Source organism: Glutamicibacter sp. (genome assembly GCF_035257265.1).
Classification (GTDB): Bacteria; Actinomycetota; Actinomycetes; order Actinomycetales; family Micrococcaceae; genus Glutamicibacter.
This window is the reverse complement of sequence record NZ_DATEXC010000053.1, coordinates 115344-173014: the sequence shown is the minus strand read 5'-3', so window position 1 is coordinate 173014 and position 57671 is coordinate 115344. Positions and strand designations below refer to the sequence as shown.

Sequence of the window (57671 nt, the reverse complement as noted above, 5' to 3'; positions counted from 1 at the left end):
TTTTGGGAATTCGGATCATCGGTGATCCCGTTCTACGCACACCAGCGCAGGAGGTGACCGAGTTTGGGCCGGAAATCCAGAAGCTGGTCGACGACATGGATGAAACCATGGAAAACGTTGACGGTGCGGGCTTGGCGGCCCCCCAGGTAGGCGTATCACTGCGCGTTTTTACGTACCAAATTGGGGCCGAACGTGGTCACATCATCAACCCGGTACTTGAACTGAGCGAAGACTTCCAGACGGACGAAAACGAAGGTTGCCTGTCCATTCCCGGGATCTCCGCCCCCGTTGCCCGCAGGCGCCACGTGGTCGCTACCGGCTTCGACAAGTTCGGAAAACCGGTTCGTATCGAGGGCGAAGGCATGCTTTCCCGCTGCGTTCAGCATGAAACCGATCACCTCGACGGGGTGCTGTTCCTGGATCGGCTGGCCCCGGATGAGAAGAAAGCCGCTTGGCGCACGCTACGGGCCAGCAACTATGACCAAATGACCACCGCGACCGTGGCACAGCGCGCAGGATTCCTCGGATCCAGCTTCGGCGCCGGACTGGGGAACTAACTATGCGCATCCTTTTTGCTGGAACCCCGCAGGTTGCGGTCACCTCACTGAACTACCTAAATGACGCGGGTTTTGAGATCGCCGCGGTACTCACCCGCCCGGATGCCCCGCTGGGACGCAAACGCGTCATGACACCCTCTCCGGTGGCCGCACGCGCCGCGGAACTCGGGCTGGAAACCATCAAGTCGAACAAAATCGATGCCGAGGTGACGGCCCAACTAGCGGCGCTGAACCTCGATGCGGCAGCCATAGTCGCCTTCGGCGGGTTGGTTCCACAAGCCGCCCTGAGCGTTCCTACCCACGGCTGGATCAACCTGCACTTTTCGCTCTTGCCGCAGTGGCGGGGCGCCGCACCGGTGCAGCACTCGATCATTCACGGTGATGACATCACCGGCGCGGTCACCTTCCAGTTGGAAGCCGGATTGGATACCGGGCCGGTCTTCGGCCAGGTCACCGAGCGTATTGGTGAGTCAGATACCGCTGGAATCATGCTGGAAAAACTCAGTGAATCCGGCTCAATGCTATTGGTGCAAACCCTGCAGGCAATCGATTCGGGCCAGGCGCGGGCAATCGCCCAAAGCGGGTCGCACACCTATGCACCAAAAATTCTTGATGGCGACGCGCAATTAGATTTCACCCGCACCGCCACCGAAATTCGCCGCCGCGCCCACGGCACGAGCCCCTTCCCGGGACCTTGGGCCACCGCCGAGGAGTCCAGATATAAGTTCGGGCCGCTCAGCGAACGCCGCGAACGCACCGATCTGGCACCGGGTGGTGTACACATTGAGCCGGGCAAGCACCCCCAAGTCTTTATCGGCACCGCCACCTGGGCGTTGGAACTGTCAACTATTCAGCCTCCAGGTAAAAAAATGATGAACGCCTCCGACTGGGCCCGCGGAATCTTGACCCAAGGAACGAAAGTGAGCTTCGCATGAGCGAACACGATCCACACAACGAACCACGACGTAACGAAGCCGGGCGTACCCGCAACCGCGGGCAGGGGGACCGCCCCCGCCAGTACAGCCAGTCAGCCCCCGGGCAGCGTAAACGCGCCGCCGATCCGGCTCGCTTAGTCGCTTTTAAAGTACTGCGCGAGGTTTCCGCCAAGGACGCCTACGCCAACCTGGTCTTGCCCAAGATGATTCGCGAACACCAGCTGGAAAAGCGCGACGCCGGTTTTGCCACCGAACTGGCTTACGGTGCACTGCGCTCGCAGGGTTTCTACGACGCGATCCTCTCCACCTTGGTGGACCGGCCCTTGTCCGAGCTTGATCCGGCGATACTCGACGCACTGCGTTTGGGCGCCCACCAGCTGCTGGCGATGCGCGTGCCAAAGCATGCGGCGTTAGATGAAACCGTGTCCTTGGCGCGCGCGCAGATTGGCGCCGGACCCTCGGGACTGATCAACGCGGTCTTGCGCAAGGTCAGCCTGATTGAGCCCGAACAGTGGGTCGCGCAGCTGACCGCGGCTACCACCAGCGAGTCTGAAAAACTCTCCATCGAGCACTCGCACCCGGACTGGATCGTGCGTGCACTACGCGGCGCATTGATCGCGCACGGCCGCGAGGCCACCGAACTTCCTGCGTTGCTTGAAGCGGACAACCTCGCCCCGGTAGTCAACCTGGTCGCCCTGCCCGGCCTGGGCACCGTGGACGCGGCGCTGGAAGCTGGCGCCGAGCCGGGCACCCTGGTGGCCGATTCGGCCACCTATAAGCATGGCGATGTGGCCCGCGTGCCTGGCGTGCGTGAGGGAACCATCCGTGTGCAGGATGCCGGCAGCCAGCTGGTAGCCCGCGCGCTGGCCAGCATTGAGTTGCCGGTGCCAGGCGAAGATACCTACTGGCTCGATCTCTGTGCAGGTCCCGGCGGTAAGGCGGCGTTGCTCGGCGCACTAGCCGTCCAGCGCGACGCGCGGCTGACCGCAAATGAACCTACCGAACACCGTGCCCGGCTGGTTGAACAGTCCATGTCTGCGGTGCCAGGAGATTTCTGGATGGTCACCACCAAGGACGGCCGCGACTACGGCACCGAAGAATTTGCCGGGGACTATGACCGCATCATGGTTGACGCGCCCTGCTCAGGGCTTGGCTCGCTACGCCGCCGACCAGAATCCCGCTGGCGCAAGCAGCCTCGTGACATCCCGGAGCTGACCAGCCTGCAGGGTGAACTGCTCAGCGCCGCGTTCAGCGCGGTGCGCGTGGGCGGGGTGATCGGCTTTGTCACCTGCTCGCCGCATATGGCGGAAACGCGTCTGGTGGTCGAAGATTTCCTCAAGTCGCACTCGAACGCCACATTGCTGGATACCGGGGCCGCGGTCAGCGCTGTCGCCCTGGACGGTTTCCCGGCCAGCGGCCACGAACTTGCCGGTGGCAGCACCGCGCAGCTGTGGCCGCATGTGCACGGCACCGACGCCATGTTCATGGCGATCATCACCAAAACCGCCTAGTTCGCGGCCTAATTTCCAGCGTCCCATCCAAGGAGCACCGATGAGCCACCCGCGCATTAACCCGTCGATCCTTTCCGCAGACTTCGCCAACCTCGCCAGCGAGTTGGAACGTATCCACACCGCAGACGCGGTCCACGTGGACGTGATGGACAACCATTTTGTGCCAAATCTGACCCTCGGGCTTCCCGTGGTGGACGCGCTGCAAAAGACCAGCAAGCTGCCGATCGACGTGCACTTGATGATCGAAAACGCCGATCGCTGGGCTCCGGAATATGCACAGCTCGGTGTGGACTCGGTGACTTTTCATGCCGAGGCCTCGGCCGCGCCGATCCGTCTGGCCCGCGAATTGCGTGCCGCCGGATCCAAGGCGGCGATGGCGTTGCGTCCGGCCACCCCGGTCGAACCGTACTTGGACATGCTCGGTGAGCTGGACATGATCTTGTTGATGACCGTTGAGCCGGGTTTTGGCGGACAGAAGTTCCTGGATCTGGTGCTGCCGAAGATCAGGCGCACCGCCAAGGCTATTGCCGGCACCGGCAAACCAATCGCCCTGCAGGTGGACGGCGGCATCTCCCGGGATACGATCCTGCGCGCCGCCGAGGCCGGAGCCGACGTATTCGTGGCGGGTTCCGCGGTGTACTCGGCGCCGGAACCTGCCGCCGAAATTGACGCATTAAGAAACCTTGCGCGCATCACCGGCTAAGATGTGTCAGACTAGGTGTTAATAAACACGAATACGTGCTCCGGGGTCGGTGTAAGTCCGAACCGGCGGTGATAGTCCGCGACCCGCTTCCAAAGCCACAAGCTGAGGAAAGCGGTTGAGCCGGTGAAATTCCGGTACCGACAGTTAAAGTCTGGATGGGAGAAGCACGGGTTTGATTTGCCGTTGGCGATGCTGACCGGACCGCTCTAGGGAGCCCTCCGCGCACTACGTCTAGGCCATCAAATGCACACCCCCGGAGCCGCCGCTTCGAGAAGGGTGAATGATGGATATTCTGCGGTGGCTCATTGAAGCTTTTAACTCACAAATTGCGATCGGTTCCTCGGCACTTTTGGTGCGCGAGGTCGTCGGCAATATTTTTGGTCTAGCCAGCGCGCTAGGCGGCATGCGCCGTAAAATCTGGGCTTGGCCCGTAGGTATAATCGGCAACCTCTTACTGCTCACCGTCTTTCTGGGCAGCATTTTCGACACCGGTTATAGCGCCAACCTCTGGGGTCAGGCCGGACGGCAAATCATGTTCATCGCCGTGTCCTTCTACGGATGGGTGCGTTGGAAGCAGGCCCGCGATGAAAACGGCGCAGGCCACGCGGTCACCCCGCAATGGGCGTCAAATAGGGCCCGAGTGGCTCTGGTAGCGATCCTCATTGTTGGCACCGTGGCGCTGACCCCGCTCTTCAGGGCGTTAGGCTCTTACGATCCGGTCTGGGCCGACGCCTGGACCTTCGTCGGTTCGCTGCTGGCCACCTATGGCATGGCCAAGGGCTGGGTCGAATTTTGGCTGATCTGGGTCGCGGTGGACGCGGTCGGCGTACCATTGCTTTTCTCCGCTGGTTACTACGCCAGCGCCTTCATGTACCTGTTCTACGGTGGTTTCACCATCGTTGGCTTCTTCGTCTGGATGAAGGCTAAAAGGAACGAAAAACCGGCGATCGAAACCGAAATGCCCGATCCGACTATCAGGGGGAACAAGTCATGATCGAAACCGCAGATCTGGACCAGGCACTGCGCACCGCACTGGAAGCTGCGATGCGCGGCGCGCGCGGCGCCAACCCACTCGTCGGCGCGTGCGTGCTGGACGGGGCGGGACGGGTGATCGCCACCGGTTTCCACCTCGGCGCCGGCAACCCGCACGCGGAAATTGACGCGCTGCGCCGTTTAGGCCGGATGGATCGTGCCCAAGCCCAGGAGCTGACCATGGTGGTCACGCTGGAACCGTGCAACCACACCGGACGCACCGGTCCCTGCGCCCAGGCTATCGCCAACGCCGGCATCGGACATGTGCACTATGCGATGAGCGATGACACCAGCGCAGCCAGCGGCGGGGCGCAGTTCCTGCGTTCGCGTGGCGTCCAGGTGACCCAGAGCGAAAATAATCAGGCGGCCTGGGAGCTAAACCACCGCTGGTTCCGCGCCAAGGCAGAAAATCGCCCCTTCATCACGGTGAAAACCGCGCAATCCCTGGACGGACGGATCAACGCGCCCGACGGCAGCAGCCAATGGATTACCTCGGATGCCTCGCGCAACCACTCGCATGGGCTGCGTGCCCGAGTAGACGCGATCGTCGTCGGCACCAATACGGTGATCGCCGACGATCCGCGGTTGACCGCGCGCACCGCCGCCGGGGGACTGCACGAGCACCAGCCTTACCGTATTGTGATGGGGCACCGCGAACTGCCAGAAAACCTGGCCCTGGCCTATGACAGCAACTGGGAACAGCTGCGCACCCATGAGGTCTCCGAGCTCATCGAACGCGCCACCGAACTGGGCTTTAATCACCTGCTCATCGAGGGCGGTTCGATCATCGCCTCGGCCTTCATCGAAGCCGGCCTGGCGGATGAAATCTACTGCTACCAGGCCCCGGTGATTATCGGCGCGGGCAGCACCTCGGTGAATATCGCCTCGGTGACCACCCTGTCCCAGGCCCGGCATTTCAGGCTCGACGCCCACCAGTCTGACGCACTGACCCGGCTGGACGCCGACGTGATGATGCATCTTGAACCGCTGCCCGAGCGCGCAGCCAGAACTTTCTAGAAGGAAATCACAGCATGTTTACCGGAATTATCACCGGCACCGGAACGGTGCTGGCAATCACCAACCAACCCGAGCAAGACCTCGCCGTGCTCACGCTCAAGGCTCCCGGCCACGCCGGAGACCTGGGCCTAGGTGGCTCTCTGGCGGTCAACGGCGTGTGCCTGACCGCCACCGAATTAGATGGCGACACCGTCAGTGTGGACGTGATGGGTGAAACCCTGCGGCGCACCAGCACCGGAGCGTTGCATCCGGAGTCGGTGGTCAACCTGGAGCGCTGCACCCCTGCCGGGGCCAGGCTCGACGGGCATGTCGTGCAGGGCCACGTCGACGCGGTCGGCACCGTACTGGCCCGCAAGGATCACGGACAGTGGACCACCTTCCGCATCTCGGTACCCGATGACTACGCACCGCTCACCGCGGAAAAAGGCTCCATCGCACTTGATGGCATTTCGCTGACGATCACCGCGGTGTCCCCGGCAAGCGCCACCGGAGCGCACTGGGTGGAGGTCGGCATCATTCCGATCACCCTGCAGGAAACCACGATGGGCACCCGCCAACTGGGCGACGCCATCAACATCGAGGTAGACGTGCTGGCCAAGTACGTGGCACGGCTGAACGAGTTTGGAGGCCGGAACTAATGGCCGGCAAGGAACTTGATTCGATCCCTGCCGCCTTAGCCGCGCTTGCCGCCGGTGGCGCGGTAGTAGTAGTGGACGACGAAGACCGCGAAAACGAAGGTGACATTATCTTCGCCGCGCAATGTGCCACCCCAGAACTGATGGGTTTCACGATCCGTTACACCTCCGGGGTAATCTGTGTGCCTTTGGACGCTGCCCGCGCCGATCAGCTGGGCCTGGCGCCGATGGTCGGTATCAACCAGGATTCTAAAGGCACCGCTTTCACCGTGTCCTGCGATGCCGCTAGCGGGATCAGCACCGGAATTTCGGCCGCTGACCGGGCGCTGACCTCACGTCTTCTGGCCGATCCTGACACGGTGGCGGCCCAGCTATCGAGGCCAGGGCACATCTTCCCGCTGCGCGCCGCAGCCAACGGCGTGCTTGAACGCCGCGGACACACCGAAGCGGCCGTGGACCTCTGCCGCGGTGCGGGACTTGAACCGGTGGGTGTGATCGGAGAGATCGTCAACGACGACGGATCAATGATGCGCCTCGATGAGCTGCGCGTTTTCGCTGCAGAGCACCAGCTGCCGCTGATCAGCATCGACGATTTGGCCCGCTGGCGCCGGGTCAACGACGAAATCGCGCTGACCGAAGCGGTCAAGCTACCCACCCCCTTTGGTATCTTCAGCGCCCGGGCGGCCTCCGTGGAAGGCCATGAACACATCGTGCTCAGCCACCCGGCCCCCACCGTGGATGGACCGACGAACCTGGTGCGCATTCACTCTGAATGCCTCACCGGCGACGTCTTTGGCTCCTACCGTTGTGATTGCGGCGAGCAGCTTCATGCGGCACTGGAGCAGATTGCCGCCGAGGGCGGACATCTGGTGTACGTTCGCGGGCATGAGGGCCGGGGCATCGGGCTATTCAACAAGCTGCGCACCTACGCGCTGCAAGAACAGGGTGTGGATACGCTCGACGCAAACCTGCACTTAGGCTTCCCGGCGGATGCGCGCGAATACTTCGCGGTCGCCGCCATCCTCAAACACCTGGGTATCGATGAGATCCGCTTGCTGACTAACAATCCCGATAAGCAGGCACAGCTCATCCAAGCCGGCGTGCAGGTCACCGAGCTGGTCCCCAGCCGCATCGCCCCGCGCAGCGAAAATGAAAGCTACCTGCGCACCAAACAGCAGCGCTTCGGCCACGACCTGCAATTGCCGCACACTAAAACGACCTTCTAATAAAGCTTCAAACAAAATTTTAGGGAGAACCCCATGAGCAAGCACGGAGCCCCGAGCAACGTCGCCGATGAACTGAAGGCACTTGACCTCTCCGGTCTTAAAGTCGCGATCATTGCCGCCAGCTGGCATGAGGTCATCATGAATGGCCTGATCGACGGCGCGCAGCGTGCCGCTCGCGACGCGGGCATCGAACCCGCTCTTATCCGCGTACCGGGGACCTTCGAGTTACCAGTGGCCGCCAGCCATCTGGCACAGAACTACGATGCCGTGGTCGCGCTCGGCGTGGTTATCCGCGGCGGAACCCCGCACTTCGATTACGTCTGCCTGGCGGCGACTAACGGGCTCACCGACGTTTCGGTAAATACCCGCACCCCGGTGGGCTTCGGTGTGCTCACCTGCGATGACGAAAAGCAGGCGCTGGATCGGGCAGGTTTGGAAGGCTCCAGCGAAGATAAAGGCTACGAAGCCTTCTCCGCCGCTGTGATGACCGTCGCAGCGCTACGCTGAAATAGGGTTTTGGCGTCACAAAGCGAGCTCGAAGTTCGAGCGTTGGCCGGAAAACCGATAAGCTGGTGCACGTGAAAACTTTTGACGAGCTCTTCAGCGAATTGTCGCTCAAGGCCCAAACCCGCCCGGAAGGCTCTCGTACCATCGCCGAACTCGATTCGGGTGTCCACGGCATCGGCAAGAAAGTTGTCGAGGAAGCCGCCGAAGTATGGATGGCTGCCGAGTACGAAAGTGACGAAGAAACAGCGGAAGAAATCTCCCAGCTGCTTTACCACTTGCAGGTTTTGATGATTGCCAAGGGTCTATCCTTGGCCGACGTTTACAAGCATCTTTAGCCGTCGCGCTGCTGCGACCGGGTTTTTCAACTCGGTCGCAGGCATCGCCCGGCGGCAGTAACAACGGCCAACTAATCCCTTGGCGCTTGTTTTTGGCATCTCGCCGCAGCGCCACACTCATGAAACGAGTAAATAAATGCTACGCGTAGCCCTGCCCAACAAAGGCGCACTGTCCGAAATCGCTTCCACCATGTTCAAGGAAGCCGGTTACCTCCAGCGACGCGACACCCGCGAATTGGTACTCGTCGACGAGGAGAACCAGGTTGAGTTCTTCTACCTGCGCCCCCGCGATATCGCCGTCTATGTCGGCCGAGGAATCCTGGACATTGGAATCACCGGTCGCGATCTATACCTAGACGCCGATGTAGACGACGACGTGGAAGAGCAGCTCTCGCTCGGAATCGGCAAGTCGGCCTTCCGCTTTGCCGCCCCGGTGGGCGCGTTCAGTTCCATCGACGAACTCAACGGCAAGCGCATTGCCACCAGCTATGACATTCTGCTTGACCACTTCCTGAAGAAGAATGGTATCAACGCCAGCGTTGTCCGACTCGACGGCGCGGTGGAATCCTCGGTACGCCTTGGCGTAGCCGATGCCATCGCCGATGTTGTCGAGACCGGCAACACCATCAAGGCTGCCGGGATGGAAATCTTTGGCGACGTACTGCTCCAGTCCGAAGCCGTGCTTATTGGCCGGGTCGGACACAAGCCAGCCGGACTTGACGTGCTGATTCGCCGCCTCTCTGGTGTGCTTGTTGCGCGCCAGTACGTGATGCTGGACTACGATATCCGCCGCACACAGGTCGAAGAGGCTTGCGCGCTGACCCCTGGCTTAGAGTCGCCTACGGTCTCTGACCTCGCGAACTCCGACTGGTGCGCGGTGCGCGCAATGGTCAAAAAATCGCAGACCAACAACATCATGGACGAGCTGTACGACGTCGGCGCCCGCGCGATTCTGGTCAGCCAGATCCACGCTTGCCGCATCTAGCCACGCCAACTCAGGAGAAACAGCTCATGACCGTAGCAATCCGTGTCATTCCCTGCCTTGACGTTGACGCCGGCCGGGTAGTTAAAGGCATCAATTTTGAAGGCTTGCGTGACGCCGGTGACCCGGTGGAACTCGCCCGCCGATACAACCTGGCCGGAGCCGACGAACTGACGTTCCTCGACGTCACCGCATCCAGCTCCGATCGCGAAACAACTTTTGAAGTTGTCCGGCATACGGCAGAAGAAGTTTTCATTCCGTTGACCGTTGGCGGGGGAGTGCGCGCCGCAGAGGACGTAGATCGTCTGCTGCGCAACGGTGCTGATAAGGCTTCGATCAACACCGCCGCGGTGGCTCGACCTGAGGTCATCAACGAAATTACCGAACGATTCGGTTCGCAGGTATTGGTTCTTTCGCTCGATGCACGCCGTACCGACGATCCAAACATCGCCTCCGGTTACGAGGTCACCACTCACGGTGGCCGCAAAGGCACCGGTATGTGCGCGGTGGCTTGGGCAAAGGATGCCGCCGAGCGTGGCGTCGGTGAGATCTTGCTGAACTCGATCGATGCCGACGGGACCAAGGACGGGTTTGATCTGGAAATGATTCGTGCCGTGCGTGCCGCGGTGAAGGTTCCACTGATCGCTTCCGGCGGCGCGGGCAAGCCCGAAGACTTCCCGCCTGCGATCGAAGCCGGCGCGGACGCGGTATTGGCTGCCTCGATCTTCCACTTCGGCCCTACCGACATGATCGCCAAGGTCAAAGATAAAATTCGCGAAGCTGGTTACCCGGTCCGCTAATACGTGTTTCTAAGATGGGCCAGTTCGTTCACTGAGAATGAACTGGCCCATCTTTGTACGTTAACCCTTGTTGCTATTGACTAACTAGTCACGGGCGATGAGTTCCTTCTTGGTTCTCCACACATCGATTTCAATGGGGTCGCTAGGTACCGCAGCTTGCCCCGGAATTGACTGCCAAGGTCCGCCATCAACGCTGAACTCGCCTCGAAACAATGTCGTGAGTCCGACACTGTAGGTACCGGTTTCTTTATAGGAGTGGCTTGTTGGTGTCTCATCACGGAGTGTATGGTTTGGAGCTGGCTCTCCCGGGAAATCTAGGTTCCTCGTGTTTCCGTCACCGTACTTCCAATTCCAACCGTCAGGAATGGCCTTCACTCTGACTGGTTCACCATTCATACTTATGTTGAAATTTTGGCTCACAGCATCGGCCCAGAAATGTGAGTTTCCATTCCGGAGAGAGAACTTTTCAGGATCGCTTTTAACCTTGGAAGCAAGTATCGGTAAACTTCTAAATTTCGATGGACTGACTATGACCTGTTCTTGGCGCAACTCAGCATCGGGAATATTTGGCGGGGTTTCTTCTCCTGGGCAGAGTCCATGAGCGATTATCTGCTCACCTTTTCGTGGCCCTTCTATGAATCGAATAATACGCGTGTATGGGGACGAACCATCTTCGCACAACATAGCGTCAGGATTATGGTGACACCCACGCATATGCTCAATACCAACGGAGCAGGGGTTGAGGTATTGGATTTCGTATAGCGGTTTCGATGGATTTTTATCTCGCTTACGTTCATCAATATTGTCGTTGTAAAAACGATCCTTCTCAGGGAGAGTCTCGCGACATTCTCTCTTTTTCGTTTCGCCGTGGTCCTCTATGAATTCAATTACTTCATTACAATCACTGCGAGCGATGTCTTGCTGAGACCAGGTGAAGTACGGTGAGGCGACAATTGCCACTAAGAGCAGGACTTTTAGCATTGGGGATCACTTCGAAAAATCTACTTGAGACATCTTCCAAGCTTTATCCCACCGGAGAGTCGCAATCCCTAATGCTTCCTTTTTCCTAGCAGGGCTGTCCGCAATTTTTTGCGCAGGGGCTGAATAAACCGCTACTTTGTCCGTTCTAGCACCGAACTCGACAAGGGCCTCATCATCAGAGATTAGCTTTACCCCGTAAACGTTTGTTCGATACTTTCCATCAACTTGCCAGTATTTCTTTTTTGCGTGGCTCTGAATTGGATCGATGAAGTTATCACCGCAAATACGACAAGTCCGGTTCGTAATTGCGATCAAATCATCGACGGAGTAGGTCTCCAATGAGTAGTTCATTACGTCAAAGTAGTACTTGACGAAAGCGATTGCGCCTTCCTCATTATGCTCCTTAGCAAGCTTTGGCATTTCAGGCTTTGGAACATTCTTCGCGGGACCTTTAGCCGTCGCTGGCTGATACTTGGGCTTCGTCGGAGATGGCGATGGCGTCGGTGAAGGGGATTTTTCAACTGAGGGTGAAGCCGATTCTGGAGGCTGCGGGGGAGAAGCACCGCCGGTGCAGGCGGTAACCGTCAATGCACAGGCCAAAAGGATCGATCGTGCCATTGCATTTTTCCGAGTGTTCATCAGAACTCTCCGAGCATGTCGAGGATAGCGTGTGAGCGTTAGCCTAGACCCATTGCACGGCTATTGGGAGAGCTAAGCCGAAACCTGTGGATATCGAAAGATAGACCTTCGGCTGGGAAAAGTGCCGAACGTAGTTAAAGCGAAGGGTGGTATCCGCGGATAATTTGTAACGCGCTCTCGCCAGCTTCGAAGGTGACTAGGGATTCAGAGGTGCGGCCGGAGGCATACATAGTCAATTCGGTCACCGGTCCATTGACGGAAACCGCGTTGGGCGCTTTCTTTGCGACATGACGTTGTCCGTCGGGGCGGCAGAGAATGATTCCAACCGGAGCTTTGCGGAAAAAGTAACGCGAGGTTTTGAGCAGTGATTGCCACAATAGCTCGGTGTATTCCTTGTCCAGTACCCGCGGGGCCCACTGGCTGCGCGCACGTCGAACATCTTCGGTATGAATGAAAAACTCGTTCAGGTTCAGCGCCTTATCAAGTTTCTCAAATGCGAACGGCGAATAACTTTTCGGCCCAGAACGGAATCGTCGCACCAGGGCGGTATAGCGTTCGGGGGTTTGCGATTCATCGGCGAGCTCCTGCAGGCGCGCTTCAAGTTTCGAAGCGACTGGCTTGAGTACAACGCCGGCGCTGAGCAATGAATTTTCGCGCAGAACGAGGTGCGCGGCGAGGTGCCGAGTCTGCCAACCGGCGCACAGGGTATCGGCGGTGGGGCCTGCTGCGAGCAGGGTCTCGGCCAACGCTAAACGGGAAGCTTGAACTAGGTGCATCACCTCTGAAACTAGCACGTACAGCAGGTTCTTGCGCGTTCCATGCGGCGGGTGTCGCCCAACGGTTAACTTTGGCTTTCAGCGGTGCGTCATGCTCGGGCACCTAGACGCTGAAACCCAGTATGCTAAAGGGGATGTCTACTTCGCATAGTGGCTCGAATTCGAGCACCGAAACAGAAAAACTTGACCCGCAGATCGCGCAAAAACTAAAGCGTGATGCCAATGGGCTCTTCGCCGCGATCGTGCAGCAGCATGATACCGGGATGGTGCTGATGCTTGGCTGGATGGACGACGAGGCGTTGCGCCGCACCCTGTCCAGCGGGCGCGTCACCTTTTACTCGCGCTCACGGCAGGAATATTGGCGCAAGGGTGATACCTCCGGGCACTCGCAGTATCTGAAGTCTGCCGCGCTGGACTGCGATGGCGACGCGCTACTGCTCAAGATTGATCAAGTGGGAGCCGCTTGCCATACGGGCACGCAATCCTGCTTCACCGATCGTGAGCTGCCGGCCGCCATCGGCCACCGCCCGAGCTAGTGCTGCGCCGGTAGTACGGCCGCGCCCGGGCCGATTTTCGGGCGGCATCACCTGAGTTTAAGCGTTGAAAAGAAGTTGAATGAAAACCCTAGGCAAGATTTCCCCGTCCCGCGAAGCCTTTTTGGCCATGGCGCCGAACCGCCGCGTCATTCCGGTCACCATTTCGGTGCTGGCAGATTCGCTGACCCCGATCGGTTTATACCGCTCGTTGGCTGGCGGCCGGCCGGGCACCTTCTTGATGGAGTCCGCCGCCCCCGGTGGGGTGTGGAGCCGGTACTCCTTTGTGGGGGTGAACTCGCCGGCGACGCTCAGTACCCGCGGCGGCGAAGCCTATTGGCAAGGGCATGTGCCCGAGGGGCTGCCCACCGGTGGGGTGAGCGTGGAGGTTCTGCGTGACACCGTGCGCGCGCTGCACACCGAACCGATCCCGGGGATGCCGCCCTTGACCGGCGGCATGGTCGGTTTCATCGGCTGGGAATGCGTGCGGCACTGGGAGCATCTGCCCAATCCGCCGATCGATGACCTGAACATCCCGGAACTGAGCATGAATCTGGTCGCCGACATGGCAGCTCACGATGCAACCGAGGGGACCGTGACGCTGATTGCCAATGCGATCAACTTTGACGGCAGCGCGCAACGCGTGGAGCAGGCTTACGATGGCGCGGTGGCTCGACTGCAGGCGATGCTCGATCAGCTGGGCAGCCCCCTGGAAACGACTGCCACCACCTTGCAGGGCACCGATGTGCCGCGCGAGAAGCTGATGGAAGAGGTTACACACTCCTGGGCGGAAAACCAGTACCTGGACGCGCTGGCCAAATCCAAAGAGGCGATTGTGGATGGGGAAGTCTTCCAGATCGTTGTTTCACGGCGCTTTGAACTTGAAACGCAGGCCGACGCGTTGGACGTCTACCGGGTGCTGCGGGCGACGAACCCGAGCCCGTATATGTACCTGTTCAACTTTGAAAACGAGGATGGCGAGCCGTTCCAGATCGTCGGTTCATCCCCGGAGGCGCTGGTTACGGTCAACGACTCCCACGTGGTCACGCACCCGATCGCCGGATCCCGGCCACGGGGGGCAAACTACGAAGAAGACCAGCTCTATGAAAAGTCCTTGCTGGCCGATGAGAAGGAGCGCGCCGAGCACCTGATGCTGGTGGATCTCTCGCGTAATGATCTCTCCCGGGTCTGCCAGGCGGGCACCGTGGAAGTCACCCAGTTTATGGAGGTCGAACGCTTCAGCCACATCATGCACCTGGTTTCCAATGTGGTCGGGAAGGCGCGTGAGGACGTCGACGCGTACGACGTACTCGCGTCCACCTTCCCGGCCGGCACCCTGTCCGGGGCGCCCAAGCCGCGCGCTTTGCAGCTCCTGGATCAGTACGAACCATACCGCCGCGGGGTGTACGGTGGCGTGGTGGGTTATCTGGATTTCGCCGGCGACATGGATATGGCCATCGCGATCCGCTCCGCATTGCTCAAGGACGGCCGTGCCTATGTGCAGGCCGGGGGCGGTATCGTGAACGATTCGAATTTCGCCGATGAAGCGCTGGAAACCGTGAATAAGGCTGCGGCTCCGCTGCGTGCGGTATATGCCGCCGCAACGATGCGCCAAGCCCAAACCGAAATTGGTGAAAGCAAGTGAACAAACACCTATCTGCCCGCAATACCGCGCTGCTCGGTGTGCTCGGTGCGTTGCTGGGCCTCTGGACCGCGACGCGCACCTGGATTACCGTCGACGTGGAATCGGGCACCGTGCAGGTCCCGCAGATTATTGTTGCTGGATCCACCGCAGCGGCCTCGGTCACCGCCGTCTGTGTGGCGGTGCTGGCCGGAGCGCTGGCGCTGCTGATCGCCGGGAAGATCGCGCGCTACATCATCGGGGTTATTACCGTCCTAGCCGGGGCCTCCGTGATCACCTCCGGAATCAGCGCCCTGGCTAACCCGCAAGCGGCGGCGGCCAGTGCCGTCGCGGAGGCCACCGGGCTGACCACTAGCGCCGGAGATTATGCGGTGTCCGCATGGCCCGCGATCACCGTGCTGGCCGGGGCGGTCATCGTGCTCCAAGGCCTGCTAGTACTGGTGATCAGCGGGCGCTGGAAGAAGAGCTCAAAGTACGACCGGAAGGTTGATACCGCCGGGCAGCCGCCGGCGGATGCTCAATCGCGGGGCATTTCCGATTGGGAGCAGCTGTCCAAGGGCGAGGACCCCACCACCGGCGAACGCTAAGTGATGGCCGCCACCTGGGTGAAATGAAGCGCCGTGGAATAGGCCAACGGCGCGGGCAAGTGGCAGAATAGTAATCGAAGACCAAAGCGCTGACCGTCTCACGCAGACGGAGCGCACCCCCAGAAGAGTAAAGGGACACATCTAGTTATGTCGCAAAACACCGAGATTGATCCGGTCTACACCGAAGAAATCGGCCACGGCAACTCGATCGCAGCCTGGGCCTGCGTCGGCATCATGACCATCGGCTTCATCATCGGCGGGATCGCTTTCGCATTCCACAACTCCACCGTGGTGTACGCGAGCATCGGCGTCGTAGTGCTCGGCTTGATCGTCGGCTGGATCATGAAGAAGGCCGGTTTCGGTGTGGGCGGTTCGCGCAGCGGAGCAGCACACTAAATTGAGCGTACTTGATGACATCATCGCGGGCGTCCGGGAAGACCTGGGCGCCCGTCGCGCCATCCTGAGTCTGGAATCGGTCAAAGCCGCCGCGCGGGACACTCCGGCCGCGCTCGATGCCTACGCAGCACTCGGTGGACACCGCGACCAGAGCGCCCGGGACACCACCTTGAAGGTGATCTCCGAGGTCAAACGCAAGTCCCCCTCCAAGGGAGCGCTCGCGCAGATCCCGGAACCAGCGGTACTTGCCGCAGCCTACGAGGCCGGAGGCGCGTCGGTCATCTCGGTGTTGACCGAAGCCCGGCGTTTTGGCGGTTCTCTGGCCGATCTGGACGCGGTGCGTTCTGCGGTGCGCATTCCTGTGCTGCGCAAGGACTTCACGGTCGATGAGTACCAGATTTACGAGGCCCGCGCCCATGGTGCGGACCTGATATTGCTAATTGTTGCGGCCCTGGATGATGAAACCTTGGCCAGTTTCCTACAATTGACTCACCAGCTAGGCATGAACGCGCTGGTGGAGACGCATACCGAAGAAGAGATCGTCCGGGCCGTCAAGGCCGGAGCAAAAATTATCGGTGTGAACGTGCGCAATTTGAAAACGCTCGACGTGAACGTAGACACCTTCGCGCAGCTTGCTCCGCTGCTGCCGCCGGACGCGGTGATCATCGCCGAATCCGGGGTGGAGTCGGTGGCACAGGTGCAAACCTATGCGGCAGCCGGCGCCGACGGCATTCTGGTGGGCGAGGCGTTGGTGAAACACGCTGACCCGCAGGCCACCGTTGCGCAGTTCATCGCCGCCGGGACAGCTGCCAAACCGGCACGCTGACCACGGCGCATCCAGTATTTGATGCCCCGCCTAGGAACGCTCCTTGGCGGGGCATCGCCCAACATTTTCAAGAAAGAGGGAGTCGATGAACGCATCGGATGACTCGTTGAAACATGCAAGTGGACCCTACTTTGGCCAGTATGGGGGACGTTGGATGCCCGAATCCCTCATGGCTGCAATGGACGAACTGACGGCGACCTTTGAGGATGCCAAGGCCGATCCAGCCTTCATTGAAGAGGTCAAAGAGCTCAACCGGAACTACTCCGGACGCCCCTCACTGCTCACCGAGGCAAAGCGCTTCTCCGCGCAGGCCTGCGGCGGCGTGCGGATTTTTCTGAAGCGTGAAGACCTCAACCACACCGGCAGCCACAAGATCAACAACGTGCTCGGCCAAGCACTGCTGGCCAAGCGCATGGGTAAAACCCGGATCATCGCGGAAACCGGAGCCGGCCAGCACGGCGTCGCCTCGGCTACCGCGGCCGCGTTGATGGGCCTTGAATGCGTGGTCTACATGGGCGCCGAAGACACCCGCCGGCAGGCGTTGAACGTCGCGCGCATGCAGCTGCTCGGCGCCACGGTGATCCCGGTGACCGTTGGCTCCCAAACGCTGAAGGACGCGATCAACGAAGCGCTGCGCGACTGGGTCGCGAACGTGGACAACACCCACTACCTGTTGGGCACCGCTGCCGGAGGACACCCATTCCCCGCCATGGTGCGTTACTTCCACCAGGTCATCGGCGAAGAAGCCCGCGAACAGGTGCTCGCGCAGACCGGACGCCTACCGGATGCCGTCACCGCCTGCATCGGCGGCGGCTCGAACGCCATCGGCATCTTCCACGGTTTCCTGGACGACAAAGACGTTGAACTCTATGGCTACGAGGCCGGCGGCGACGGTGTGGATACCGGCCGCCACGCAGCCACCATCACGCTGGGCAAGCCCGGCGTGCTGCACGGCGCGAAGAGCTACCTGATGCAGGACGATGACGGTCAGACCATCGAATCCCACTCGATTTCCGCCGGTTTGGATTACCCTGGCGTTGGCCCGGAGCATTCCTACCTGGCCGACATCGGCCGGGTGCACTACGAGCCGGTCACCGATACCGAGGCCATGGACGCGTTTAAGATCCTGTGCCGCACCGAGGGCATTCTGCCGGCGATCGAGTCCGCTCACGCCTTGGCCGGTACCATCCGCCTGGCCCAGCGCAAGCTCGCCGAGGGTGCACAACCCGAGGAAACGATCATTATCGCGAACCTGTCGGGGCGTGGGGACAAGGATGTTTCCACCGCCGCACAATGGTTTGGAATGCTCGAAGAAGATGCAGCAAACACCCCGGAAGGCAACTAGATGTCGCGTGTGACAAGTGCAGAAAAAATCGCGGCGGCACGAGCCGAGGGGCGTCCTGCGCTGATCGGCTACCTGCCAGCGGGCTTCCCGGATGTGGAAACCAGCATCGAGGCAGCCGTCGCGCTAGCCGAGAACGGTGTGGATGTTATTGAAATGGGCATCCCCTACTCGGATCCGGTGATGGACGGAGCGGTGATCCAGGAAGCCACGGTGCAGGCCTTGGCCAACGGTTTCCGTGTCTCGCAGATTTTTGACATCGTGCGCGGAATTACCCAGCGTACCAGCGCGGCCGTGATGGTGATGACCTATTGGAACCCGGTGCTCAGCCTGGGCGTGGACGAATTTGCCAGGCGCTTTGCCGAAGCTGGCGGCGCCGGTCTGATCACCCCGGACCTGGTGCCCGACGAAGCCGATGAGTGGTTTGCCGCCAGTGAGAAGTACGGACTGGAGCGGGTCTTTCTGATCGCCCCGAGCTCCACCGAGGCCCGCGTGAAACGAACCGTCGACGCATCGACCGGATTCGTCTACTGCGTTTCGCTGATGGGTGTCACCGGTGCGCGCTCCGAGGTATCCTCCGCCGCCCAAGCGGTCGTGGACGCGGCACATGGCGCCGGCGCGGAAAACGCCTGTGTCGGTCTGGGCGTCTCGCGCCGCGAACATGTGCAAGAAATCGGCAGCTACGCCGACGGCGTGATCGTCGGTACCGCACTTGTTGCCGCGCTGCGTGACGGGGGAGTGCCGGCCGTGGGCCGCCTGGCCGCGGCATTGAGCGGGCGGGCCTAACCGATGTTTCCGGCTTCCATCCCATCTCCGCCGGTCGAGTTTTCCAAGTTTTCGATCGGCCCGCTGACCATCCACGCCTATGCGCTGTGCATCCTGGTGGGCATCGTGCTGGCGCTCTGGCTGACCAGCCGGCGAATGCGCGCCCGCGGCGGGGATTCGGATCAGCTCTGGGACATCGTTATCTGGGCGATTCCTTTTGGCATCGTCGGCGGACGGCTCTACCATGTGCTGATTACCGATCCCGGCTACTATTTTGGGCTTGGCGGGCAGCAGTCGCACTGGGCCGAGATTCCGCAGCTGTGGCTGGGCGGACTAGGCATTATGGGGGCGATCTCGCTGGGCATCGTCGGTGCGTGGATAGGCTGCCGGCGCACCGGAGTACGGCTTTCGGCGTTTATCGACGCGGTGGCGCCGGGCGTATTGCTGGCCCAGGCCGCCGGACGCTGGGGCAACTGGTTCAACCAGGAGCTCTTTGGCGCGCCGACCACCTTGCCCTGGGGACTGCAGATCGACCCGGAACACTACAACTTCCCGGACGGACTGCCGGCCGATACGCTCTTTCACCCCACATTCCTCTACGAATCACTGTGGAATGTCCTGGGTGTGGTGGTGCTGCTCGCGCTGGATAAGAAGTTCAAACTGCGCCGCGGGGCGATGTTCTGCTGCTACGTGATCTGGTATGGCATCGGCCGCACCTTCACCGAGTCGCTGCGCCTGGATCCGGCAGAAATCATCACCATCGGGCCGCTGTCGCTGCGCATCCACCAGTGGCTGGCCATCGGCTTGGTAATTTTCGGATCGCTGGCGCTGAGCTATGTGCTGGCTAAGCTGCGCCCCGAGGGTAAAGATTCGTTATTCGCCGACGGCCGGGAACCGGCTGCGGTCCAAGCCGGTGCGTCCGAGTCCGCGCCGCAGCAGAAGCTGAAACCTACCGGGGTCGAGAAGACATCGCCGACCGATGATCAATTCCCACCGCCAGCCTGAGCATTGAGCCAGACAGCGGTACAAACCGGGGAGCAGACACCTAGTGTCTGCTCCCCGGTTTTTTGTGCCAGCCGCGCAGAATTTAACGCTATTGATGCGGACCGGCACCGTGGATTTCAGCCTTCATTAACATTTTCGAAACAAAACTGCGTGCCAGCAAGAAACATATCGCGCGTATTGTGAAGCTACACGTCCGATCGGTCCTGCCCTCGGTGAGCCCGATCGGACGCAGAAAAGAACCACAGCGCGGTGGATTCCTGCACCCTGCAACACAGGTATGGCGAGCGGCAGAGATTACCGATCAGCAATTTATCGGCCCGGCCCGGCCCGCCTATCACCGCACACCCCACGAAAGGCACGCTCATGAGCACGACCGGAGTCCAGCTGAACGCCTCGCCAGGTTTAGGCGGGGAAGTTACCTCGCCCTTCACCCGATTCTCCGCGATTCCACCGGCACAGGGTTTATATGATCCCGCCGCGGAAAAGGACGCCTGTGGTTTGGCAATGATCGCCTCGCTGAAAAATGCTGCCTCGCATCAGATCGTGACTCATGCACTGACGGCGCTGCGCCGGCTGGAGCACCGCGGCGCGATCGGTGCCGATGAAGGCACCGGCGACGGGGCAGGCATTTTGCTGCATCTGCCCGATGGATTTTTCCGGGCGGTCACCGAATTTGACTTGCCTGCCGCCGGAACTTACGCCGTAGGCATGGGCTTTTTGCCGGCCGAGCCCGGCGAAGCCGAATTTGCCCGCAACGAGCTGGAAGCGCTGGCGGCCGAAGAGTCGCTACGCGTACTGGGCTGGCGCGAGGTGCCAGTTGACGCCTCGGTACTCGGCGCCTCCGCACGCAAGGTGATGCCGAGGATCACCCAATTTTTTGTCACCGGCTCCGCCACGGCGTTGAGCAGTCGTGAATTAGACGCCGCGGCCTGGCGCATCCGCCGCCGCGCGCATAACAAGATCGGCGTGTATTTCGCCTCATTCTCGGCCCAAACCATCGTCTACAAGGGCATGGTTTCCACCGCGCAACTCGAACCGTTTTACCCTGACCTGTCCGATGCGCGCTTCGCCAGCCGTTGCGCGATAGTCCACTCCCGTTTTTCCACCAATACCTTCCCTTCCTGGCCGCTGGCCCAACCCTTCCGGAGCATCGCACACAACGGCGAGATCAACACCGTCAAGGGCAACCGCAACTGGATGCGTGCCCGGCAGTCCACGCTGTCCTCGTCGCTGCTTGGCGAGGTCCCCGAGGAACTGTTCCCGATCTGCACGCCCGGCGCCTCGGATTCGGCTTCCTTTGACGAGGTCGCCGAGATGCTGATGCTTTCCGGGCGCAACGTCAGCGAAGCGATCATGATGATGATCCCGCAGCCGTGGGAGAACGACCAAACCATGGACGCGGACCTGCGCGCCTTTTACGAATACCACTCGATGCTCATCGAACCGTGGGATGGCCCGGCCGCGGTGTGCTTTACCGATGGGCAGATGGCCGGCGCCGTGCTGGACCGCAACGGTCTGCGTCCGGCCCGCTGGTGGGTGACGGACGATGACCTGGTGGTGCTCGCCAGCGAGGTCGGCGTCATCGACACCGAAGAGGAGCATATCCTCGCCAAGGGCCGCGTGGCCCCGGGCAAAATGTTCGCCGTGGACTTGGCCGGTGGGCGGATAGTGCCCGACGCGGAAATCAAAGCACAGGTGGCAGCCGCTAAACCCTGGCGCCAATGGGTGGCCGCAAACCTGAAGACGCTTGATGATTTTCCAGATCTTGAACATGTGCGCCACTCGTCGGCCTCGGTGCAATTGCGCCAGCTGACCTTCGGTTACACCACCGAGGAGCTGCGCATCCTGCTGGCGCCAATGGCGAGCACCGGCGCCGAACCACTGGCCGCAATGGGCACCGACACACCCATCGCCGCGCTGGCGGATCGTCCGCGTCTGCTCTTTGATTACTTCACTCAGTCCTTCGCCCAGGTGACTAATCCGCCGCTGGATGCGATCCGTGAAGAATTGGTCACCTCCATGGGTACCAGCATTGGTCCCGATGGCAACTTGCTCTCGCTGGACCGCGTGCCGCAGACCCATATTTCCCTTGATTACCCGGTGCTTTCCAACGACCAGTTGGCCAAGATCGTGAATTTGCGCGATGACAAGGGGGAGAAGTACTCGCTGAAGGTGCGCGGGCTGTACCGTCCGGCCGGCGGCGAGTCCGAGCTGCGGGCCCGGCTGCAGGAAATCTGTGAGAAGGTCTCCGCCGCGGTGAACCGTGGGGTGCGCTACCTGGTGCTCTCGGACCGCGATTCCTCCGCCGCGTGGGCACCGATCCCGTCGTTGCTGCTGACCTCCGCGGTGCACCACCACCTGCTGAAAAGCTCAAACCGTACCCGCGTGTCACTGATTATTGAATCCGGCGATGCCCGCGAGGTGCATCATATTGCCGCGCTGATCGGCTACGGTGCTTCGGCAATCAACCCGTATCTGGCCCTGGAATCCGTGGAAGAACTGGCCGAGCAGGGCGAATTGCCCGGGGTCGACGGCGCACTGGCCAGCTCGAACCTGCGCAAGGCGCTGGGCAAGGGAGTGCTGAAGATTATGTCCAAAATGGGCATTTCAACGGTCTCCAGTTACTGCGGCGCGCAAACCTTTGAAGTCATCGGGCTGTCCAAGCGCGTGGTCGACCAGTACTTTACCGGTACCACCACGAAGCTTTCGGGCATTGAGCTGGAGGTGGTGGCCGCCGAGGCTGCCGCGCGCCACGCGCGCGCCTACCCGGAAAATTCTGGCGGCGCCCAGCCCAATGAGCTGGAAACCGGCGGCGAGTATCAGTGGCGCCGCAGCGGGCCACCGCATCTTTTTGACCCGCAAACAGTGTTCCGCCTGCAGCACTCCACTCGCACCCGGCGCTATGACGTGTTCAAGCAGTACACCCAGGCGGTGGACGATCAGGCAACGCAGCTTAAAACCCTGCGTGGTCTGCTGGAATTCGATACCGCCGGGATCACCCCGATCGACATTGATCAGGTGGAACCGGTCAGTGAGATCGTGAAGCGTTTCGCTACCGGGGCGATGAGCTACGGCTCGATCTCCGCCGAGGCCCATGAGACGCTGGCGATCGCGATGAACCAGCTCGGGGCAAAATCTAACACCGGTGAGGGCGGCGAAGATCCCGAACGCCTGCTCGATCCGGCACGCCGCAGCGCGGTGAAGCAGATCGCTTCGGGCCGTTTTGGGGTGACCAGTCTCTACCTGACTAACGCCGATGACATCCAGATCAAGATGGCCCAGGGTGCCAAGCCCGGGGAAGGCGGCCAGCTGATGAGCCAGAAGCTTTACCCGTGGGTGGCTAAAACGCGTCATTCCACCCCGGGTGTGGGACTGATTTCGCCACCGCCGCACCACGATATCTACTCGATCGAGGACCTCGCCCAGCTGATTCACGATGCAAAGTGCTCCAACCCTTCGGCGCGGGTGCATGTGAAGCTGGTTTCCGAATCAGGCATTGGCACCGTGGCCGCCGGGGTCGCGAAGGCCAAGGCCGACGTGGTCCTGATTTCCGGTCATGACGGTGGTACCGGTGCCAGCCCGATGAATTCGCTCAAGCATGCCGGAACCCCATGGGAGCTGGGCCTCGCCGAGGCGCAGCAGACGCTGATCCTCAATGGACTGCGCGACCGGGTGACCGTACAGGTGGACGGACAGCTGAAGACCGGGCGCGATGTGCTCATTGGTGCGCTGCTGGGTGCCGAAGAGTTCGGTTTTGCCACCGCTCCGCTGGTGGTTTCTGGGTGCATCATGATGCGCGTATGCCATCTGGACACTTGCCCGGTAGGCGTCGCCACGCAGAACCCTAAGCTGCGTGAGCGCTTCACCGGCAAGGCCGAATTTGTGGTGAACTTCTTCGAGTTCATCGCCGAAGAGGTACGCGAGTTGCTGGCCTCATTGGGGGCGCGCACGCTGCAAGAAGTTATCGGCCGGGTTGAACTATTAACCGGGTCCGCTTCGCAGCTAGCCGCGCATGAAAAAATACAGGGGTTGGCGCTGGATGCGATCACTCATGTGCCGGCCGTGGAACTTGCAGCGCGCAGCCGCCGGATCGGCCAAGATCATGGGTTGGACGCGCATCTGGACCAGAAGTTGTTAGCCGCTGCGCAACCGGCCTTACGCGATCGGCTTCCGGTGGTGCTCAATGCACAGATCGTGAACACCGACCGTTCGGTGGGTACGCTGCTTGGCCACCACGTGACCAAAACCTTCGGAATTCAGGAGTTGGCAGCGGACACGATCCAGCTGAATCTGACCGGCCGCGCAGGCCAGTCACTGGGCGCATTCCTACCCGCTGGGATCACCGTGCAATTGTCCGGGGACGCCAACGACTACGTGGGCAAGGGCTTGTCAGGGGGCCGGATTGCTATTCATCCGCCGCATACCACCCTGTCTCAACCAGAGGAGCAGGTGATCGCCGGAAATGTTGTCGGTTACGGCGCAACGAGCGGTGAATTGTTCATCAACGGCATGGTTGGCGAACGTTTTGCGGTGCGTAATTCGGGAGCGTCGATTGTCACCGAAGGCATCGGCGAACACGGCTGTGAATACATGACCGGCGGCCAGGTGCTGATTCTGGGGCAGACCGGGCGCAACTTCGGCGCCGGGTTCTCCGGTGGCACCGCCTGGGTGCTGGACTTTGATCCGGCCACACTGAACCCGTTGGCTGCCGCCCAGGGCGATTTGCTGGTCGGCGCCATCACCGATGCGGAGGCGGAGAGCATTTTTGCGCTGCTCACCGAGCATATTGCGCTGACCGCCTCACCGTTGGCGCAACGTTTGGTGCTCGATTGGGAAAACACCCGGGTACGCCTGAGCAGCATCATTCCGCGCGATTTCGCCGCGGTTCAACAAGTTCGTGCCCAGGCCGCCGCTGATGGGGAAAATCCCGATTCGCCGCAGGTGTGGAGCAAAATTTTGGAGGTGACCCGTGGCTGATCCACGAGGTTTTTTGAAGGTAACCGATCGCGTCACCCAACCTAAACGTCCGGTTCCGATCCGCCTGATGGACTACCGCGAGGTCGTCGAACGTCAAACGATGGGCACCTTAACGGCGCAGGCCGGCCGCTGTATGGACTGTGGCGTCCCCTTCTGCCATAACGGTTGCCCGTTGGGAAACCTGATCCCGGAGTTTAATGACCTGACCTACCGGGGTCGGATGGACGACGCTGCCGCCAGGCTGCTGAGCACCAACAATTTTCCGGAGTTCACCGGAAAACTGTGTCCGGCTCCCTGTGAAGCTGCCTGCGTGCTGGGCATCAACCAGCCTGCGGTGACGATCAAGCAGGTCGAGGCCGAGCTGGCCGAACACCTGATGGAGCAAGGCGATTTTGTGCCATACCCGCCGGCTCGTCAGACCGAGCACCGTGTGGCGATCGTCGGTTCGGGCCCGGCCGGCCTAGCGGCCGCGCAGCAGTTGACCCGCGCCGGCCACACCGTGGCGGTGTATGAGCGTGACGAGGCGATCGGCGGATTACTGCGCTTTGGCATTCCTGACTTCAAGCTCGAAAAGCAGGTGATCGATCTGCGCCTGGCGCAAATGGAAGCCGAAGGGACGATCTTCCGCACCGGCATCGAGATTGGCAAGGACATCAGCTGGGAGCAGCTGCGCCGCGACTATGACGCGGTGGTTGTTGCCACGGGCTCCACTGTCCCGCGTGAGCTGCCCGTTGCCGGGCGTGAGCTGGGCGGGGTGCATCATGCGATGGAGTTTCTCACCGAGAGCAATCGTGTGGTTTCCGGTGCACAGCAGAGCACCAGCATCGACGCCAAAGACAAGCATGTGATCGTGCTTGGCGCAGGGGACACCGGTTCGGACTGTATCGGTACCGCACTGCGTCAGGGAGCCGCCTCGGTGACCACGCTGGCGATCGGTGTGAAACCGCCGGGCGAACGCGGCGAAAATCAGCCGTGGCCGATGATGCCGTTGCTCTTTGAGGTGCAATCTTCGCATGAGGAAGGTGGGCAACGCAGTTATCTCGCCTCAACGGTGAACTTCGTTTCCGGCGAGGGAACAGAGAAAAATAAGGTGATCGGTGTTACAGTTGCAGAGACAGAGATCGTTGCTGGCAAGCGCCTGCCGAAGCCTGGAACCGAACGTGTACTCAAAGCGGATCTGGTACTGCTGGCTCTTGGTTTTACCGGTCCGGAACCTTCCGGACTTACCCAGGCGCTGAGCATCGATTTTGACAACCGGGGCAACGTCGCCCGAGATGGCTACTACATGACAAATACCGAAGCGGTGTTTGTCGCCGGAGATGCTGGTCGGGGGCAGTCGCTGATCGTCTGGGCTATCGCCGAGGGTCGTGCATGCGCCGCCTCGGTCGATAAATTCCTGACGGGTTCGACTAACCTTCCTGCACCTGTTGCTCCAAATGATAGAGCCATCAGCATCATTTGAATGGCATAAGCTTTGATGCGACGAATCCACCATGGGTTCGTCGCATTTTGCCTATGTAAACTTGAAAGGCATTTGGCTGACGGTATGAGACGCGCAAAAATTGTGGCAACATGGGGCCCGGCCCTAGCTAGCTATGAAAACACAGTAGCGGTACTCCAAGCGGGCGTTGACGTCGCCCGACTAAATATGAGCCATGGGGATTACTCCATGCACGCTCAGTCTTTGGCGAATGTGCGTAATGCAGCCGCCGAGGTGGGACGTGCGGTCGGTATCTTCGCCGACCTGCAGGGCCCTAAAATCCGGTTGGGACGCTTCAAGGACGACGCCAAGTTCATCTTGGAGGTCGGCGAGAAGTTCACCATCACCATCGAAGACATCCAAGGCACACGCAACCTGTGCTCCACCACGTTTAAGGGCCTGCCAACCGACGTGCAGCCCGGCGACTTCCTGTTGATCAATGACGGCAAAGTCAAGCTCAAAGCACTTGAAGTCACCGACACCGAGGTCCGCTCCGAGGTAGTGGTCGGCGGCGAAGTATCGAACAATAAAGGTATTAACTTGCCTGGCGTAGCGGTTAATGTGCCGGCGCTGAGTGAAAAAGACGAAGACGATCTGCGTTGGGCCATTCGCGCCGGCGTGGACATGGTTGCTCTGTCCTTCGTGCGCAACGCGAGCGACATCGAACGCGTGCACGAAATCATGGACGAGGAAGGCCGCCGCCTGCCGGTGATCGCCAAGATCGAAAAGCCGCAGGCAGTCGCTGCCCTCGAAGAAATCATCCACGCCTTCGACGCGATTATGGTCGCCCGTGGCGATTTGGGTGTGGAGCTGCCGCTGGAAGAAGTTCCACTGGTGCAGAAGCGTGCGGTAGAGCTTGCTCGCCGCTGGGCTAAGCCGGTCATCGTCGCCACCCAGGTGCTCGAATCGATGATCGAATCGCCAACCCCAACTCGCGCGGAAGCTTCGGACTGCGCTAACGCGGTGCTTGACGGCGCCGACGCGGTCATGCTTTCGGGGGAGACCTCCGTAGGTGCTTACCCAGTGGAAACTGTGGAGACGATGTCTCGCATCATTTCTTCCACAGAGCAGCACGGGCTGGATCGCATCCCACGCCTGGGCTCGCAGCCGAAGACCCGCGGCGGCGCGATCACCCGCGCCGCGGTGGAGATCGCCGATCAGCTCGACGCTAAATACATCGTCGCCTTCACCCAGTCCGGTGATTCGGCCCGTCGCCTGTCGCGCCTTCGCCCGAAGAAGCCTGTGCTGGCTTTCACCCCACTGCAGCAGACCTACAACATCATGACGCTGATGTGGGGCGTGCAGGCTCGTTTGGTCGCTTACGCGGATCACACCGATAAGATGACCGCACAGGTTGACGAACAGCTGCTGAGCGAAGGCTTGGCGCAGATCAACGACCTGGTCTGCATCGCTGCCGGTTCCCCTCCGGGACAGGCTGGTTCGACCAACTCACTACGCGTGCACAAGGTCGGTGACCTGGCCGATGCCGGGCAGCTGGTTGACGGCAAGCCGATGCCAGTCCGTGAGCACGTGGGACCGTGGGCACCATCGAACGTCTCAACGCCTAAAGACCTGTAAACCACGGTTTCGGGTACTTAGCTAAGAACCTGCCCGCACGCCTTTCGAATGTGAGGTGTGCGGGCAGGTTTTTTCGTTGCCGTGGGGTATTTAGTATTTTTGCGACATGCGTCACATTTGGGTTCGGAAGTTAACAAAAAATGCCGTCGAACAAAGTTTTCACTCTGTTCGACGGCATCTGCTTTGTGCCCAAGGTGGGACTCGAACCCACACATCTTTCGATACTGCATTTTGAGTGCAGCGCGTCTACCGATTCCGCCACTTGGGCGAGCACATTGACGAGTTTACTAGAGGTTTCGCAGATTTCCTAATTGGGAACCTCGCGTCATCGCCTCGATAATCGTACATGCAAGTAGGCTTAGATAGGAAACCGGAGCAGCGCGGCTCGCGGAGAAATAATTCTTTACTTCTGTCAGCACCCCGGCAGAAACGCAGACCACGAAGGAAGGCGCCCTATGAGCGAGCTACCAGAAATCACCAAAATTCCCTCCGAGGCGCCCGCCAGTGCGCGCAGGGTGCTCGTGGCCGAGGATGAGACGCTGATCCGCTTGGATATCGTCGAAATCCTCCGCTCCGAAGGCTACGACGTGGTCGCCGAGGTCGACAACGGGCAAAGCGCGCTGGAGAAGGCGCGTGAACTAAAGCCTGACCTGGTTCTGATGGACGTGAAAATGCCGGTGATGGACGGTATTACCGCCGCGGAGAGCATCGTCAAGGAGCGCATCGCCCCGGTAGTCCTGCTCACCGCGTTTAGCCAGAAGGAACTGGTGGAGCGCGCACGGGAAGCCGGTGCCATGGCCTACGTGGTCAAGCCTTTCACTCCTGCGGATCTCACGCCGGCGATTGAAATTGCGATCTCCCGCAACGATGAGCTGCGCGCCTTGGAATCCGAGGTGAGCAACCTTGCAGAACAGTTCGAAACCCGTAAATTGGTCGATCGAGCGAAATCGCTGCTGATTACCAAGATGGGGTTGACCGAGCCAGAGGCATTCCGCTGGATCCAGAAAACCTCCATGGATCGCCGGTTGAGCATGCGCCAGGTCGCAGACACCGTGATCGACCAGGTTAAATAACCGAAGCAAAGTACTCCAACGCCGGGAAACCCGGCCATGTGCGTCAAGCCACCTATGGTTTGGCGCACATTTTTTAGTTTAAAAATGAAATAATCCGGCCAGTTTGCGCGAGTTTGGTCAAAGCACGCTAACTGTTCACCCAGATTTTGCCGCTTAGGCGTTGACAGTTCAGATTGACGTATCTGCTCAGGGGCATAAGATTGAAATTGCGCTTTGAGCCCAATCCGGCACGACACTCTTTGCACCGGATTTTGACACTCTCAGCCCAAGTTCTTTTTCCTTGCCGTTCGACCCTCAGGCTGGTATTCAATGGATTTGACGCTAATCGTCGTCCTTGTCATCGCCTTGGCGTTGTTTTTCGACTTCACCAATGGTTTCCATGACACGGCCAATGCGATGGCCACTCCAATCGCAACCGGAGCAATCACTCCAAAAAAGGCTGTAGCTCTTGCCGCAATTTTGAACCTTGTCGGCGCGTTCCTCTCCACCGAGGTAGCAAAGACTATTTCAGGCGGCATCATCAACGAGGACCCCACTACGGGCGTGCAAATCATGCCCGAAATGATTTTTGCGGGTCTGATGGGTGCAGTGGTCTGGAACGTATTCACCTGGTTGCTCGGACTTCCTTCAAGCTCTTCCCACGCATTGTTTGGTGGCTTGGTGGGTGCGGCGATCGTCGGTGCCGGGTTTGGCGCTATCGATTACGGCGTGCTGCTGTCCAAGGTGCTGCTGCCAGCACTTTGCGCTCCGCTGATTGCCGGTATCTCCGCGTACCTGTGCACGAAGTTGGCGTATTCAATAACCAAACGTCAAAACGGTGCCTCGCCTAAGCGCGGTGGCTTCCGTTACGGACAGATCTTCTCCTCGTCGCTCGTGGCACTTGCCCACGGCACCAACGATGCGCAGAAGACCATGGGCGTTATCACGCTAACACTCGTTGCCTCCGGCCTGCAGACCGCAGGCACCGGCCCGCACTTGTGGGTTGTGGCTACCTGTGCGATCGCGATCGCGCTTGGCACCTACACCGGTGGCTGGCGCATCATCCGCACCATGGGCTCGGGACTCACCGATGTTAAGCCAGCACAGGGCTTTGCCGCCGAGGTTTCTACCGCATCGGCGATCCTCACCTCCTCACACCTGGGCTTTGCACTGTCGACCACTCAGGTCGCTTCCGGTTCCGTCATCGGTTCCGGACTGGGACGTAAAGGCGCCGAGGTGCGCTGGGGTACCGCCGGCCGTATCGCTTTGGGCTGGTTGTTCACCCTTCCAGCGGCGGCCATCATCGGCGGCCTAGCCGCTTGGCTCACCCACACCGGTGCGGTGGGCGTGGGAATTGTCGCCGTAGTCGGTGTCGGAATGCTGCTGCTCTTCTGGTACCTGTCACGCAAGAACCATGTGGGACACGAAGACACCCTGTCAGACATCGATAATTCGGGTGCTGCGGTGAACATTCTGTCGAAGAAGGAGCGCCGTGCTCGTGCTAAGGCTGAAGCGAAGGCTTCCCGCAAGGCTGCACAGGAAGCCATGGACAAGGAGCCAGATAACTCATGATCGATTGGTCAGCATTTCTTATCGTTGCGCTGGTTAGCTGGATTGCGGCCCTTTGCATCGTGACCGCCTATTCCTTTGGAGTCCGGCTACTTGCCGTGGCTCGCGACGAAGACAGTAATACCTCGGTCAGTAAGTTCGGCGCGTACCTCTGCTTCGGCGTGTGCGGCGTGATCGTGCTCTTCGGCGTGGTGCTTATCGTTCCGCAGTTGAGCCGGGCAATTCTGGGCGCGTAGCTGCGCCTCACCGGTAGTGCCTCACAACTAAATATTGCCTTCGATGGAGGCACCCCTAGACTGGAGCTATGACAAGCTTCAAGTACTACGTGGGTGCCTCCATCGACGGTTTTGTGGCCGATGAGGCCGGCGATACGCACTGGCTGCGCCCCTTTCGTGAACTCGCCGGATTCCGCGGCGACATGCAAGAGTTTTTTGACAGCATCGGCGCGGTGGTGATCGGCGGGAAAACCTACGAAACCATCGTCCGGGACGTCAGCGAAGGGCACCTGCAGTGGCCTTTTGGCACCAAGCCGGTATGGATTTTCACGCATCACGAACTGCCTACGCTGCCCGATACCGACCTCACCTTTATTCGCGGTGAAATTAGTTTCTGGAGCCGGGATATCGCCAAAAGTGCCGGGGCAGGCGATGTCTGGCTGGTTGGTGGAGCGGATTTGGCTGGCGGATTCATTCAGGCCGGGATACTTGATGAGCTGACGGTGATCACCGTGCCGGTGTTCCTGGGCAGCGGGGTGAACATCTTTGGGCGTAACGCTAAGGCGCAACTGTCTGAACTGAAAATTCGCGAGCTCGGAGACGACATCTTCGCCTCCAGCTACGCGATTTCCTAACTGCCAGTCAGCTGTTCACGGGCAAGAGCATGTTGGTGATTCGGGCGGTGGCCACCCGCTGGCCGTCATCGTTGGTGATGATGATTTCATGGGTGGTGATGCGCCTGCCCAAATGAATCGGGGTGCACACACCGGTGACCAGTCCTGCGCGCCCGGCCTTATGGTGGGTGATGTTCAGATCAACACCGACCGGGTTGGTCTTGCCTGCACCATGCAGCGCGGCGGCCATCGAGCCTAAAGTCTCGGCCAATGCGGCCGAGGCACCGCCGTGCAAAATTCCCACTACCTGCGTGTTGCCAGCCACAGGCATGGTGGCCGTGACACGGTCGACGCTGAACTCGGAGAAGTGAATATCCAGCTTCTCTACCAGCGTGCCCACACCGTGTCCGTGCAATGCAGGCCACATTGCCCGGGGCACACCGTGCTTGGTTAATTGGTCCGCAAAAGGATGTGCTGAAGATTGCTCGGCGTGAGAAGTGTAATTGTCGCTCATGACAACTAGGCTAAAAGGCGTGAGCGAAACTACCAAAACGACATCTGCGTCGGATAAGAAACTTCTGATCATCGATGGGCATTCGATGGCCTTCCGCGCGTTCTATGCGCTGCCCGCCGAAAACTTTGCGACAAGCACCGGCCAGCATACAAATGCCGTCCACGGATTCGTCTCCATGCTGTTGACGATGATCCGCCAACAGAAGCCCACGCACGTCGCGGTGGCCTTCGACCTGGACACCCCCACCTTCCGTTCCCTGGAGTACACCGAATACAAAGGTGGGCGCAACAAGACTCCCGAGGAGTTCTACGGCCAGATCGACCTCATCGCGCAGGTGATGAAGGCGATGAACATTCCAAGCATCACGCTGGAAAGTTTTGAGGCCGACGATATTCTGGCCACCATGGCCACCAGGGGTGAAGAAGCCGGCTTCGAGGTACTGGTGGTTTCCGGGGACCGTGACGCGTTCCAGCTGATCACCGACCGGACCTTGGTGCTCTACCCGAAGAAGGGTATTAGCGACATTCCACCGATGGACGCCGAAGCGGTGGAAGCCAAATACTTTGTACGCCCCGAGCGTTACTCGGACCTGGCCGCACTAGTGGGCGAAACCGCCGATAACTTGCCAGGTGTGCCCGGGGTAGGACCTAAAACCGCAGCGAAGTGGCTGACCCTCTACGGCGATCTGGACGGAATTCTGGAGAACGCGGAATCCATCAAGGGTAAGGTCGGCGAGTCTTTGCGCGCCCACGTGGATAACGTGACGCGTAACCGTCGGTTGAACCAGTTGCGCCACGATTTGGAACTGCCGGTGACCTTGGAGGAAACCGAGTTGGTGGCACCAAACCGCGAAGAGATCGAAAACCTCTTTAACGCACTGGAATTTAACACCCTGCGCAAGCGACTCTTTGACCTGTTTGCCGCGGAAGAAGATGAAGAGCAGCCCGAAGCGGCGGTTTTTGAACTTCTGGAAGCGAAAGACGCGGGCGCTTTGGGTGAGTTTATTGCCGCCGGGCAGGGCGCGCCGATTGCGGTGCAGTTGGCGGTGACCGGCGCAGAAGCGGTCGGCGTGGCGCTATTCCGCGAGGGTAAGGCGATCTGGCTTGAACTGGCCGGGCTGGATGAGGACAGCGAAAAGGTGCTGGCCGATTTCTTGGCCGATGGGCAGGCACCGAAGATCTTCCATGATGCCAAGCTTGCCAAGCACCGGTTGATCGAACGTGGTTTTATTGTCGCCGGACTTGGCGATGACACGCTGATTAGCGCATATCTGATTCAGCCTGATCGGCGCAGCCATGAGCTGGTCGATTTGGTGCAATACCACCTGAAGTACACGGTGCCGGTGCCCAAACCGGCGAAGAAGGGGGAGCTGGATCTCGGGTTGACCGCGGATCTGGCCGAACCGACGCTCGCGCAGGCGCAGGCAATCTTTGACCTCTCCGCGTTCTTGGCGATTAAGGTTGCCGAGAAGCATGCAGCGCAGCTGGCCGCCGAGATGGAACTGCCGCTGATCGACGTGCTCTTTGATATGGAACGTGCGGGCATTGCGGTGAGCCGTGAACGCTTGGACGAACTCAATGCGCATTTCACCGGGCAGGTTGAGCAGGCCACGAAGGAAGCCTACGAGTCAATCGGCCACGAGGTGAACCTCTCAAGCCCGAAGCAGCTGCAGGTGGTCTTGTTTGAAGAGCTGGATCTGCCGAAGACGAAAAAAATCAAAACCGGTTTCACTACCGATGCCGAATCCTTGCAGGATTTGCTGGTGAAAACCCAGCACCCATTCCTGGTCGCGCTGATGGCGTACCGCGAGGCGATTAAGCTACGCCAGACCGTGGAAGGGCTGCTGAAATCCATCGGTGACGATGGCCGGATTCACACCACCTACGCGCAGACGGTGGCGGCCACCGGGCGGCTGTCCAGCCTGAACCCGAATTTGCAGAACATTCCGATCCGTTCCGAAGAGGGCCGGCGTATCCGCGACGTGTTCATCGTCGGCGAGGGCTACGAAACCCTGCTGACCGTTGACTATTCGCAGATCGAAATGCGTATTATGGCGCACCTGTCCGGGGACGAAGGGCTGATCGAAGCCTATGAAAGCGGCGAGGACCTGCACCGCTATGTCGGTTCGCACGTCTTTGGGGTGAGTCCTGCGGAAGTGAGCTCCGAGATGCGGTCCAAGGTCAAGGCGATGAGCTACGGGTTGGCTTATGGGCTGAGCTCCTTTGGGCTGTCCAAGCAGCTGAAGATTTCCGTGGACGAGGCGCGCACGCTGATGAAGGACTACTTTGCACGCTTTGGTGCGGTGCGCACCTACCTGCGTGCGGTGGTTGACCAGGCGCGCAAGGACGGGTACACGGAGACTATCTTCGGCCGGCGCCGGTACCTGCCGGAACTGAACAGCTCGGATCGACGTTTGCGTGATATTGCCGAACGTGCGGCATTAAACGCACCGATTCAGGGTTCGGCAGCGGATCTGCTCAAGGTCGCGATGCTGAAGATTTCGCAGCGGTTGCGCGAAGGATCGTTCAAATCGCGGATGCTCCTGCAGGTGCACGATGAATTGGTGCTGGAGATTTCGGCCGGCGAGCTGGACGCGGTCCAGGAATTGGTCACGCACGAAATGAGCCAGGCCGCGGACCTGCTGGTGCCGTTGGACGTCCAGCCGGGCATCGGCAAGTCCTGGCATGAGGCGGAGCACTAAAGCCAGTTCAGAATATTCACGGCCGCCGGGGTGCCCCATTTTGGGTGCGCGCCGGCGGCTGTGAACCCACAGCATTCAGGGTTGCCCACCGGTCAGCCTGCGAAAGGTACAAACCATGAGTTCTGCGATACCCCAGGGCATTGACCTCGAATTTTTTGCTGCCGAACAGGTAGCCCGGGGACCTGAGGAACGTTGGGTGTCCTTTTCGCGTGCCGTCGGGCGGGGTTTTCACGACCCCGGCACGGATGCGGACAGCGAGAAGATTCTGGCCGAGATGGACCTGAAGGACGGTGTGCAGTACATCGGGGCCTACGATCGCTCGGCGCTCGCGCCAAGTTTGCATGTCAGTGACCCGGTGGGCACGTACCAGTATTATCCCGGGACGCTCAATGTCGGCGGGCGCAAGAACCTGGCGGTGCACCAGATTACCGCGGTGACGGTGAGCCCGACGCATCGACGGCGCGGAATATTGCGCTCGATGATCACCGCGCACCTGGAGCAGGCCGAGCGTGCAGGGGTGCCGGTGGCCGTGTTGACCGCCACCGAAGCCACAATCTACGGGCGATTCGGGTTCGGCCTGGCAGCCGAGCAGTGCCGTTTTGAACTGGATGTTGCGCAGGGGGCGCGGCTGCGCCGGCCGCATACCGGAAGCGTCGTAGCAGTGGATCCGGCCAGCATCGAGGAGCTGATGCTGGCGCTGCGCGTTGAGCATCAGCGCCGCACCGTGGGGGCGGTCAGCCACCGGAGCTTCGATATCGGGCGCGATACCGGGGCGTGGGAAAACCACGGGAACCTCAAACCGGTGAAAAATCTGCGCGCCGCGGTGCATTATGACGCCCAAGGAACCGCCGATGGGTATTTGACCTACACTTTTGATGGGTGGGCCAAAGAACCAGCCACGATGTCGGTGAAAACCTTGTGCACTACTAATGGTGCCGCCCGCCTTGAGCTGCTTGACTATTTGGGCGCACACGACCTGATCAAACGCGTGGCCGGCTCTGCTCCGGTTGATGATGTGTTGCCGATCGCGCTTGAAAACCCGCGAGCCTACCGGGTGCTCGGTCGCGATGATCACCTGTGGTTGCGTATTTTGGATCTGCCGGCCGCGCTGTCGCAGCGCACATACCACGGTCATGCGCAGCTGGTGATCTCGGTGCGTGACGAGCTGGGTTATACCGCTGGGACCTGGCAGCTGCAAGTTGTCGACGGGAACATGGTGGTGGCGCGCGTCGAAGGCCAAGATCCTGAGGTCTGGCTTGATTGCCGCGAGTTGGCCAGTCTTTATTTGGGCACCCGCAGCGCCACACAGTTGGCCGAAGCCGGATTGCTGGAGACCGCTGCACCGCAGCTGCTCACCGTGCTTGATCGGGTCTTTGCTGGCCGGCAAGCACCCTATTGCCAGGTGGATTTTTAACCCCATGCAGTCAAATACACCAGTAGTGAACGCTGGGTTGTCACGTCGTCGGTTGTTACGCTTTGCTTTGGGCGGCGGTGCCGGAGCGGTGGGTCTGCTAGGTTTGGCGGCGCTGAGCGGATGCACGAAGTCGCCCGAAAACTCAGCAACGTCGGCTGCCGGGCAGGCATCTGCACCGGCGACAGCCAGTGCCTCCGTGCCAGCGTCAGACCCGACGAAGGCCAGCGCGAGCGCGGAACCGTTGTTCAGCCCTAGTTTGAGCAAAAAAGAAGCGACGGCCCAGTTTGGCCAGCGTGCGCCAGGGCAATTCGGACTTGAGATACCGGGTATTCAGCTCGCGCTGCCCTCCGGGGTGCAGGGCGTGGCGCTGACCTTTGATGCCTGCGGGGGAGCCCATGGCAGCAAAATGGATCATCAGTTGATCGAAGTATTGCGCACACATAAAACCCCGGCCACGTTGTTCGTCAATCAGCGGTGGGCACGGAGTAACCCGAAATTGCTCACCGAGCTGATCGCAGATCCCTTATTTGAGATCGCAAATCACGGCACCAAACATGCCCCGCTCAGTGTTGCTGGGCAGCAGGCGTATGGAATACCGGGCACCGGGTCTGTCGCGCAGGCCTATGACGAAATTGTGCTCAATCAGCGATATTTGGCGCAGGAATTTGACGTCCAGGCTCGTTTCTTCCGTTCGGGGACGGCGCATATGGATCAGGTGGGTGTGGCCCTCTGCCGGAAACTGGGGTTAGTGCCGATGAACTTCACCGTGAATATGGATGCTGGGGCGACGTTCCCGGCAGCGAGTGTTGCCGCGCAGGTGAGCGCGATGAAGCCCGGGGATGTGGGGATCGGGCACTTTAATCAGCCGAATTCTGGGACCGCACGCGGAATAGATCGTGGGCTGAAGAAGCTGGCGGACAACGGGATAAAGGTCCTCCGGCTCACCGCTGCTTGAGGCGGCGGGGAGCGGAGTGTGTGAGCGGATGCCCGCGGATCGGGCAATGGAAAAGCCTAAACGTAAGGAAGCTCACAAAGTGAAGCTGTCGATCTTAGACGTTTACGCTTTGACCCGCGCTTAGCCCGGCGCGTAGACTTAGGAAGGCGTGTCATGGCTTTGCCATGTCCGCAGGTAAACTTTACCCACTCGAAACTCCGGGACTTCCGGGGTTTCGACTGATCAAATCTATCCACAACGGAGTCCCTACTACATGACCATCACCTCGAACGAGAACAACAGCGCACCAGTCGTTGCGATTAACGACATTGGATCTGCTGAGGACTTCCTGGCCGCAGTCGACGCCACCATCAAGTACTTCAATGATGGTGACCTCGTCGAAGGCGTCGTTGTTAAGGTTGACCACGACGAAGTTCTGCTCGACATCGGTTACAAGACCGAAGGTGTCATCCCTTCCCGCGAGCTTTCCATCAAGCACGATGTTGACCCAGGCGACGTTGTCGCTGTTGGCGACAACGTCGAAGCCTTGGTTCTGACCAAGGAAGATAAGGAAGGCCGTCTGATCTTGTCCAAGAAGCGCGCTCAGTACGAGCGTGCCTGGGGCGACATCGAAAAGATCAAGGAAGAAGACGGTGTCGTTACCGGTACCGTCATCGAGGTTGTCAAGGGTGGCCTCATCCTGGACATCGGCCTGCGTGGCTTCTTGCCAGCATCGCTCGTCGAGATGCGCCGTGTGCGCGACCTGGCACCGTACATCGGTCAGGAAATCGAAGCCAAGATCATCGAGCTGGACAAGAACCGCAACAACGTTGTTCTTTCCCGCCGTGCATGGCTCGAGCAGACCCAGTCTGAGGTTCGCTCGACCTTCCTCAACAAGTTGGAAAAGGGCCAGGTTCGTCCGGGCGTTGTTTCCTCCATCGTCAACTTCGGTGCATTCGTGGACCTTGGCGGCGTAGACGGTCTCGTCCACGTTTCCGAGCTGTCCTGGAAGCACATCGACCACCCATCAGAGGTTGTCGAAGTTGGCCAGGAAGTAACCGTAGAGGTTCTCGAAGTCGATCTGGACCGCGAGCGCGTTTCGCTGTCGCTGAAGGCTACCCAGGAAGATCCTTGGCAGACCTTCGCCCGCACTCACGCGCTGGGCCAGGTTGTACCAGGTAAGGTCACCAAGCTGGTTCCTTTCGGTGCGTTCGTTCGCGTCGAAGACGGCATCGAAGGCCTTGTCCACATCTCCGAGCTTGCAGTGCGCCACGTTGAGTTGGCCGAGCAGGTTGTCTCCGTGGGTGACGAGCTGTTCGTCAAGGTCATCGACATCGACCTGGAACGCCGCCGCATCTCGCTGTCGCTCAAGCAGGCTAACGAAGGCGTGGACCCAGAGGGTACCGAATTCGATCCAGCTCTCTACGGCATGGCCGCAGAGTACGACGAAGAGGGCAACTACAAGTACCCAGAGGGCTTCGATCCAGAGACCAACGAATGGCTCGAAGGCTTCGACACCCAGCGTTCGGCTTGGGAAGCACAGTACGCTTCCGCTCAGGAGCGTTGGGAAGCACACAAGAAGCAGGTTGTTGCTGCAATCGCTGCCGATGCAGAAGCAGAAGCAGAACCAGCCGCTACCGGCGGTTCGTCAGCTGCTGCTCCAGCATCGTACTCCTCGGAGGCACCAGCCACCGATGCAGGCACCCTGGCTTCGGACGAAGCATTGGCTGCACTGCGCGAAAAGCTGACCGGCAACTAATTTCGATTAGTGCTCGTGAGCTTAGCGAAGAGCTGAGTAGACGCTGAATGAGAAGGTCCAACCCATTGCGGGTTGGACCTTTTCTGCTTAATCAGATGCATCGCTGGTGAATTGCTAGTCATCCTTCGTGCTGAGTGTGAAGCCTGCAGATCGACCCAAAGATGGAGTGCGCGCAGAATGTAACAGCTATAGACTAAATCCTGTGGGTCTCCAAGTCGGGGCCGGTGAGGGATAAGCATGAAGCAGGCAAAGAGCAGCAACGCTTTGATTGGTGATCTTGCCACCGAGGGGAAGCTGGTACCTTTTTACTCGGTCGGCATCGATGAGTGGCGCGAGGTGCCTGGGGCGCTGCCCAATATGCTGGTGATCCTTGCCAGCTGGATTCCGTTAATAGCTTTGAACGTCTACCTGTTTCGTTTCGCTTTCCCGCAACGACCAGAGATGGAAGTCGGAAAACTGCTGACCTTCTCGGTCATTGCCGCCTGTATCGCGATCATGTGGGCCGCCGCGCGGATCGCCCCGTGGTTGGCTCTGGCTGCAACCGCCACGCTTTACCTCATCTTGCAGCCAACGGGAATCGCGCAACTGGTAGTGCTGGGATGTGCGGGGTGGTTTGTGCTGCTGGCGCTCAGCGGAATGATCAACCAGTGGCGGCTGATCCTCAGACTGCGCCGATGGCGAGCACATGCGACCTCCACGGTGCTGATCCCGAGCGAACAATTACGACAATTGCGCGTCTACCGGCATCTGCCGAGCACTCTCTGGTATTTGGCCTTAGGCTCGATCCTCTACCCGCTGCTGAAGCTCACCTGGCAGTTCCTCACCGATGCCGAGCAGGTATTTTCCGACCTGGATCCGGCGCGCATCGACGGGTTCTTGATCGGAAGCGTAGCACTGGGACTGTGCCTGATCGTGTTATTGGTTCGTTGGGTCGAACAGGGCATCGTGGGGCATATTGCGCTGGAAGTCCCGTTGGCCAGCGATTTAGGGCCGCTAAGTTTTGTGGCGATCGGCGCCTCAGTGGCACGCGAACCGGAAAACGGCGTGCGATGTGAATGTACCGACCCCACTGAAGATTCCAAGAGCAGCGAATATGAGCAGTTTGTTGAATGTTTGGATCGGTGTGCGGTGCACGGGGTGGCAGCGGTCAACGCGTTAAGCGAGGCTGAATTTACTCGGATTGCCGATCAGCCGTGGGTGTACGGCGAACATGCCAATGACCGATTGCTGCGAAAAACTGATCGACTGGTGATCGCCGGGTTCAGCGGGTGGGACTCCAAGCCGGTGCGTTTGCAGGTAAACACGGTGTTCGGGCAGGGGAGTGTTGCGCCGGCGAACTACCTCCCGAAGCGAGCCACCGAACCACTGTGCCGGGCCAAGCGAAAAATGTCATGGCGAAACTGTGTTGATACCCCACTGGTGGTAGAGGATTTTAACCCCGCCGCGATGCGGGTGTTGGATCAGATTCCGCTGGGTGCGCTGGGACTGACTGGATATGCGGTGCGCGTGGCTGGGCAACGACCATTTCTTGTTGACCACCCGGTGCGCTAAACCTCGGGGCGGTCATTGATCGTATTGCGACGTGGCCTTTGGGCAGGGTCCATAAATTTGGGCAGGATCACCTGGGGCAGGCCGCCATTGGAGATGACCTTGAAGATTCCCGCATGCACGTCGTGATGATGCGCGGTGCACAGGCAGCAGCCAAGATGCACGGCGGTCGGCCCGCCAAGGAACCACCACCAAATATGGTGCAGTTCGCAATGTTCGGGGGCAACGGTGCACCCGGGCACAATGCAGCCGCGGTCTCTGGCCTTGATCGCACGGCGCATATAGGCCGGGAAATTTCGTTGTTGGCGTCCGATATCCAAAATTTCTCCGCGGCCACCGAGTACCAGGGGAATGATTTTTGCTCTGGCCAGAGCCTGGCGCAGTTCCGCGGGGCGCAGCGTGAAGCCATGTTCGGTGACCCCGTAGGTTGTGGCCAGACCGGTGAGTTCGGCTAAGGAAAGGTGAACCATGATGGTGGGCTGGACTACCGGAATTTCTGCATTTTCGAGTTCCGCCAGCTGCGTTGAAGCTTCACTGTCGTGATTTTTGAGCAGCAACTGGTTTAGCTTTTGACCATTGACCTTCAGCAGCATTAACAGCGCCTGCAAACGTCGCCGGGCAACGCTTGCTTCGATGAGCGGATTCCAGGTGGCGCTGGCTGCTTCGGCCTCGGTCACAAAATCGGGATGTTCGGCGGTGGTGGCTGGAGATTGCCCGGCGGTCGCTTGCCGGCTGGCCGCACCGGCTGCGGTGCGTGGGTTATCGGCCTGGTTGAGCAGCGACTCGAATCCGTCGGCGTCCAGTGGGATCAGCCGTACCTCATAGATGATCAGACCGTCTCTTTCGCCTTTGCGATACACCCCGGCGCCGGACTGTGGGTCCGTTACCGCGTGTTGTTCCCTGGCGGATTTGATCAGCCGGTTCAATTTTTTGGTGCGAGTTCTAGGTTCTGGCTCGGCTAGTACCTCAAGTGCTGCCTCTTCGAGCAGTTGGCCGGAGGCATTCTGGGCGCTGGCGGTGGTGGGGGAGTCGAATTCACCGGCAGCCGGTTCGAACTTTTCTAAACGGCGAGCCGTGCTCAGCGTCTCACGCGGATCCGGACCAGCGGTATTAAACCGCCTGGCAAGGGCCGTGAATTGTGCGGGGCAGCGGTTACCTTGGGCATCGAACTGGCAAATCATCAGGTGGGAGTCTGTCACCCGGCGTCGGGCTTCAAAAAAGTCAAGGTTGAGCCAGACGGAGAGCAGCTCGGCCGCGCCCTTAAAGCTGGGGCGGGAAGCGGTGAGCATCGGGGCAGCTGCCAGATCACAGGCGTTGGTCCGCAGGGCGTCAAGCTCGGTGACGTCTAGTTGGTGGGCGCCGGTGGCCTCGATGAGGTGGGCGCAGTGAATCTGGGTGCGTACGGTTTCATGAGCCAGGGCCTCGGTGCCGGCGGCCAGCAGCAGTGCGGCCCGAGGATCGGCCACGGAATTCAGGTGAGTGCGAATGGCGGATTGAAGTTCTGGGGCTACCGCGGACAGGGCAATGAGCTCGGAGGTGGAAAGCGCCTGCGAGCTGGCCAGGGTTGTGTGCAGCTCGGTGAGCAGCTGCATGATCCGCGTTGTCATAAAGCCAGTGTGCGCGCGGGGCCGAGCCCGGGATTTAGCTCAGCTGCCGGATGTGGATAAGGCTAGCGGCGGCGGATCGAACGGGTCACGGTGAAGGTTGCGTTGCGCGCCAGCTGTGTGGTGGGGCCGATGCGGCGGGTCAGTTCGCTGCGGTAGCGCAGGTGCGAGTTGAACACGCAGAGTAGTTCACCGCCGTCGGCAAGGACGCGGGCGGCCTCATCGAACAACTTTAATGCGATCCCCGCGTGCACGGTGTTGCCGATGTGGAACGGCGGGTTCAACGTGATTAATGTGGCGCTGGCCGGCGCATGGCGGCTGAGTCCGTCGTCTTGTACCGCGGTGATCCGCTTGGCAAGACCGTTGGCCTGCGCGGATAGGCCGGTGGAGGTTACCGCGGAGGCCGAATGATCGGAGGCGTCGACGCGCAACTGCGGGTGGTTGAGCGCCGCATACACACCGATGGAACCGTTGCCGCAGGCCAGATCGAGCAGGCTGGTGTGCGCGCTGAGATCGGGCAGGTTTTCCAGCAATAACCGGGTGCCCGGATCTAAGCGCTGTGCCCCGAAGGTGGCAGCCCCGGCGCGCAGGGTGAACTCGGTCCCGTTGACGGTGTGGGTGGCGCTGCGCGGGTAGTCGCGGACGGATTGCTCCGGCTGCGGGCCGCTGGTGGAAAGTACGCGCGCCTTTTGCCGGGCGAGGGAGACATCGAGGGTGGAAAAATATTTGCTGAGCGTCTCATTCATCGTGCGGTTCATATGCTTGAGCATGCCACCGGCATGCACAATGGCCGCTGGGTCGCAGGCGGAGGCGATAGCTGCGGCTTGCTCGTCGAGCACGTCAAGACCGCGAGGCAGGCGCAGCAATACCAGCGAAGCGTCTTGAGCCACGGAATCGAGGGGGACAAATTGAACGAATTTGACCGCGTGCGGGGCGAGAGCTTGCAGGTTGGCGGTGATTGCGCGGCGGGACGTCAGCGAATCGGTATGCACCCGCAGCGTGGTGGCTCCGGCCGCCAGGGCGCCCAGGCTCAGCGCACCGTAGTGGTCACCGATGATGGACACGGCCGGCGGCCAGTGCGTAACGGTATCGAGGATGAGCCGGTCCGCGGCGTCGTGGGCGAAGAGGTTTTGCCCCTCGACCTCGGGCCAGCGGCGTAGCTTGTTCAGCAGTTCGTGAGTCATGAATCCACCCAGGTGGTGTGGCCAGCGCGGAGCAGCCCGGCGCCGGAGGTGAGTGTGGCGATAAAAGTGTGCAGTTGTTCGGTGGCGGCTGGTTCGTCGCTGATGCCGATGCTCAGCACCGCATGGGCGTCACCCCAGTGCGTGTCGCCGAGTTGATAGCCGGCGGAGCGCAGCTCGTTTTCCCAGCGTGCGGCCCACCCATGATCGGCAGCTAGCTCAAAGATGCGCAGCCGCTGCACGGTGCAAAGACTCGCCTGGGATAGTGCCTGGGAGACCGAGTCCGAGTAGGCGCGTACCAATCCGCCGGCGCCGAGTTTGATGCCGCCGAAGTAGCGTACGGTCACCGCGAGGATATCGGAAAGATCCGTTCCACTGCTGGTGCCGCGTTTTGCCAGTGCCTCAAGCATCGGCAGCCCGGCGGTTCCCGAAGGTTCGCCGTCGTCGTTGGAACGCTGGGTCATTCGATCCGGGCCAAGAATGAAGGCGCTGCAGTGGTGCCGGGCGTCAAAATGGGTTTTGCGTAAGGAAGCGATGTGGGCGCGGGCCCCGGCCTCGGTCTGCACCCGGTATAAGTAGGTGATGAAGCGCGAACGCTTAATTTCGAGCTCATGCACCGCGTCGACACGAAGCGTCGTGTAGCTGGTCGCGGCCGAGTCGTTGGTGTTCATCGTACTTAGTTTATAGGGTGGTAGACATGATCCATGTGGGACTGACCGGCGGCGTGGCTTCCGGCAAATCGGCAGTAGCAACACAATTGGCCAAATTGGGTGCGGTAGTAATCGACGCGGACAAGCTCGCCCGTGAGGTGGTGGCGCCCGGAACCGATGGCCTAGCGCAGATCCGGCAGGCCTTTGGCGAGGCGGTTTTTGCCCCCGATGGTTCGCTGGACCGGGCGGCCCTCGGCGCGCTGGTCTTCAACGACGAGGCGCAACGACTGAAGCTGAATGCGATCGTGCACCCGTTGGTCCGCGCCGGGGCTAACCGTCTGCGTGCCACCGCTTGCGGCGAGGCGGTAGTGGTCGAGGACATCCCCTTGCTCGTCGAATCGGGGCAGGCGGATCGTTTTGATTTGGTGCTGGTGGTGCAAGCGCCACATGAAGAGCGGATTCGGCGGATGGTTGAAGACCGCGGGTGGAGCGAGGCCGAAGCCGAATCCCGGATGGCCGCGCAGGCCAGTGATGCCGACCGCGCGGCGATCGCCCATCATTTGCTCATGAATGATGGCACACTTGAACAGCTCCAGGCGCAAGTGACCGAACTATTTGAGAAGGAAATAAACAGCTGATGCAGAAAATTTCGAAGTGGACGATGCTCGTCAGTTTTGCTGTGGCACTGGTGCTTTGGTTGGGCTTTGGCGGACGCGCTGAATTTGTCGCCTCGGACGGTCCGTACTCGCCGGTGGTTTATATCTCCGGGTGGATTGCCTTACTTGGATTGCTCTCGGCTACCGTGCTTACCGTGGGTTTCTTCGGCGCACAGATTCGCCGGACCGCCACGCGTAACGCGATTCGCACCGGAATGCGCCTGGGCGGCAAGTAATTTCACGTTCAGCAGGTACTCAGGCGTAGGCGAGTGTCGGTTGCGCTGGTTATGCTGGACTCATGAGTCTTGCCCAGCCGATTAAACGTGTAGTAGCTCCCTTCGAAGTCATCAGCGATTATGTTCCGGCGGGGGACCAACCCACGGCGATTAAAGAGCTGACCGAACGGATCAACGGCGGCGAAAAAGATATTGTGCTGCTCGGCGCTACGGGTACCGGTAAGTCCGCTACCACCGCCTGGCTGATCGAACAGGTACAGCGCCCCACCTTGGTGCTGGTGCAGAATAAGACCCTCGCCGCGCAGCTAGCCAATGAATTCCGCGAGCTGATGCCGAATAACGCGATCGAATACTTCGTGTCTTATTACGACTACTACCAGCCCGAAGCGTATGTGGCACAGACCGATACCTTTATCGAGAAGGACTCCTCGGTCAACGAAGAGGTGGAGCGGCTACGCCACTCGGCGACCAACGCGTTGCTTACCCGCAGAGATGTGATCGTGGTGGCAACGGTCTCGTGCATTTACGGTTTGGGTACGCCGGAAGAATATGTAGCCGGCATGGTGACGGTGCGCAAAGGCGAAGAATTAAACCGCGATGCGATGCTGCGCCAGTTCGTCAACATGCAATACACGCGCAACGATATGGACTTTCACCGCGGAACCTTCCGGGTGCGTGGGGATACCGTGGAGATCATCCCGATGTACGAGGAGCAGGCGCTGCGCATCGAGTTCTTCGGTGACGAGGTGGAAGCGATCTACACCCTGCACCCGGTGACCGGTGAAGTGATCCGCGAAGAAACTGAGATGTACATTTTCCCGGCAAGCCACTATGTTGCCGGTGCCGAGCGCATGCACAAGGCGATTAAAACCATCGAAGATGAGCTGGCAGCTCGACTCAAAGAACTTGAATCGCAAAATAAGCTCGTCGAAGCCCAGCGGTTGCGCATGCGCACCACATATGACCTGGAAATGATGGAGCAGATGGGCTTCTGCAACGGCATCGAGAACTATTCACGGCATATCGATGGACGTGAATCGGGTAGTGCGCCGCACTGTTTGCTGGATTATTTCCCCGATGATTTTTTGATGGTCATCGATGAGTCCCATGTCACCGTGCCGCAGATTGGTGCGATGTATGAGGGGGATATGTCGCGTAAGCGTACCTTGGTGGAGCACGGGTTCCGACTGCCTTCGGCCATGGATAACCGGCCTTTGAAGTGGGACGAGTTCTTGGAACGCATCGGTCAGACCGTGTATCTTTCGGCGACCCCGGGCAAATATGAGCTGGGCAAGGCCGATGGTTTTGTGGAGCAGATTATTCGTCCAACAGGACTGATCGACCCAGAAATCATCGTGAAGCCAACCAAGGGGCAAATTGATGACCTGCTCGATGAGATCCGCGTGCGTGTAGAACGTAATGAGCGCGTATTGGTGACCACGCTGACCAAACGAATGGCTGAGGACCTGACCGATTACCTCACCGAACATCAGGTCCGCGTGCAGTACCTGCACTCCGACGTTGATACGATCCGCCGCGTGGAGCTGCTGCGTGAATTGCGGATGGGCTCTTATGACGTGTTGGTGGGAATTAACCTGCTGCGTGAGGGGTTGGACTTGCCGGAGGTTTCCCTGGTCGCGATTCTGGACGCCGATAAACAGGGGTTCTTGCGTTCGGCGACCTCGCTGATTCAGACCATTGGCCGTGCTGCGCGTAACGTCTCCGGCCAGGTGATCATGTATGCGGATAAGATCACCGATGCCATGGACAAGGCCATTGATGAGACCAACCGCCGCCGCGAGATCCAACGGGCGCACAACGAGAAGCACGGTATCGATCCGACTCCGTTACGCAAGAAGATTGCCGATATCACCGATCAGCTGGCCCGCGAGGATGCCGACACGCAAGAGCTGCTGAACAACAATCGGCTGGCCAAGGACGCGAAGCGCACAAAGTCCTCGAAAATCCGTCAGGATGGCTTGGCAGCCGCGCCGGCGGAGGACCTGTTGGGTCAGATCGAAGAGATGACAGCCCAGATGCATGCGGCCGCCGGGGAACTGCAGTTCGAACTGGCGGCGCGTATTCGCGACGAGGTGGGCGAGCTAAAGAAGGAATTGCGTCAAATGAAAGATGCCGGCCACGCGTAACACGATGTTAACTTTGGCTGGCTAACTAGTGTTTGATAAGTAGTTATACGGTTATTCAGGTTCGCAGAGAGGGGCAGGAAGTGCGTGATGGCATTCATCACGCGTCATGGATAAGGCTTGTACGCTAGACTTTACTCTCGTACGTAGGGGAGTATCCCAAATGCTGTGAACGTCAACACGCGAACCATCGAAGCTTCGCCGGGCGCAGCAGCCGAACAAGATTTAGTTCTTGACGGCGGAGAGACTTGCGAATCTTTGTCCTAACCTTACGACGGAAGGCTACTCCTTTATGGGTACTTCAGGGTTAACACTCCAATTTGAAATCATTGCCTTGGTGGCGCTCTGCGTTGTCCTGTTGCTCGATTTGCTCTATGTGGTCAAGCGACCGCACGAACCATCGATGAAGGAAGCCGGAATTTTTGTTGGCTTCTACATCGCACTTGCAATAATTTTCGGTGGAATTGTCTGGTGGCAGGCAGGTTCGCAGCTAGGCCAGGAGTTCTACGCCGGCTGGATTACCGAATACTCGTTGTCGATTGACAACCTCTTTGTCTTTATTATCATCATGACCCGCTTTGCTGTGCCGCGTAAGTACCAGCAAGAGGTGCTGATGTTCGGCATTATCATCGCGCTGGTGCTGCGTGCAATCTTCATTATTGCCGGTGCAGCGATGATCGAACACTTCTCCTGGATCTTCTACATCTTCGGTGCGTTCTTGCTCTGGACCGCTTGGCACCAGCTGAAGGATGACGATGACGAGGACGAAGACAGCGATAGCGGGATCGTCAAGAAGCTGACAAGCAAGTTGCCATTTGCCAAGGAATACGACGGCAACAAGCTGCGTACCGTGGTAGACGGTAAGAAGCTGTTCACCCCGATGGTGATGGTTTTCATTACCATCGGCATGACCGACCTGCTGTTCGCAGTGGACTCGATCCCGGCGATCTTCGGTCTGACCAACTCGGCGTTTATCGTCTTCACCGCGAATATCTTCGCGTTGATGGGTCTGCGTCAGCTGTACTTCCTGCTCGGTGGGCTGATGAACCGTTTGGTCTTCCTGAAGCACGCACTGAGCTTCATCTTGGCGTTCATTGGCGTCAAGCTGGTACTTCACGCACTGCACACCAACGAGCTGCCATTCATCAATGGCGGTGAAGGCTTCGCTTGGGCTCCAGAGATTCCAACCAGCATCTCGCTGATTGTTATTCTGGCGACCATCGTGATCGCTACGGTCTTGTCGCTGTGGACCCCGCTGGGTCGCAACGCGGCAGCGAAGGCCGAAGCTGCAGAGGCTGAAAAGGCAGCTGCCAAGGCCTCAATCGAAGGCGAGCAGGAGTCGGGTAAGTAACCGAAACCACGCTACAAAGAATACCCGCCGCAGCTGCTTACCCAAGCAGCTGCGGCGGGTATTTTTCTGTATTAAATAAGTCTGGAGCGGGACTCGCCAATGCGGCTAAGCCACGCTCCAGACTGCTGTACGCGGGTACTAATTCGTCGGGGTGAGAATGATGCGCAGCGGTGCGAGCAGTGCTTCTTCCTCGGCGGGCAGTCCGAAGGTCTCGGCCAGCATCACGATGAACGCGCCACCCATGGTTGGGTGCAACATGTGGTGGTTGGTGTAGACCAACGGGATCTCGTCTTCGTCCTCGTCGGGGTCCACCTCGTAGGCTTCGGTGTCGATTGGACGTGCCAGCACCAAGTGGTCCCCATTTTCTATGAACAGCAGTTCATAGCGGTAACCATCTTCGTAAAGCAGAATGCTGTTCGGCTTGTCCGAGGGACCGAAGTACTCGGGGTTTTCGGCAACGAATGGCAGTTCGGAAACTTCTTGCCAATTGACCGCCAGGTTCACGAAGTCGGTGAGTCGCTCGGCAAAGTCTTCGGCGGTGAGTTGGTACTCAGGGTCGAAAGTGTAAACCGGTTCAAAATCGGCGTCCGAATCGTCTAACGCTGGGGTAGTGACAAAGAATGCCTCGCCATGGAGCACGAGTGCGAAGTCGATGTCAGAGTCTACAAATTTGTAGACCAGTCCATCTTCATCGGCGCGGTCTAAAGCAATGTTGTATGGCACGTGGGCGGCTGCGATGACGCCGTCCAACTCTTCGACCTTCGAGACCAGATCGGCTGGAACATCGACACCATTAATACTGTTTCCCATAGTGTTCCTTTCGATCTTTATGACGGGCAAGATGCCCTTATGCGAAACCTAGCACGGCGGTCGTGGCAATGTGTGACAAGCCACTCCGTGTGCTGGGTCTGACGCGAAGCAAGAACGGAGAGGCTGCCCCTCAGAGCTTGCTTGTGTGCCAGTCTAACCATGTGCTGGCACCTGCGATAGCCACTAGTCGGCTGTGGCAGCTGCCTCAGGATCTTCACCGTTGGTCATTGCTAGCAGACGGCGGAAGATTGCAGGTCCTTCGTCGCCGATTCCATCGTGGTGGAAATCCTCGGTGACCCAGGCTTGCAGCCCGTTGACTTGGGAAGCGGTGCGTAAGGAAAGTTCGCGGTCCACATAAACATCGTCGTGATAAACCGCTGCCGCCACCGGAACGGTATTCTGCGAAAGAACATCCAGATCGTAGAGGGGCTCAAAATGTTCGTGCTCAGCTAAAATTCTTGCCACCTCCTCGAATGGCCGGAGTGCCGGATCGTCGGTGAAATGCCAGCGATAGATCATTTCTCCGGTCAACAGGGGGGTGTCTGATTGTTCTGTGAAATCTGGATATTCTTCCATGACGGACTGGGCTGCCCAATTGGTAGCTGCGCCTTGGGCATAGATGGTCTCATGCATTAGCGCGTAGAGCGGGTTCGTGGCGAAAGAGGCTTGGGCGTAGAGCGTCGCCAAGAAGGTGTCGGAAAGCCGTTCTCCGCCGGGCGTCTGTATCAAGGCTTCTTCAAAGACATGGTGCAGCAGGTGCACCCGAGTATTGCCGCCTAAGAACATTCCCAGCATCTGCACCAGGGGCACGGTGACCTTGCGGCCGTCGGGCAGCAATTCGTCGTCGTTGTGCCTTAGATGATTGTAAATCTTGTGCAGCGTATCGAAATCCTGTGGGTACCAGGAGAAATACTCACGGTTACGTTCGGCCATGCGCTGATACGTAGCGCGGTAGACGGTCTGCGCATCGCCGTCCAATGACGCCAGGCCTCCGGTGACCAAACAGCGCTCCAAAGAGTTAGGGAACATGGATAGATAAGTCAGTGTGCAGAAGCCGCCATAGCTCTGACCCAAGGTGCTCCACTTGTTGATATCCAAGTGTTCGCGCAGTGCCTCGGCATCTCGAACGATTGAGTCCGCGCGGAAGTGTGACAAGTAGCGGGCCTGAGCTGCAGCGTCGCCGCGCAGTCCCAAAGACTGCCGGTTAGCCGGGGTGGAGAGGCCGGTACCACGCTGATCTAGTAGTAGTACGCGGAAGTCTTTGGTAGCTTCGGCTAACCAGCCGGACAAGGAACCAGGACGTGGTGATTTACCGCCCGGACCGCCTTGCAGGAACAGTAACCAAGGCTTTGACTCATCGGTGCTAATTTCGCGGGCGAAGACGGTGATTTTCTCGCCGTTTGGCTCGTGATGATCCAGAGGGACTTCAATACGGTGTTCGGTGACGTTCATGCCGCGGTAGTGAATCATCGAGCCATCTCCTGTAGTGCGTCGCCATCTAGCCGGCGGGTGCTCCAGCCGTCCATGGTGGACGAACCGATCGCATCATAGAATCCAATGGCGGGAGCATTCCAGTCAAGAACGGCCCATTCCAATCTGCGGTAGCCGCGTTCTATGCAAATTTGTGCGAGTGTCTTCAACAGCGCTGTTCCGGTTCCCTCGCCACGTTCGCTTTCACGAACGTACAGGTCCTCCAGGTGAATACCATGACGTCCTTCCCACGTGGAGTACGTCAGAAACCACATGGCGATACCGACTAATTGGCCTGACTCGTCTTCGGCTACGTGCGTGAAGAGTTTCGGGTCTGGGCCGAAAAGGTGCTTTTCAAGCTCCTCAACGGTGTTTTTGACCGCGTCAGGTTCCTTCTCATAGACGGCTAGTTCGTGGATTAATTCCAGGATCTGGGGGCAGTCTGCGAGGCGCGCTTCTCTGATTGTGCTCATGTGTTTAAGCTTACCGTTGTCATGTAGCTATATCGTCGGTGACCAGTCCTAAGGTTGAATTCATGATGGGTGGACACCACGCCATAAGCGGCGCGGCCGCCTGGCTTGCAATAACAACTCCGGTAACGGTCGGTTCGGTGAATCTTGGATTCGGCGTACTCCATATGGAGCGGTGGGAAACCTTGGCTGGCGCGATTGTTTGCGCCGGGGCGGCGTTACTTCCTGATGCGGACCATCACAAGGCGACGATTGCGCGTTCCTTGCCACCATTTTCTAATATCGTGACCCGGGTGATCGGTAAGGTTGCTGGCGGGCACCGAAATGGTACCCACTCAATTTTGGGGATCTTGTTCTTTATATTTATTGCCTGGTTGGCTGATTCTTGGTCAATGGAGTTGGACCAGCTGGGGGTGGTCTATCCCGGGGCTGCGCTCTTCGCGATTTTGCTGATTTCCTTCGCGGTAAAGAGCGTGAAGTTCATGCCTCCACTTTTGTGTTGGGTGATTGCGCTGGCTGCTGGCGCGTTTGTTGGAATGAACGCTCCGGATGAAAGAGCGTGGTTCCCACTGGCGGTCACCGTTGGAGTGATCGTTCACATCGTGGGGGATATGCTCACCATTGGCGGTTGCAACCTGTTGTGGCCGATCAAGATTGGCGCGCCACGCTGGTTCCGCAAACTACCAGTGGTCGGTGACTGCTGGAAAGCGAACGGGAGGGTAGCACTTCCGATTCTTGCCGAAACGGGGTCGAAGGCTGAATGGATACTAGCGAGCCTCATGACTTCCTACGTCGCGATCGCAATTATTCTGACCTAGTGGGCACAATCGTATTCGGTAATGCTAACTCCCGAATCGAAAGTTCGGGTCCGGACGTGAATGAACTCAACAGGCTGATATCTGAGCGAGCCGAACAAGGGAATCCCTGATCCGAAAACCAAGGGGTTGCGTTTGAGAACTAGTTGGTCGATTTCCGGCAGGAGTTCACCGGCCAGCTCTCCGCCGCCACATAAATATATGTCCAAACCTGTTTCGTGCTTCAGCTCGCGGATTTTGGCGAGCGGATCATGGGTCAGTTCCACATTATCTGGCACGCTTCGCGAATTTTTGGACGCCACTATTTGGTGTAGGTGTGCGTAGGGAGAATCGAGCCCACCGTTGGATTCCGGGTTGTAGGTATTCCAACCCATGATGACGGAATCAAATTTCGTCCTTGGCGCCGTGAGCCCTAAAGCTTTCTGGACGTGGGAAGGAACTGCGTCACCGTATTCTCTAAGGACTACTTCCATGTGGTCTCCTTCGATTGGGAAACCTGAAGGATCGCCATTAGGCGCGGCGATATATCCATCGAGGCTAACCGCTACGTAGTAGACGAGCTTGCGTGCCATCATGAACTCCGCCCAGTGGTGAATAGAATCCACGACAAAGCCTAGGGTAGGAAGTTCTCTGTGGCTAGAGAGTTGGAAGAAACTCCAGCCTGCCGCAAATCTACTTAGAGGGTTGCGGGCGCAATTGTTAGTCCGAGTGCATTCAATGGTTTGTTCTATACCGTGACGAATGACGATACGTTTCTCAAACAAACCTGGTGCTCCAGAGGCAGCGACAAAAACAGGTTTCGTGCCACATTGTTGTGACGGGCGTGAAACCACTTCCTGGAAGCGATCGAAGCTTGGTTGAAAGCACCCCGGATGTGTTTGAGATGGAGCCTGCGCAGGGTCTCGATTGCGAACGACGTGCAGACTGTCCGTTTAAAGTTCCTCTGCCATCAAGCTGGGCTGTGAAGCTAGAAGCTGGGTTTCCAATTTGTGATCGCGTCAACCAATTGATCTGGCGGCATTGCACTGTCGAGTCGAAGCACAGGTTTATTGACAATTTCAAGCCGCCTCTCGTGGCCAGCCCGGCTCCTTCCTTCGAATGCGGGGTTGTCATAGCCCGCGGCCCATTCAAGGAATCGATTCCACGAAATTTCGTCAAATCTCGCATCGGATCTGCGAATATCCTCACGTTTCTCCAAACGACGGAGCCGTTCCTCGGAATCAAGAATGAGGAAAATAACTGCGTCGCATTGTTCAATCACAGTCTCTCCCCATCCGAACAAGGATCCTGAGAGAACCCAAGCATCACGTGGTAAGAAAAGGGATCGCATTAAGTGCAGGCGCTCATGCTCGGCGCGTTTAGCAACGTACGGAGGATCCGTTGGCAGCCAAAAATAATCGTCCGTATCTGCATGCGGTACCGACCAATAGTTTGCCAGCGCACGGCCTAACGTCGTGGTACCGGAGCCACTGGCACCCATAATATGGATTTTCGAACGTTTCATCCCACTGATTCTTGCATGCTTAGCCGCCAGACACACTGGAGGGTAGAATTTCCGCTACCCGCATTCAAATTCGTTGCCATTCCCAGATTTCCCCCATCGATTAGAGACAGTCGTTAGCCATGATTTCCATGGCGGTTGCACTCCTGACGTCACACATTTGCACCACCCCTTGGACATCGCTGGAGCCCAAATGCTTCCGGGGATCATAAAGCGACATGGAATTAAATGTCTCGCGCCAAGGATTTTCCTAAGCTGGTAGTGGGAAAAAATCCGAAACAGGAACATACAGTCTTGACTTCGTAGAAAGGTTTCGGTGAAGGCGGTGATTTTGGCTAGGTATCCTTTCTAAATGGAACCTTTGAATCAGCCAATCTTGGATGCTGCTAATTATCGGCTGCGTCCGTTCGAGATGAAAGATGCTGAGGTAGTTCGTGAAGCGTCAGCCGATCCATTGATTCCTCTGATTACTACTGTTCCGACTAGTGGTATCGCTGCAGATATACGCGACTTCATCGGCAGACAGCATCAACGTCTGATCACGCGGTCCGGTTATTCATTCGTAATCGCCGATGCAGGTTCTGACCATGCTGTGGGCCAAATCGGGCTATGGCTTAAAAACGTTGAGCAGGGGCGTGCCAGTGTTGGATACTGGGTTGGCGCTGCTCATCGTAACAAGGGGATAGCCACTCAGGCCCTAGATACCTTGTCCAATTGGGCAATCAGACAACCGGAGTTACACCGGTTAGAGCTCTACGTCGAGCCTTGGAACGAAGGTTCCTGGAAAGCAGCGGAGCGGAGTGGCTACACCCGTGAAGGCCTGTTGCGAAGCTGGCAGGAAGTCGACGGGTTACGTAAGGACATGTACATGTATTCTCGTCTCAAATAAAGAATATTCGAATGGTGCGATTGGATACTGATTAGGTCCGCGCACCGTCCAAGTAATCTAATGGATGTACTTCTATGCTTCATAACTAATCGGAAAATCCGACGAGTTTTTAGGCCGGGCTCTCAACAGATGGCAGTTTTGCGTTGCTGGCTCAAAAGTTGCTTGTAAAGTAGGGCAATATGCCGTTGGGACGAGAGTATCGGAAGCTTTGGGCGGGTAACGCCGCCTCGAATTTCGGAGACGGTATAAGTTTTGTTGCCATTCCGCTCTTGGCTATTGAACTTACCTCAGATCCTGTGCTGATCGCCGGCCTAACGATGGTCTATTCCGCAGCAAGGCTCATGGTGGTACTGCCCATCGGCGCGTTGGTTGATCGGCTAGACCGTAAAACCATTTTGTGGTCCGCGAATCGTAGTCGAAGCTTTCTTTTGATGGGATTGGCCATACTAATAGCCAACGGGGCAGGCTCAATCGTCTTGCTCTATGTAGTTTTTAGCCTGATTGGTATCCTAGAAACAGCTGCGGATAACTCAGCCCTATCGATATTGCCGTCAATAGTTGACGTCGAAAGTTTAGACAAGGCGAACAGCCAGATTACAGCGACTCAACTTGTTGCTGATGAGTTCGTTGGCCCTCCCGTTGGAGGGCTGATGTTTGCAGCCGCAGTATCGTTACCCATTGCAGTCACGGGCAGCGCCTACGCCGCAGCCGCACTATTCTTCTTGGGAATGTCCGGCACATTTCGTGATAAAGCGCGAACGAAACATCCTGCCTCTTTACGTCGCGAAGTGTTTGAAGGCGGTGCATGGCTCGTTCGGCACAAGCTTTTACGTGCCTTGGCATTTGTCACCGGGCTGGCCAGCATCGCTTACATGATGCCGTTCTCAATTCTTGTCGTCTTCGCCGAGGACGTCTTGGGACTGCAGCCAGAAGGCTATGGTTTATTACTTTCCATATCGGCCCTTGGCGGCCTCCTTGGCTCGGCCATTGCCCCAAGACTACGGCGCAAATTGGGGTATGCGACGCTGACAACAGCAAGCCTAGGTCTTGGTTCAATTAGTCTGTTCGCCATCTATCTGACTGATATTCCATGGCTGGCGGCGGCGCTGCTGGCCACTTACATTCTGCATGCCGTTCTTTTTGGTATCTGTGTCAGTTCATTGCGCCAACGGCTAGTCCCGGATGAATTACGTGGAAGGGTCACTTCAGTCACCAAATTGTTTGGACTTACTGGACTTACCATCGGCTCTGGCCTCGGAGGGATATTGGCGACAGTGGGTAGCCTAGCGACTCCATTTTTAGCCGGAGCCGTTGTTTTTTTCGTCTGCGCGCTTGTTGTCTGGCCGAGCATTCGAACTTGGGAAAATAGCGACGCCTCGAACGGGTGAGATTCGCTCAGCAATGACACCAATAGCCGAAGAGGTTCTAGCCCTCTTGGGTGCAGCAAATTGAGTCGTGTCGTCAAGGATGTATGAGACTCTCTACTGGCGCAGCAAGATCCTCGAATCCCAAGTCTTTGGGGCTCTATTGAGAACTGTGCTTACGGCGGTTTTTCTTCACAACAGTATCTTGGCGTATTTGAAGCCGCGAAACTCTTTTCCGCGTGGGAACAACAAATGAGACAAGAACACTATTGAAAGCGCGGCAGTCGAAACTTTGCTAAGACAAAGTTCGTGCACTGCAATGAGCTAAGGAATGCCGAAGAAGAGATAAAGCTCCCGGATGCCGCAACGAAATCTGTGAGCCGATGGCTTTGAGGAACTTAGTAAGAACCGTGCAAGTCTTGGTTCTTTGTCTTCTTCGGTAGTCCTATACCCGGACGCACCACCCCAAGAGCGAAGCGGTACGAATCCGGGTTTAAGGTTGGTTGCCGGCCACCTTCGGGGCCCAGCTTACATAGAGTAATCCGGTACCAACGAGTACCAGTCCCAGCTGCAGGAGTGTGGGAAATAAGCCTTCAACGGTGAAGAGCACTGCGTAGTTGTTGATCAGTGCGAGCCATGCGATAAACATGACGAGGCTGCCGAGCATGCGCAGTCGAATGCGATCCATGGCCACGACCTTACCGTTGCACAGGCGCGAAAGTACTCCATATTAAGCGAATATTTCGTGAACTATGAATGACTAATCCATGCGCCCTACAGCGGTCACCGTAACGACTGGATGACCTGCTTCGTCAGAGTCGTCTAGGGAGATGGTTGCGTTGATGCCCCAGTCGTGATTTTCGTCCGGATCGGCGAAAATTTGACGTACTTCCCAGATTCGATTTGGTTTCTCATTGACCACGAAAAGGTCCGAACCGCGGCCGTTAGGTCCGTCGTCAATATCTTCATGTTCTTCGAAATAGCTATCCAAGGCTTCGGCCCAAGCATCTGCATCAAAACCATTGTGTCCATCTAATTCGCCCAGCGCCTGATCCTGCTCGTCGGCGAAAAGCTTCACTCGACGGAACATTTCGTTGCGAACCATCACCTTGAAGGCACGCACGTTAGTGGTGAGCTTATCCGGAGCTGGGGGAGTGATCTCGGTTTCCTCGTGCAGCTCGCCTCGCGAGAGCTCTTCCCACTCGTCCAAAAGGGAGGAGTCGATCTGGCGGATCAATTCGCCAAGCCACTCGATAAGATCTTCTAGATCTTCGCGTAGCGAATCCTGTGGCACGCTCTGGCGTAGCGCCTTGTACGCGTCGGTGAGGTAGCGCAATAGCACGCCTTCGGAGCGGGCAAGCTGGTAGTACTGGACGAAGTCAGAGAAGCCCATGGCTCGCTCATACATGTCCCGCACCACTGATTTGGGCTGTAGCTCGAAGTCAGCCAGCCAGGGGGCACCAGAACGGTACTGTTCAAACGCAGCTTCAAGCTTTTCGGCCAATGGCTGCGGATAGGTAACCTCTTCCAAAGCAGCCATACGCGCGTCGTAGTCCATCCCGTCGGCCTTCATTGCGGCGATAGCCTCACCACGGGCTTTCTTCTCCTGGCCGGAAAGCACTTGGCGGGGCTTCTCCAAGGTTGCCTCGATGACCGAGACTACATCTAGCGCGTAGCTCGGCGAATCAGGGGAGAAGAGCTCCAGCGCTGCGAGTGCGAAAGGCGACAGTGGCTGGTTCAATGCGAAGTTCTGCTGCAGGTGCACCGTTAGCTCGTAGAAGTTGCCGTGTTCATCGGGTTCATTGCGGCGAACCACCACTCCGGTGGTGATCAGCTCACGCAGAATCCCCAAGGCACGCAGCTTCAGCTTGCGCTGCGATGCCGGTGTTTCATGATTCTCGGTGAGGATGCGTTTGGCTGCTTCGAAGGAGTTGCCTTCACGTTCCAGCAAGTTGAGCAGCATCGAGTGGGAGACCTGGAAGGAAGACTTCAGCGTTTCAGGTTCCGCATGAACGATCTTGTCATAGGTCTTCTCGCCCCAGGTGACAAAGTTCTGTGGTGGCTTCTTCTTGGGGATCTGCTTGAGTTTGGAAGAGCCTTCGCCATGCTTCTTCAAAGCCTTTTCCATAGCTTTGTGATTTTCAATCGCGTGTTCCGGCGCCTGAACCATCACGGTACCCGCAGTGTCAAAACCTGCTCGTCCGGCACGGCCGGCAATCTGGTGGAATTCGCGGGCGTTGAGGATGCGGGTGCGTGTGCCGTCAAATTTGGAAAGGGCTGTCATCAACACCGTGCGAATTGGCACGTTGATGCCAACACCCAAGGTATCGGTGCCGCAAATGACCTTGAGCAGTCCGGCTTGAGCCAACTGCTCTACCAACCGGCGGTATTTAGGCAGCATGCCTGCATGGTGCACACCGATGCCGTGGCGCACTAGACGGTT

53 protein-coding genes, 1 tRNA gene and 1 riboswitch (2 of these 55 cut by a window edge) are annotated in these 57671 nt (G+C 58.8%); of the genes, 39 read left to right on the top strand and 15 right to left on the bottom strand.

The genetic code is table 11. The features are described from left to right. The 12 genes from def to hisF form a co-directional block, all read left to right on the top strand. Positions 1 to 557 carry the 3' portion of a peptide deformylase gene (gene def, locus VJ369_RS14960; protein WP_324092848.1) on the top strand. 7 nt of this gene lie to the left of the window's left edge, so the window shows 557 of its 564 coding nt (coding positions 8-564); its start codon lies off the left edge, out of view; the stop codon is at positions 555 to 557. Positions 558 to 559: 2 nt separating this feature from the next. Further along, complete coding sequence (fmt, locus tag VJ369_RS14955; protein WP_324092847.1) at positions 560 to 1492, top strand: methionyl-tRNA formyltransferase; 933 nt, start codon at positions 560 to 562, stop codon at positions 1490 to 1492. Then, positions 1489 to 3003, top strand: coding sequence for an RsmB/NOP family class I SAM-dependent RNA methyltransferase (locus tag VJ369_RS14950; protein WP_324092846.1), 1515 nt, complete (start codon positions 1489 to 1491; stop codon positions 3001 to 3003). The genes fmt and VJ369_RS14950 overlap by 4 nt, the downstream gene beginning before the upstream one ends. A gap of 40 nt (positions 3004 to 3043) precedes the next feature. Then, positions 3044 to 3706 (top strand): ribulose-phosphate 3-epimerase, encoded by a 663-nt coding sequence (gene rpe / locus VJ369_RS14945; RefSeq protein ID WP_324092845.1) that lies wholly within the window; start codon positions 3044 to 3046, stop codon positions 3704 to 3706. A 32-nt stretch (positions 3707 to 3738) separates the two neighbouring features. Then, positions 3739 to 3877: riboswitch (FMN riboswitch) on the top strand. Positions 3878 to 3989: 112 nt separating this feature from the next. Continuing rightward, entirely contained in the window at positions 3990 to 4700 is a 711-nt protein-coding gene (gene pnuC / locus VJ369_RS14940) for a nicotinamide riboside transporter PnuC (RefSeq protein WP_324092877.1), read from the top strand. Next, the gene (gene ribD / locus VJ369_RS14935; protein WP_324092844.1) at positions 4697 to 5755 is read left to right on the top strand and encodes a bifunctional diaminohydroxyphosphoribosylaminopyrimidine deaminase/5-amino-6-(5-phosphoribosylamino)uracil reductase RibD; all 1059 of its coding nucleotides are present in this window, start codon (positions 4697 to 4699) and stop codon (positions 5753 to 5755) included. Before pnuC ends, ribD begins: the two co-directional genes overlap by 4 nt. A gap of 14 nt (positions 5756 to 5769) precedes the next feature. Further along, the gene (locus VJ369_RS14930) at positions 5770 to 6393 is read left to right on the top strand and encodes a riboflavin synthase (RefSeq protein WP_324092843.1); all 624 of its coding nucleotides are present in this window, start codon (positions 5770 to 5772) and stop codon (positions 6391 to 6393) included. Then, a complete protein-coding gene (gene ribB, locus VJ369_RS14925; RefSeq protein WP_324092842.1) occupies positions 6393 to 7616 on the top strand; it encodes a 3,4-dihydroxy-2-butanone-4-phosphate synthase in 1224 nt (407 codons plus the stop codon). Before VJ369_RS14930 ends, ribB begins: the two co-directional genes overlap by 1 nt. Positions 7617 to 7649: 33 nt before the next feature. Further along, complete coding sequence (gene ribH / locus VJ369_RS14920) at positions 7650 to 8123, top strand: 6,7-dimethyl-8-ribityllumazine synthase (RefSeq protein ID WP_324092841.1); 474 nt, start codon at positions 7650 to 7652, stop codon at positions 8121 to 8123. A 71-nt stretch (positions 8124 to 8194) separates the two neighbouring features. Continuing rightward, complete coding sequence (locus tag VJ369_RS14915; RefSeq protein ID WP_105674940.1) at positions 8195 to 8458, top strand: phosphoribosyl-ATP diphosphatase; 264 nt, start codon at positions 8195 to 8197, stop codon at positions 8456 to 8458. 136 nt (positions 8459 to 8594) lie between these two features. Then, the gene (hisG, locus tag VJ369_RS14910) at positions 8595 to 9443 is read left to right on the top strand and encodes an ATP phosphoribosyltransferase (protein WP_324092840.1); all 849 of its coding nucleotides are present in this window, start codon (positions 8595 to 8597) and stop codon (positions 9441 to 9443) included. 26 nt (positions 9444 to 9469) lie between these two features. Beyond that, the gene (gene hisF, locus VJ369_RS14905) at positions 9470 to 10240 is read left to right on the top strand and encodes an imidazole glycerol phosphate synthase subunit HisF (protein WP_096253822.1); all 771 of its coding nucleotides are present in this window, start codon (positions 9470 to 9472) and stop codon (positions 10238 to 10240) included. Positions 10241 to 10324: 84 nt separating this feature from the next. Here the strand turns inward: hisF and VJ369_RS14900 are convergent, their stop codons facing one another. The 3 genes from VJ369_RS14900 to VJ369_RS14890 all read right to left on the bottom strand — a co-directional run bounded on the left by VJ369_RS14900 (position 10325) and on the right by VJ369_RS14890 (position 12654). Beyond that, complete coding sequence (locus tag VJ369_RS14900) at positions 10325 to 11200, bottom strand: hypothetical protein (protein ID WP_324092839.1); 876 nt, start codon at positions 11198 to 11200, stop codon at positions 10325 to 10327. A 27-nt stretch (positions 11201 to 11227) separates the two neighbouring features. Beyond that, positions 11228 to 11860, bottom strand: a complete 633-nt coding sequence (locus VJ369_RS14895; RefSeq protein WP_324092838.1) for a DUF6318 family protein — start codon at positions 11858 to 11860, stop codon at positions 11228 to 11230. A gap of 134 nt (positions 11861 to 11994) precedes the next feature. Further along, a complete protein-coding gene (locus VJ369_RS14890; RefSeq protein ID WP_324092837.1) occupies positions 11995 to 12654 on the bottom strand; it encodes a TIGR03085 family metal-binding protein in 660 nt (219 codons plus the stop codon). A 116-nt stretch (positions 12655 to 12770) separates the two neighbouring features. On the opposite strand from VJ369_RS14890, the gene hisI reads away from it, so the two are divergent. From hisI to pyk, 11 genes are all read left to right on the top strand, one after another. Then, positions 12771 to 13172: a phosphoribosyl-AMP cyclohydrolase gene (gene hisI / locus VJ369_RS14885; protein WP_324092836.1), complete on the top strand. Its 402-nt coding sequence runs from the start codon at positions 12771 to 12773 to the stop codon at positions 13170 to 13172. Positions 13173 to 13251: 79 nt separating this feature from the next. Continuing rightward, on the top strand, positions 13252 to 14814 hold the full coding sequence (locus tag VJ369_RS14880) for an anthranilate synthase component I (protein WP_324092835.1): 1563 nt from the start codon (positions 13252 to 13254) through the stop codon (positions 14812 to 14814). Continuing rightward, a complete protein-coding gene (locus tag VJ369_RS14875) occupies positions 14811 to 15398 on the top strand; it encodes a Trp biosynthesis-associated membrane protein (protein WP_324092834.1) in 588 nt (195 codons plus the stop codon). The genes VJ369_RS14880 and VJ369_RS14875 overlap by 4 nt, the downstream gene beginning before the upstream one ends. 147 nt (positions 15399 to 15545) lie before the next feature. Then, entirely contained in the window at positions 15546 to 15794 is a 249-nt protein-coding gene (locus tag VJ369_RS14870) for an HGxxPAAW family protein (RefSeq protein WP_105673674.1), read from the top strand. Position 15795: 1 nt separating this feature from the next. After that, a complete protein-coding gene (gene trpC, locus VJ369_RS14865; RefSeq protein WP_324092833.1) occupies positions 15796 to 16620 on the top strand; it encodes an indole-3-glycerol phosphate synthase TrpC in 825 nt (274 codons plus the stop codon). A gap of 85 nt (positions 16621 to 16705) precedes the next feature. After that, complete coding sequence (gene trpB, locus VJ369_RS14860; RefSeq protein ID WP_324092832.1) at positions 16706 to 17965, top strand: tryptophan synthase subunit beta; 1260 nt, start codon at positions 16706 to 16708, stop codon at positions 17963 to 17965. Then, complete coding sequence (trpA, locus tag VJ369_RS14855; RefSeq protein ID WP_324092831.1) at positions 17966 to 18748, top strand: tryptophan synthase subunit alpha; 783 nt, start codon at positions 17966 to 17968, stop codon at positions 18746 to 18748. Positions 18749 to 18751: 3 nt separating this feature from the next. Next, entirely contained in the window at positions 18752 to 19732 is a 981-nt protein-coding gene (gene lgt, locus VJ369_RS14850; protein ID WP_324092830.1) for a prolipoprotein diacylglyceryl transferase, read from the top strand. A gap of 363 nt (positions 19733 to 20095) precedes the next feature. Continuing rightward, positions 20096 to 24709: a glutamate synthase large subunit gene (gene gltB, locus VJ369_RS14845; RefSeq protein WP_324092829.1), complete on the top strand. Its 4614-nt coding sequence runs from the start codon at positions 20096 to 20098 to the stop codon at positions 24707 to 24709. After that, the gene (locus tag VJ369_RS14840; RefSeq protein WP_324092828.1) at positions 24702 to 26171 is read left to right on the top strand and encodes a glutamate synthase subunit beta; all 1470 of its coding nucleotides are present in this window, start codon (positions 24702 to 24704) and stop codon (positions 26169 to 26171) included. The genes gltB and VJ369_RS14840 overlap by 8 nt, the downstream gene beginning before the upstream one ends. Positions 26172 to 26255: 84 nt before the next feature. After that, entirely contained in the window at positions 26256 to 27767 is a 1512-nt protein-coding gene (gene pyk / locus VJ369_RS14835) for a pyruvate kinase (protein ID WP_324092827.1), read from the top strand. A gap of 186 nt (positions 27768 to 27953) precedes the next feature. Here the strand turns inward: pyk and VJ369_RS14830 are convergent. Then, a tRNA-Leu gene (locus VJ369_RS14830) sits at positions 27954 to 28035 on the bottom strand. A gap of 187 nt (positions 28036 to 28222) precedes the next feature. On the opposite strand from VJ369_RS14830, the gene VJ369_RS14825 reads away from it, so the two are divergent. The 4 genes from VJ369_RS14825 to VJ369_RS14810 all read left to right on the top strand — a co-directional run bounded on the left by VJ369_RS14825 (position 28223) and on the right by VJ369_RS14810 (position 31238). Then, entirely contained in the window at positions 28223 to 28840 is a 618-nt protein-coding gene (locus VJ369_RS14825) for an ANTAR domain-containing response regulator (RefSeq protein WP_324092826.1), read from the top strand. Positions 28841 to 29149: 309 nt separating this feature from the next. Further along, entirely contained in the window at positions 29150 to 30391 is a 1242-nt protein-coding gene (locus VJ369_RS14820; RefSeq protein WP_324092825.1) for an anion permease, read from the top strand. Then, positions 30388 to 30624, top strand: a complete 237-nt coding sequence (locus VJ369_RS14815) for a hypothetical protein (RefSeq protein WP_324092824.1) — start codon at positions 30388 to 30390, stop codon at positions 30622 to 30624. Before VJ369_RS14820 ends, VJ369_RS14815 begins: the two co-directional genes overlap by 4 nt. A 68-nt stretch (positions 30625 to 30692) precedes the next feature. Further along, positions 30693 to 31238, top strand: coding sequence for a dihydrofolate reductase family protein (locus VJ369_RS14810; RefSeq protein WP_324092823.1), 546 nt, complete (start codon positions 30693 to 30695; stop codon positions 31236 to 31238). 7 nt (positions 31239 to 31245) lie between these two features. On the opposite strand, the gene VJ369_RS14805 is transcribed toward VJ369_RS14810, so the two are convergent. Continuing rightward, positions 31246 to 31731 (bottom strand): hotdog fold thioesterase, encoded by a 486-nt coding sequence (locus VJ369_RS14805; protein WP_324092822.1) that lies wholly within the window; start codon positions 31729 to 31731, stop codon positions 31246 to 31248. On the opposite strand from VJ369_RS14805, the gene polA reads away from it, so the two are divergent. From polA to VJ369_RS14780, 5 genes are all read left to right on the top strand, one after another. Beyond that, positions 31730 to 34432, top strand: coding sequence for a DNA polymerase I (polA, locus tag VJ369_RS14800; RefSeq protein WP_324092821.1), 2703 nt, complete (start codon positions 31730 to 31732; stop codon positions 34430 to 34432). The genes VJ369_RS14805 and polA overlap by 2 nt on opposite strands. A gap of 115 nt (positions 34433 to 34547) precedes the next feature. Then, positions 34548 to 35846 (top strand): GNAT family N-acetyltransferase, encoded by a 1299-nt coding sequence (locus VJ369_RS14795; protein WP_324092820.1) that lies wholly within the window; start codon positions 34548 to 34550, stop codon positions 35844 to 35846. A gap of 4 nt (positions 35847 to 35850) precedes the next feature. Continuing rightward, positions 35851 to 36801: a polysaccharide deacetylase family protein gene (locus VJ369_RS14790; RefSeq protein WP_324092819.1), complete on the top strand. Its 951-nt coding sequence runs from the start codon at positions 35851 to 35853 to the stop codon at positions 36799 to 36801. Between the two features lie 253 nt (positions 36802 to 37054). Then, the gene (gene rpsA, locus VJ369_RS14785; RefSeq protein ID WP_096253801.1) at positions 37055 to 38539 is read left to right on the top strand and encodes a 30S ribosomal protein S1; all 1485 of its coding nucleotides are present in this window, start codon (positions 37055 to 37057) and stop codon (positions 38537 to 38539) included. A 237-nt stretch (positions 38540 to 38776) separates the two neighbouring features. Continuing rightward, a complete protein-coding gene (locus VJ369_RS14780; protein ID WP_324092818.1) occupies positions 38777 to 40090 on the top strand; it encodes a hypothetical protein in 1314 nt (437 codons plus the stop codon). Here VJ369_RS14780 and VJ369_RS14775 read toward each other — a convergent pair. The 3 genes from VJ369_RS14775 to VJ369_RS14765 all read right to left on the bottom strand — a co-directional run bounded on the left by VJ369_RS14775 (position 40087) and on the right by VJ369_RS14765 (position 43543). Next, positions 40087 to 41694, bottom strand: a complete 1608-nt coding sequence (locus VJ369_RS14775) for a hypothetical protein (RefSeq protein ID WP_324092817.1) — start codon at positions 41692 to 41694, stop codon at positions 40087 to 40089. The two genes, VJ369_RS14780 and VJ369_RS14775, sit on opposite strands and share 4 nt — an antisense overlap. Positions 41695 to 41756: 62 nt before the next feature. Beyond that, the gene (locus VJ369_RS14770; protein ID WP_324092816.1) at positions 41757 to 42875 is read right to left on the bottom strand and encodes a class I SAM-dependent methyltransferase; all 1119 of its coding nucleotides are present in this window, start codon (positions 42873 to 42875) and stop codon (positions 41757 to 41759) included. Then, positions 42872 to 43543, bottom strand: coding sequence for a YigZ family protein (locus tag VJ369_RS14765; RefSeq protein ID WP_324092815.1), 672 nt, complete (start codon positions 43541 to 43543; stop codon positions 42872 to 42874). Before VJ369_RS14765 ends, VJ369_RS14770 begins: the two co-directional genes overlap by 4 nt. A 26-nt stretch (positions 43544 to 43569) precedes the next feature. On the opposite strand from VJ369_RS14765, the gene coaE reads away from it, so the two are divergent. From coaE to VJ369_RS14745, 4 genes are all read left to right on the top strand, one after another. Next, positions 43570 to 44160 carry a dephospho-CoA kinase gene (gene coaE, locus VJ369_RS14760; protein WP_324092814.1) on the top strand — a complete coding sequence of 197 codons (591 nt, stop codon included), beginning with the start codon at positions 43570 to 43572 and terminating at the stop codon, positions 44158 to 44160. After that, entirely contained in the window at positions 44160 to 44414 is a 255-nt protein-coding gene (locus VJ369_RS14755; RefSeq protein WP_324092813.1) for a hypothetical protein, read from the top strand. The genes coaE and VJ369_RS14755 overlap by 1 nt, the downstream gene beginning before the upstream one ends. A gap of 62 nt (positions 44415 to 44476) precedes the next feature. Continuing rightward, positions 44477 to 46561, top strand: coding sequence for an excinuclease ABC subunit UvrB (uvrB, locus tag VJ369_RS14750; protein ID WP_324092812.1), 2085 nt, complete (start codon positions 44477 to 44479; stop codon positions 46559 to 46561). A gap of 289 nt (positions 46562 to 46850) precedes the next feature. After that, positions 46851 to 47909 carry a TerC/Alx family metal homeostasis membrane protein gene (locus tag VJ369_RS14745; RefSeq protein ID WP_324092811.1) on the top strand — a complete coding sequence of 353 codons (1059 nt, stop codon included), beginning with the start codon at positions 46851 to 46853 and terminating at the stop codon, positions 47907 to 47909. Positions 47910 to 48047: 138 nt separating this feature from the next. On the opposite strand, the gene VJ369_RS14740 is transcribed toward VJ369_RS14745, so the two are convergent. The 3 genes from VJ369_RS14740 to VJ369_RS14730 form a co-directional block, all read right to left on the bottom strand. Continuing rightward, on the bottom strand, positions 48048 to 48719 hold the full coding sequence (locus VJ369_RS14740; RefSeq protein ID WP_324092810.1) for a hypothetical protein: 672 nt from the start codon (positions 48717 to 48719) through the stop codon (positions 48048 to 48050). A gap of 183 nt (positions 48720 to 48902) precedes the next feature. After that, positions 48903 to 50189, bottom strand: coding sequence for an alpha/beta fold hydrolase (locus VJ369_RS14735; protein WP_324092809.1), 1287 nt, complete (start codon positions 50187 to 50189; stop codon positions 48903 to 48905). Further along, complete coding sequence (locus tag VJ369_RS14730; RefSeq protein WP_324092808.1) at positions 50186 to 50662, bottom strand: GNAT family N-acetyltransferase; 477 nt, start codon at positions 50660 to 50662, stop codon at positions 50186 to 50188. Before VJ369_RS14730 ends, VJ369_RS14735 begins: the two co-directional genes overlap by 4 nt. 62 nt (positions 50663 to 50724) lie before the next feature. Between VJ369_RS14730 and VJ369_RS14725 the strand changes: the two genes are divergently transcribed. Further along, complete coding sequence (locus VJ369_RS14725) at positions 50725 to 51477, top strand: metal-dependent hydrolase (protein ID WP_324092807.1); 753 nt, start codon at positions 50725 to 50727, stop codon at positions 51475 to 51477. Here the strand turns inward: VJ369_RS14725 and VJ369_RS14720 are convergent. Further along, complete coding sequence (locus VJ369_RS14720) at positions 51474 to 52079, bottom strand: dihydrofolate reductase family protein (RefSeq protein ID WP_324092806.1); 606 nt, start codon at positions 52077 to 52079, stop codon at positions 51474 to 51476. The two genes, VJ369_RS14725 and VJ369_RS14720, sit on opposite strands and share 4 nt — an antisense overlap. A gap of 362 nt (positions 52080 to 52441) precedes the next feature. Beyond that, a complete protein-coding gene (locus VJ369_RS14715; RefSeq protein ID WP_324092805.1) occupies positions 52442 to 52978 on the bottom strand; it encodes an AAA family ATPase in 537 nt (178 codons plus the stop codon). A 349-nt stretch (positions 52979 to 53327) separates the two neighbouring features. On the opposite strand from VJ369_RS14715, the gene VJ369_RS14710 reads away from it, so the two are divergent. Together VJ369_RS14710 and VJ369_RS14705 are read left to right on the top strand one after the other, a co-directional pair. Then, on the top strand, positions 53328 to 53864 hold the full coding sequence (locus VJ369_RS14710) for a GNAT family protein (protein WP_324092804.1): 537 nt from the start codon (positions 53328 to 53330) through the stop codon (positions 53862 to 53864). 179 nt (positions 53865 to 54043) lie between these two features. After that, positions 54044 to 55252, top strand: coding sequence for an MFS transporter (locus tag VJ369_RS14705; RefSeq protein ID WP_324092803.1), 1209 nt, complete (start codon positions 54044 to 54046; stop codon positions 55250 to 55252). Between the two features lie 469 nt (positions 55253 to 55721). Here the strand turns inward: VJ369_RS14705 and VJ369_RS14700 are convergent, their stop codons facing one another. Together VJ369_RS14700 and VJ369_RS14695 are read right to left on the bottom strand one after the other, a co-directional pair. Next, positions 55722 to 55916 carry a hypothetical protein gene (locus VJ369_RS14700; RefSeq protein ID WP_324092802.1) on the bottom strand — a complete coding sequence of 65 codons (195 nt, stop codon included), beginning with the start codon at positions 55914 to 55916 and terminating at the stop codon, positions 55722 to 55724. A gap of 72 nt (positions 55917 to 55988) precedes the next feature. Continuing rightward, positions 55989 to 57671, bottom strand: partial view of a DEAD/DEAH box helicase gene (locus VJ369_RS14695; RefSeq protein WP_324092801.1) — the 3' portion only. The gene runs 846 nt beyond the window's last position; 1683 of the gene's 2529 nt are visible here — the last part of the coding sequence; the start codon falls outside the window, past its right edge — the gene reads right to left on this strand; the stop codon is at positions 55989 to 55991.

Excerpts from the sequence above, each read along its gene's own strand:
- VJ369_RS14780 (WP_324092818.1), top strand. The coding sequence starts at position 38,777 with ATGAAGCAGGCAAAGAGCAGCAACGCTTTGATTGGTGATCTTGCCACC.
- coaE (WP_324092814.1), top strand. The coding sequence starts at position 43,570 with ATGATCCATGTGGGACTGACCGGCGGCGTGGCTTCCGGCAAATCGGCA.
- trpB (WP_324092832.1), top strand. The coding sequence starts at position 16,706 with ATGAACGCATCGGATGACTCGTTGAAACATGCAAGTGGACCCTACTTT.
- VJ369_RS14930 (WP_324092843.1), top strand. The coding sequence starts at position 5,770 with ATGTTTACCGGAATTATCACCGGCACCGGAACGGTGCTGGCAATCACC.
- pnuC (WP_324092877.1), top strand. The coding sequence starts at position 3,990 with ATGGATATTCTGCGGTGGCTCATTGAAGCTTTTAACTCACAAATTGCG.
- rpe (WP_324092845.1), top strand. The coding sequence starts at position 3,044 with ATGAGCCACCCGCGCATTAACCCGTCGATCCTTTCCGCAGACTTCGCC.
- VJ369_RS14895 (WP_324092838.1), bottom strand. The coding sequence starts at position 11,860 with ATGAACACTCGGAAAAATGCAATGGCACGATCGATCCTTTTGGCCTGT.
- VJ369_RS14755 (WP_324092813.1), top strand. The coding sequence starts at position 44,160 with ATGCAGAAAATTTCGAAGTGGACGATGCTCGTCAGTTTTGCTGTGGCA.
- VJ369_RS14705 (WP_324092803.1), top strand. The coding sequence starts at position 54,044 with ATGCCGTTGGGACGAGAGTATCGGAAGCTTTGGGCGGGTAACGCCGCC.
- trpA (WP_324092831.1), top strand. The coding sequence starts at position 17,966 with ATGTCGCGTGTGACAAGTGCAGAAAAAATCGCGGCGGCACGAGCCGAG.
- VJ369_RS14950 (WP_324092846.1), top strand. The coding sequence starts at position 1,489 with ATGAGCGAACACGATCCACACAACGAACCACGACGTAACGAAGCCGGG.
- VJ369_RS14880 (WP_324092835.1), top strand. The coding sequence starts at position 13,252 with ATGAAAACCCTAGGCAAGATTTCCCCGTCCCGCGAAGCCTTTTTGGCC.
- VJ369_RS14810 (WP_324092823.1), top strand. The coding sequence starts at position 30,693 with ATGACAAGCTTCAAGTACTACGTGGGTGCCTCCATCGACGGTTTTGTG.
- VJ369_RS14710 (WP_324092804.1), top strand. The coding sequence starts at position 53,328 with ATGGAACCTTTGAATCAGCCAATCTTGGATGCTGCTAATTATCGGCTG.
- VJ369_RS14735 (WP_324092809.1), bottom strand. The coding sequence starts at position 50,189 with ATGATTCACTACCGCGGCATGAACGTCACCGAACACCGTATTGAAGTC.
- gltB (WP_324092829.1), top strand. The coding sequence starts at position 20,096 with ATGAGCACGACCGGAGTCCAGCTGAACGCCTCGCCAGGTTTAGGCGGG.
- hisF (WP_096253822.1), top strand. The coding sequence starts at position 9,470 with ATGACCGTAGCAATCCGTGTCATTCCCTGCCTTGACGTTGACGCCGGC.
- VJ369_RS14740 (WP_324092810.1), bottom strand. The coding sequence starts at position 48,719 with ATGGGAAACAGTATTAATGGTGTCGATGTTCCAGCCGATCTGGTCTCG.
- hisI (WP_324092836.1), top strand. The coding sequence starts at position 12,771 with ATGTCTACTTCGCATAGTGGCTCGAATTCGAGCACCGAAACAGAAAAA.
- VJ369_RS14700 (WP_324092802.1), bottom strand. The coding sequence starts at position 55,916 with ATGGATCGCATTCGACTGCGCATGCTCGGCAGCCTCGTCATGTTTATC.
- polA (WP_324092821.1), top strand. The coding sequence starts at position 31,730 with ATGACAACTAGGCTAAAAGGCGTGAGCGAAACTACCAAAACGACATCT.
- ribB (WP_324092842.1), top strand. The coding sequence starts at position 6,393 with ATGGCCGGCAAGGAACTTGATTCGATCCCTGCCGCCTTAGCCGCGCTT.
- fmt (WP_324092847.1), top strand. The coding sequence starts at position 560 with ATGCGCATCCTTTTTGCTGGAACCCCGCAGGTTGCGGTCACCTCACTG.
- VJ369_RS14805 (WP_324092822.1), bottom strand. The coding sequence starts at position 31,731 with ATGAGCGACAATTACACTTCTCACGCCGAGCAATCTTCAGCACATCCT.
- lgt (WP_324092830.1), top strand. The coding sequence starts at position 18,752 with ATGTTTCCGGCTTCCATCCCATCTCCGCCGGTCGAGTTTTCCAAGTTT.
- VJ369_RS14715 (WP_324092805.1), bottom strand. The coding sequence starts at position 52,978 with ATGAAACGTTCGAAAATCCATATTATGGGTGCCAGTGGCTCCGGTACC.
- VJ369_RS14775 (WP_324092817.1), bottom strand. The coding sequence starts at position 41,694 with ATGACAACGCGGATCATGCAGCTGCTCACCGAGCTGCACACAACCCTG.
- rpsA (WP_096253801.1), top strand. The coding sequence starts at position 37,055 with ATGACCATCACCTCGAACGAGAACAACAGCGCACCAGTCGTTGCGATT.
- VJ369_RS14730 (WP_324092808.1), bottom strand. The coding sequence starts at position 50,662 with ATGAGCACAATCAGAGAAGCGCGCCTCGCAGACTGCCCCCAGATCCTG.
- VJ369_RS14765 (WP_324092815.1), bottom strand. The coding sequence starts at position 43,543 with ATGAACACCAACGACTCGGCCGCGACCAGCTACACGACGCTTCGTGTC.
- hisG (WP_324092840.1), top strand. The coding sequence starts at position 8,595 with ATGCTACGCGTAGCCCTGCCCAACAAAGGCGCACTGTCCGAAATCGCT.
- VJ369_RS14745 (WP_324092811.1), top strand. The coding sequence starts at position 46,851 with ATGGGTACTTCAGGGTTAACACTCCAATTTGAAATCATTGCCTTGGTG.
- VJ369_RS14790 (WP_324092819.1), top strand. The coding sequence starts at position 35,851 with ATGCAGTCAAATACACCAGTAGTGAACGCTGGGTTGTCACGTCGTCGG.
- VJ369_RS14820 (WP_324092825.1), top strand. The coding sequence starts at position 29,150 with ATGGATTTGACGCTAATCGTCGTCCTTGTCATCGCCTTGGCGTTGTTT.
- VJ369_RS14815 (WP_324092824.1), top strand. The coding sequence starts at position 30,388 with ATGATCGATTGGTCAGCATTTCTTATCGTTGCGCTGGTTAGCTGGATT.
- ribH (WP_324092841.1), top strand. The coding sequence starts at position 7,650 with ATGAGCAAGCACGGAGCCCCGAGCAACGTCGCCGATGAACTGAAGGCA.
- VJ369_RS14795 (WP_324092820.1), top strand. The coding sequence starts at position 34,548 with ATGAGTTCTGCGATACCCCAGGGCATTGACCTCGAATTTTTTGCTGCC.
- pyk (WP_324092827.1), top strand. The coding sequence starts at position 26,256 with ATGAGACGCGCAAAAATTGTGGCAACATGGGGCCCGGCCCTAGCTAGC.
- uvrB (WP_324092812.1), top strand. The coding sequence starts at position 44,477 with ATGAGTCTTGCCCAGCCGATTAAACGTGTAGTAGCTCCCTTCGAAGTC.
- VJ369_RS14870 (WP_105673674.1), top strand. The coding sequence starts at position 15,546 with ATGTCGCAAAACACCGAGATTGATCCGGTCTACACCGAAGAAATCGGC.
- VJ369_RS14825 (WP_324092826.1), top strand. The coding sequence starts at position 28,223 with ATGAGCGAGCTACCAGAAATCACCAAAATTCCCTCCGAGGCGCCCGCC.
- VJ369_RS14725 (WP_324092807.1), top strand. The coding sequence starts at position 50,725 with ATGATGGGTGGACACCACGCCATAAGCGGCGCGGCCGCCTGGCTTGCA.
- ribD (WP_324092844.1), top strand. The coding sequence starts at position 4,697 with ATGATCGAAACCGCAGATCTGGACCAGGCACTGCGCACCGCACTGGAA.
- VJ369_RS14770 (WP_324092816.1), bottom strand. The coding sequence starts at position 42,875 with ATGACTCACGAACTGCTGAACAAGCTACGCCGCTGGCCCGAGGTCGAG.